This is a genomic window from Mastigocoleus sp. MO_188.B34, from assembly GCF_030065675.1.
In the GTDB taxonomy this organism is placed as follows: domain Bacteria; phylum Cyanobacteriota; class Cyanobacteriia; order Cyanobacteriales; family Nostocaceae; genus Mastigocoleus.
Genome location: NZ_JASJDK010000037.1, coordinates 1 through 54,679 on the forward strand (window position 1 = coordinate 1; position 54,679 = coordinate 54,679).

General features: G+C 39.7%; 28 protein-coding genes and 1 pseudogene. 8 read left to right on the forward strand and 21 right to left on the reverse strand.

Going from position 1 to position 54,679, the window contains the following annotated elements:
* Window positions 1-97: 97 nt before the first annotated feature.
* The 4 genes from QNJ50_RS11245 to QNJ50_RS11260 form a co-directional block, all read right to left on the reverse strand.
* Entirely contained in the window at window positions 98-973 is an 876-nt protein-coding gene (locus QNJ50_RS11245) for a Glu/Leu/Phe/Val dehydrogenase dimerization domain-containing protein (protein ID WP_300635301.1), read from the reverse strand.
* A 16-nt stretch (window positions 974-989) separates the two neighbouring features.
* Complete coding sequence (locus tag QNJ50_RS11250; protein WP_300635303.1) at window positions 990-2,048, reverse strand: Glu/Leu/Phe/Val dehydrogenase dimerization domain-containing protein; 1,059 nt, start codon at window positions 2,046-2,048, stop codon at window positions 990-992.
* 90 nt (window positions 2,049-2,138) lie between these two features.
* Window positions 2,139-3,611 carry an aldehyde dehydrogenase family protein gene (locus QNJ50_RS11255; protein WP_300635304.1) on the reverse strand — a complete coding sequence of 491 codons (1,473 nt, stop codon included), beginning with the start codon at window positions 3,609-3,611 and terminating at the stop codon, window positions 2,139-2,141.
* A gap of 111 nt (window positions 3,612-3,722) precedes the next feature.
* Complete coding sequence (locus QNJ50_RS11260) at window positions 3,723-5,348, reverse strand: thiamine pyrophosphate-dependent enzyme (protein WP_300635306.1); 1,626 nt, start codon at window positions 5,346-5,348, stop codon at window positions 3,723-3,725.
* Window positions 5,349-6,078: 730 nt separating this feature from the next.
* Here QNJ50_RS11260 and QNJ50_RS11265 point away from each other — a divergent pair.
* Window positions 6,079-6,288, forward strand: a pseudogene (locus tag QNJ50_RS11265) (transposase); the annotation flags it as partial.
* 543 nt (window positions 6,289-6,831) lie between these two features.
* Here the strand turns inward: QNJ50_RS11265 and QNJ50_RS11270 are convergent.
* From QNJ50_RS11270 to QNJ50_RS11320, 11 genes are all read right to left on the reverse strand, one after another.
* A complete protein-coding gene (locus tag QNJ50_RS11270) occupies window positions 6,832-7,509 on the reverse strand; it encodes an IS630 family transposase (RefSeq protein WP_300635349.1) in 678 nt (225 codons plus the stop codon).
* A gap of 342 nt (window positions 7,510-7,851) precedes the next feature.
* A complete protein-coding gene (locus tag QNJ50_RS11275; protein ID WP_300635308.1) occupies window positions 7,852-11,877 on the reverse strand; it encodes a M4 family metallopeptidase in 4,026 nt (1,341 codons plus the stop codon).
* Window positions 11,878-12,256: 379 nt separating this feature from the next.
* On the reverse strand, window positions 12,257-14,689 hold the full coding sequence (locus QNJ50_RS11280; RefSeq protein ID WP_300635310.1) for a carboxypeptidase-like regulatory domain-containing protein: 2,433 nt from the start codon (window positions 14,687-14,689) through the stop codon (window positions 12,257-12,259).
* Between the two features lie 34 nt (window positions 14,690-14,723).
* On the reverse strand, window positions 14,724-16,376 hold the full coding sequence (locus QNJ50_RS11285) for a hypothetical protein (protein WP_300635312.1): 1,653 nt from the start codon (window positions 16,374-16,376) through the stop codon (window positions 14,724-14,726).
* 405 nt (window positions 16,377-16,781) lie between these two features.
* A complete protein-coding gene (locus QNJ50_RS11290) occupies window positions 16,782-17,210 on the reverse strand; it encodes a hypothetical protein (RefSeq protein WP_300635315.1) in 429 nt (142 codons plus the stop codon).
* 32 nt (window positions 17,211-17,242) lie between these two features.
* Entirely contained in the window at window positions 17,243-18,361 is a 1,119-nt protein-coding gene (locus tag QNJ50_RS11295) for a radical SAM protein (RefSeq protein WP_300635317.1), read from the reverse strand.
* A 552-nt stretch (window positions 18,362-18,913) separates the two neighbouring features.
* Window positions 18,914-19,618: a helix-turn-helix transcriptional regulator gene (locus QNJ50_RS11300; RefSeq protein WP_300635318.1), complete on the reverse strand. Its 705-nt coding sequence runs from the start codon at window positions 19,616-19,618 to the stop codon at window positions 18,914-18,916.
* Window positions 19,619-19,989: 371 nt separating this feature from the next.
* Window positions 19,990-20,205 (reverse strand): hypothetical protein, encoded by a 216-nt coding sequence (locus tag QNJ50_RS11305; protein ID WP_300635319.1) that lies wholly within the window; start codon window positions 20,203-20,205, stop codon window positions 19,990-19,992.
* A 212-nt stretch (window positions 20,206-20,417) separates the two neighbouring features.
* On the reverse strand, window positions 20,418-21,341 hold the full coding sequence (locus QNJ50_RS11310) for a transposase (RefSeq protein WP_300635320.1): 924 nt from the start codon (window positions 21,339-21,341) through the stop codon (window positions 20,418-20,420).
* A 781-nt stretch (window positions 21,342-22,122) separates the two neighbouring features.
* A complete protein-coding gene (locus QNJ50_RS11315) occupies window positions 22,123-22,749 on the reverse strand; it encodes a CP12 domain-containing protein (protein WP_300635322.1) in 627 nt (208 codons plus the stop codon).
* 223 nt (window positions 22,750-22,972) lie between these two features.
* Complete coding sequence (locus QNJ50_RS11320; RefSeq protein WP_300635324.1) at window positions 22,973-24,532, reverse strand: pyruvate kinase; 1,560 nt, start codon at window positions 24,530-24,532, stop codon at window positions 22,973-22,975.
* A gap of 478 nt (window positions 24,533-25,010) precedes the next feature.
* Between QNJ50_RS11320 and QNJ50_RS11325 the strand changes: the two genes are divergently transcribed.
* Together QNJ50_RS11325 and QNJ50_RS11330 are read left to right on the forward strand one after the other, a co-directional pair.
* Window positions 25,011-25,574: a hypothetical protein gene (locus QNJ50_RS11325; protein ID WP_300635326.1), complete on the forward strand. Its 564-nt coding sequence runs from the start codon at window positions 25,011-25,013 to the stop codon at window positions 25,572-25,574.
* Window positions 25,575-25,792: 218 nt separating this feature from the next.
* The gene (locus QNJ50_RS11330) at window positions 25,793-26,743 is read left to right on the forward strand and encodes a hypothetical protein (RefSeq protein ID WP_300635328.1); all 951 of its coding nucleotides are present in this window, start codon (window positions 25,793-25,795) and stop codon (window positions 26,741-26,743) included.
* Window positions 26,744-27,108: 365 nt separating this feature from the next.
* Here QNJ50_RS11330 and QNJ50_RS11335 read toward each other — a convergent pair whose 3' ends face one another.
* From QNJ50_RS11335 to QNJ50_RS11345, 3 genes are all read right to left on the reverse strand, one after another.
* The gene (locus QNJ50_RS11335; protein WP_300635330.1) at window positions 27,109-27,621 is read right to left on the reverse strand and encodes an outer membrane beta-barrel protein; all 513 of its coding nucleotides are present in this window, start codon (window positions 27,619-27,621) and stop codon (window positions 27,109-27,111) included.
* Between the two features lie 432 nt (window positions 27,622-28,053).
* Window positions 28,054-30,498 (reverse strand): right-handed parallel beta-helix repeat-containing protein, encoded by a 2,445-nt coding sequence (locus QNJ50_RS11340; RefSeq protein ID WP_300635331.1) that lies wholly within the window; start codon window positions 30,496-30,498, stop codon window positions 28,054-28,056.
* Between the two features lie 1,384 nt (window positions 30,499-31,882).
* The gene (locus tag QNJ50_RS11345; protein ID WP_300635332.1) at window positions 31,883-33,862 is read right to left on the reverse strand and encodes a ShlB/FhaC/HecB family hemolysin secretion/activation protein; all 1,980 of its coding nucleotides are present in this window, start codon (window positions 33,860-33,862) and stop codon (window positions 31,883-31,885) included.
* 256 nt (window positions 33,863-34,118) lie between these two features.
* On the opposite strand from QNJ50_RS11345, the gene QNJ50_RS11350 reads away from it, so the two are divergent.
* A complete protein-coding gene (locus tag QNJ50_RS11350) occupies window positions 34,119-36,413 on the forward strand; it encodes a TauD/TfdA family dioxygenase (protein WP_300635334.1) in 2,295 nt (764 codons plus the stop codon).
* A 118-nt stretch (window positions 36,414-36,531) separates the two neighbouring features.
* On the opposite strand, the gene QNJ50_RS11355 is transcribed toward QNJ50_RS11350, so the two are convergent.
* From QNJ50_RS11355 to QNJ50_RS11365, 3 genes are all read right to left on the reverse strand, one after another.
* A complete protein-coding gene (locus QNJ50_RS11355) occupies window positions 36,532-37,107 on the reverse strand; it encodes a DUF6817 domain-containing protein (RefSeq protein ID WP_300635335.1) in 576 nt (191 codons plus the stop codon).
* A gap of 530 nt (window positions 37,108-37,637) precedes the next feature.
* Window positions 37,638-41,444, reverse strand: coding sequence for an NF038122 family metalloprotease (locus QNJ50_RS11360; RefSeq protein ID WP_300635337.1), 3,807 nt, complete (start codon window positions 41,442-41,444; stop codon window positions 37,638-37,640).
* A 510-nt stretch (window positions 41,445-41,954) separates the two neighbouring features.
* Window positions 41,955-46,973, reverse strand: a complete 5,019-nt coding sequence (locus QNJ50_RS11365; protein ID WP_300635339.1) for an NF038122 family metalloprotease — start codon at window positions 46,971-46,973, stop codon at window positions 41,955-41,957.
* A gap of 436 nt (window positions 46,974-47,409) precedes the next feature.
* Between QNJ50_RS11365 and QNJ50_RS11370 the strand changes: the two genes are divergently transcribed.
* The 4 genes from QNJ50_RS11370 to QNJ50_RS11385 form a co-directional block, all read left to right on the forward strand.
* Window positions 47,410-50,655: an S-layer family protein gene (locus QNJ50_RS11370; protein ID WP_300635341.1), complete on the forward strand. Its 3,246-nt coding sequence runs from the start codon at window positions 47,410-47,412 to the stop codon at window positions 50,653-50,655.
* Window positions 50,656-50,777: 122 nt separating this feature from the next.
* Complete coding sequence (locus QNJ50_RS11375) at window positions 50,778-53,360, forward strand: CHAT domain-containing protein (RefSeq protein ID WP_300635343.1); 2,583 nt, start codon at window positions 50,778-50,780, stop codon at window positions 53,358-53,360.
* A gap of 248 nt (window positions 53,361-53,608) precedes the next feature.
* Window positions 53,609-53,932: a hypothetical protein gene (locus QNJ50_RS11380; RefSeq protein WP_300635345.1), complete on the forward strand. Its 324-nt coding sequence runs from the start codon at window positions 53,609-53,611 to the stop codon at window positions 53,930-53,932.
* 216 nt (window positions 53,933-54,148) lie between these two features.
* A partial coding sequence (locus QNJ50_RS11385) for a response regulator transcription factor (protein ID WP_300635347.1) occupies window positions 54,149-54,679 on the forward strand: 531 nt, incomplete at its 3' end.

The window sequence follows — 54,679 nt, forward strand, 5'->3', positions numbered from 1 at the left end:
CTATTTTGGCAAGAGAAGTGAATGCCGATTTTTGATTATCCACGACAAATGGTTGCGAATAATTTACCTTGTTATCACGTAAGTAGATTGTATTTGCTTATATTAATTTTTCAAAATGAGAATTGCTGGTTCTTAAGCGGTCAACATTATCAGCACGAACCACATCTGGTCTTGCTGCTGGAATCCAGATTTCACATTCGATGTCGAGTGCTGCGTCGCGATTGAGCTTTCTTCCTTCAGGATAGTCAATGACGCTTTTGCCCATATTTTTTAGCTCTATCAGCTGGGCAATATCTATTCCTTGGGGATTGAATAGGGTTCCTTGAGAATCTGCTGCTCCCACTAGGATTACTCCCTTAGCAGCAAGAAAACGAGCCGCGTGTTTGCCAACGGAACCAAAGCCCTGAATAACGAGTCTGGCTTCTTTGAGTTCAAGATTACAAAATCTACTGGCTACCTCTGTCGAGATACTCAAACCAAAACCAGTAGCTCCGATTTCATCCATAGGAATACCGCCTATTTCCGGTGGTAATCCCACTGCACGACCAATTTCATCTTTGACCCAAGCCATGCAACATTCATCAGTACCCATGTCGGGACCGGGAATATACTCGGTAATTTCCTTAATAGCACGGGCAAAGGTACGAACTAATCGTTCCTTGTCTGACAAGGGTAGTTTCGGGTCAGATAAAATGGCTGATTTAGCACCCCCGTGAGGTAGCCCAGCAGCAGCGTTTTTCAGCGTCATAGATCGCGCCAGTCGAAATACTTCTTCAGTAGTAACATCAGGTGCTATGCGGATACCACCAATAGCTGGTCCACAAGCAACATTATCTACAACCAGAATCCCCTTTAAACCTGGTAAGGGCTCGTAAAGATGAATTATCTTGGCTGGTCCTAGTTCATCAGTAAAACGAAAAGCATCTTCCCAGAGTCCTGGAAATAGATTATGGTGCGAGGTGTTATTGATCATTTCTTATGCTCTCTCCTCATTGGTTTACTAATGGTCTATCGCATCCATCTTTAAGAAAACGTTGCTCTGCTAAACGCTTGGATGCTTGTAGTGTGGTTATGTTGTTATCCTCGGCAATCTTAAAAACTTCCAGCAAAGTATCAGCAATTTTTCTTACTTTAGCCAAGGAGATATTTTGATCAATTCCCATCATTTCATCATAGACATTAATTAATCCCCCAGCATTAATTACATAGTCCGGGCAATAAATGATTTTGTGCTCAGCCAGCATCCGACTATGTATTTCCTCATTTTCTAGTTGATTATTAGCAGAACCCGCTATGATTGCAACTTTAAGTCTGGGAATTTTCCAACTATTAATTATTCCTCCTAATGCACAAGGAGCAAAGATATCAACATCGAGGTCATAAATCTCACCTACATCTACTATATGTACCTGATAAAGGCGATGTACCTCTTGCACCCTTGCGGTAATTGGATCGCTGGCAAAAACCTCTACTCCCTGCTCAGATAAGATTTGACAGAGGTTTTTTCCTACTTTACCAATTCCTTGAACTGCTACTTTTAAACCATGCAAATTTTTCTTGCCAAAATAAAAATTCATGGCTGCTTTCATACCACAAACAGTTCCGATAGCCGTAGCACGACCTGCACCTCCATATCTTTCTTGTAATCCGACAAGATAAAGTGTTTTTTCAAATATTTGGCGGACATTCTCTACAGAAATATTTAAATCCTCACCTGTAATAAAACGTCCCTTAAAAGTTTCTACAAAATCTCCGTAGGCTGCAAATAACTCCTGAGTTTTATGTTTTGGATCAGCAATAATTACACCTTTGCCACCACCAGCAGGAATATTGGCACAAGCTGCTTTGTAAGTCATCGCCTGACTAAGACGGAGAACATCTTTTAAAGCCTCTTCCTCACTACCATAGGGAAACAAACGTGTACCCCCCATCGCCGGACCAAGATTAGTATTATGAATGGCGATAATTGCTTTCAAACCTGATTTTTTGTCATGACAAAAGCTTACCTGCTCATGTCCCATTGTTTCGATTAGTTTAAAAACTTGCATTGAGTATGTCCTCTAATGATTGGGTAGAGATGCGTAAAATGCAGGCTCATTTTGCATCTCTACACAGTATTCATTCTTAGTTATTATTGGCTAGAGTCTAATGGTTACAGTTTTTACTTCTGTGTATTCTTCAAGTCCGTACTCACCTAACTCACGACCAATACCAGACTGTTTGAAACCACCAAAGGGTGCTGCTGGATCTAGAGCATCGTAGCAGTTGATCCAGATAGTGCCGGCACGGACGTTATTGGCGATCGCCAGAGCTTTGCTAATGTCTTTAGTCCACACACCTGCTGCCAGACCGTACATAGTAGCATTGGCTCGTTTAATTACCTCGTCTAAGTTCTTGAATTTGATAATGCTCATCACCGGACCAAAGATTTCTTCTTGGGCGATTTTCATATGGTCTTGGACATTAGCGAATACCGTTGGTTGAATAAAGAAGCCGCGATCGCCAATTGTGTGACCGCCATAAAGCAGGTGAGCACCTTCCCGCATACCCAACTCAATGTAGTGCATCACTTTATCCAATTGAGTCTGACTCACCTGCGGTCCTTGCTCGGTTTTGGGGTCAAAGGGGTCACCAACGATTCGCCGTTGCGCCCGTTCGACGCTCTTAGCAACAAACTCGTCGTAGCATTTTTCCTCCACGAACAACCGAGAACCTGCTGTACAGCACTGCCCTTGGTTAAAGAACAGGGCAAAATGTGCCCCTTCAATTGCTGCATTCATATTTGCATCAGCAAAGATAATGTTGGGGCTTTTTCCACCTAATTCCAAGGTGACGCGCTTAAGGTTGGTTTGGGCTGCGGCTTCCATAATTAGATGTCCCACTTCGGTTGACCCTGTGAAAGCAACTTTATCAATGTCCCCGTGGCGAGCAATCGCTATGCCAGCAGTGGAACCGTAACCAGGCAAAATATTAACAACACCGGGAGGAAAACCAGCTTCAATAATCAACTCACCAACTCGGAGAGCAGTTAATGGGGTGTGGGCAGATGGTTTGAGTACAACCGTGTTACCTGTTGCCAAAGCTGGTGCTAACTTCCATGCCTGTAACAGTATTGGGAAGTTCCAGGGTATAATCTGACCAATGACACCGATGGGTTCATGCCGCGTGTAAGAGAAAAATGGTCCATTGATCGGAATTGTCTTACCCTGAATCTTATCTGCCCAACCAGCATAGTAGCGATAACAGGCAATTGTGAGTGGCAAATCTGTATGACTCGATTCCTTCAAGGGCTTACCGTTATCGAGGGTTTCGAGTTGGGCAAGTTCATCAGCATGAGCTTCGATTAAGTCTGCTAGCTTGTAGAGCAATTTGCCCCGCTCCGATGCGGACATTTTTGGCCAATCCCCTTCTTTGAAAGCAGTCCTAGCCACTTTGACTGCCTTATCAACGTCAACTGCATCGGCTTGGGCGACTTGGCAAATGACCTCACCATTAGCAGGATTTATAGTTTCAAAGGTGCGTCCCGAAGTACTATCGACCCATTCATTGTTAATTAGTAGCTTTGTTGCATGAATTTGGATAGGCAGTTTAGATGTAGTTGCTATAGCCATAATCTCTTCCTCAATTTCTGATAAAGGAATTTTTTAGGGATAATTTTTCTTACTAAATGCGGATGGGATACTAGAAAATAGACAATTCTTCTTTTATCTTTGATCTGTTAATTAACCCTTCAGTGTCTTAGCGAACAAAGCACTCAACCGTTGTAAAGCCGGAGAGAGATCGTCAGGTGAAATCCGAACATCAAGGACACTAAAAGTCTTACTTGCTCGTGCTATGGGTAAAGCTTGCTGTAGTTGTTCACCAGTGTCGATCGCAAAACCACTACCGCCCACTACCTGAGCAAACTTAGCGTAATCCATCTGGGGTATATAGACAAAGTTCGCTTGCTTGTGTCCCATCGCCCGTAAAGTGGCAAATGCACCATTGTTAATCACAATTACGATTGGCTTAAGTCCCAAGCGTTTTACTGTCAGTAATTCCATTCCTGTCATTTGAAACCCACCGTCGCCGACTAAGGCGATCGCCCGTCGGAAAGGATCGGCTAATTGGGCACCAATAACACCAGGAATACCAAACCCCATGCTGGCATAGAAACCAGAGGATAAAAATGAACTTCCCCCTCGGGTTTGAATATCATCAGCAGCAAATAGGACATCCCCCACATCCGTTACTAGCAAAGTATTGCTGTCAATAAACTGATTAAGTTCGTACAGCAGACCGCTCATAGAAATTTTCCCTGGAGACGGAGCTACCCGTGATTTCATTCTGGTGATCGCAGAAGAATTTTTGTTGGGTAAATTACAACTGTTGGACAGAGTATTAATGAAGTCTTCAAACCTTATATGGGGATATTCGTGATGCTTGACAGCAAGGCGTTCCGAGGTGGCGTATACTGCACAACTGGGATTTAGGTGGGCGGTAAACATACCCAAGTTCAGGTCAGTCATAAACACACCCAGCATCAGTAGACAATCTGATTCTTCCACCGTATTACGGACATAGGGGTCCCCTGCTTCACCATTGTAAATACCGATGTATTGGGGATGTGCTTCTGGAAACACTGATTTTCCCAAAATGGTAGAACAGACAGGCACTCTTAATTTTTCTGCTAATGCTATGATTTGTGGCTGCAAGCCGAAGCGCTGAACTTCAGTCCCAACAAGAATTACTGGCGATTTGGCTTGATTAACCATTGTTAATATTTCCGCCAAGGCTTCTTCTAGAGTATTTGCATCGGTACACTTGATTGGTGGCGAATGGTATTCTACCTCTTCAATCTCCGCATACGCTAGATCGCGGGGAATTTCTAGGTAGACAGGACGCTTGAAAGTCATTGCGTAATCTAGGGCACGATGAATTTTCAGATCTGCAGTTCTGGGGTCATTCAATGTCGTTGAATATACTGTGACTTCTTCATAAATGCGTCTTTGGGTATCAAATGTTTTCACCTTGTGGTGCAGCAAGTCATGGTGCTGTCGTTCTCTCATCCCTGGTGCACCGCTTAAGATCACAACTGGTGATTTTTCGGCATATGCACCTGCTATGGAATTGACCATGTTTAATCCACCCACACCGTAGGTAACTACCGCTAAACCTAAACCGCGAATACGAGAATATGCATCAGCAGCAAAACCAACACTGGGTTCATGGGTCATGACAATGGGTGTAATTTTGCTCGCTGTTAGGGCGTCGTAGAGCGTTAAAGCAAAATCACCAGGAATACCAAAAGCATGTTGTATGCCCTGTTCATGTAAGATTTTAAATATATGTGGTGCTAGTTGGGGCACTTTATTCACCTCCCCCGAAGAGTTAGTTACACACAATCGCAGCTTAAACTCTTCAAAGGCAATAAACTTGACTGAAAAGTGCGATCATGACAAGACTAACTTCAAAAGACTTAAACTTTTTGTCAGTAGATAATCTTAAGGGCGATTATCCTAATACCGATAATTTGATCTTAACTTTTAACTAAGATTCTTTACTTCTATTCTGAACTAATTAAAAGCAAAAGTACTTATTTTGACAAAAAAAATAACCTTTATGCTTGGGGATCGATTTGCAACTGGTTATTTGGATGAAATTGCCCACGGCATCGTAGAATCATCAAACGGCAACAAGATGATACCTAGACGCACTTTCTGTAGTAGCGAAGATACCTTATTCCACCAAAAGAACCACCTTGTTTGCGAGATGCAATCAGAATGATTGCCTCACGCTTGTGGCTTTTTAACTGAACCGTATTGGGCTTAAACCCGCATTTCTCACAAATAGTAGAATCGCCAACGGTAAAAGCCTTGCAGAACAAGGGTTTCGACGCAGTGCATAGCCTGAGCAAAAAACGACAGTGTGTTATTCCTTATTGACTTAAGATCATCATCAATTATGCGTTAGTAAAATAACAAATTAAATAGCACATTTTGAAGGTTAATTAATGAGTAAAATATCAATTTAAAAGGAATAAAAAGTCAAGTTTTTGCTAAAATGAGAAATTAATATAATCCAAGTTTTGTCAAAATTATGCCTTCAATTACTAACGAAAAATTCAACAATAAACTAAATTTTGGAAAAGTTAAAGGGAAAGAGGTAATTGCTAATTTTGACGGAGGTAAAATCACCTCAAATGCTGGAATTGTGTTAATGGTAGAATTAGATAAGAAGTTGAAAATTACAGTTCAATTTGCTGAATATTTTCAAGACCACCGAAATTCATCTTATGTAGATTATTCAAAGTAAAGCTGGTTTTAGTTTATTAACTTCACCCAAGGTCGATTTACTTTTTTTTAACCATATGTCTCTACTTAATCAATTTTTAATTATATTTTTTAGATTATGACAAACTCCGGCGCATTTAATAATTTTAATTCTAGATGCTTGATATCACGCACCTGCGTCCACACCCCTTATAAATAAATATTTAGAAAAGCATTGATTTAAAATTCCCTAATACAAATTTGGGTAGTTCGGGATAGTCTAAGGACTTTAAACAAAGCAATTATATATGCCGGCTTCTGTCCCTGAAAATACTTTTTCAACCAATAAGATATTTTGCACTTTGGGAGACACGGCAAGCCATTCGCAAGCGCGTCAAGAAGGAAGACGTGCAACAACTAGGAATCTGTGTGTGCCATGCATAGTAAAACTTTTGTCCCTTCTATGAATGTCATTTAAGTGTAGACGCAAGTGAAACTACAAATTCCTACCAGCTGGGGTAGACGCTATATGAACGGTTAAGTAGGTGGGCGGAAAAATTTACAAGTATGTAACGAAGTATTAACCGGAAAAATTAGAGTTAAATTTTACACGTTTCGTACTGTAATTTCCTCTTCCTGCCCGAGTTTTAACTCCGTCAATTACGGCATAAGCAAGGTCTAATTCATCATCAAACATCCGTCCCGATATTTCGTCCTTTTTAAGATGTTGCCATTCCAATTCGATTGGGTTCATCTCAGAACAATACTTGGGTAAAAAGAAGATGTACAAACCCATCTGCTCCCACTTTGACCATAACTGCTGAACTTCTTTACATCGATGTATGGGACTGTTGTCTTGTACTATTATTCTGGTACGCCCACTCTTGTGAGCATCGATAGCTTCTTGCTCCATCATGTGGATATAAGATTTACGATTAACACCACCAATAACTAAACCGTAAACAAAACTGATTAAGGGTTGAAGAAAACCGATAATACTTAACCTTCGACCACGACGTTTGCTTTGTTCTAAACGCTTTTGCTCACCTTGAAAGTAATATGTGTAACTAGGTTCACTCCACATACAAAATCCCGATTCATCAAGGTATTTCAAGTCTATTTCCCCAGTCGCAGCGGCCAGTTCTAACATATCCAGGTCTGCTTGTTTGCTCAATCGTACTATTGGGTCTTGCTTTCCTTTATGGCTTTTTCTGGTTCGTTTCCAAGTGACCCCCTTTTTTTGAGTACCCGTCTTAATCTGTCAGAACTCAGTTTGATCTGGCGATGCTTGCGCAATGCGCTGCGCTAGCTGCGCTTATCGCTATGTAGTTTTTGAGCAAGTTGACGACTATTGTACGTTCGTGACTCTTTTTCAAGACATTCTTCTAGCGGGACTTAGACATTTTTTCCTCAAAAAACAGCCTCAAAGCTTTATAAATCAATGGTTTCACATCGAATTAGTTGTTTTCTTGATATATCTAGGTTATGGCTAACGCCACGCCTTGCTAAGAGCGATTTTTAGGGTTTTGAAGTTAATCCCTTGTCATGACTAGCTTTGAGGCTTTTTCCTGCTTGTTTTTTGTCTAAGTCCCGATAAGAATTAGAAGCAGTTACGAAGAGTTCCAACCATAACGGCGATTGTCACCAAAATGACTATGCAGATGAGAGCCCCGATAAGTTGTGGCGCAGTCACACCCAGCAATAATGCGATCGCTAGGATCAGGGCGCCGCTCCCTGCACCTGCGATAAAGGCTCGCAACAAACGGCAAAACTTGGGTTGAAATTGAATGACCCAGGTACAGACTACTACTGCCAGGAAGACGGCAATCGCTGCAACTGTGACCCAGTTACTCAGAATGCCGAGTGCAACAATGAACACTGCCAGCAACACCGTGCTGATGATTGCTAATGTCCGGCAAAGCCGTACTTTCTGCCATTCACCAGTCGGTGATGCCACAACCTGACTGGAATCACCACCGAAAACATCGACGCGCTTGGCGATTTGTCCAATATACCGATTGAATACAGAGTACCAACGGTTATCTGCGGGGATAGCTTCTTGAATCCAGCGGAACACAGAAAGCTGTCGTTCCTCTTGAGGGAGCAGTATTTCCTTGGGTTGTACGGGGATTGTGAGTTGGAATGCCCCCAAGACGCTCCGCCATTCGATATCTGTCAGCGCAATTGCTGCTACACTCGGATTCGTCATGATTCGGGGCGGCTCTGGAGGACGCTTGCCGAAGGCGTTTGTCACTTGCCGAACAACAATGTTAAAGACCTGACCTTGATCTAGCCTTTCGGGGAGATCGACAGATAAAAGACCGACGTAGTTGACATCTGCACTGGCTGGAATCGGAACATAGGTAATACCACCAGTACGGCATTGCAGGGTGTGAGAGTCAACTTGTTCCAGCCGATGGGTCGTGTACATCCTGTCAGCCATTGCCAGGACATCGGCGACGTTAACCGCAGGTAGATAAATACTCGCAAAGCTTCCGCTCGGTGTGTTTCCCCAATCGATCATCAGCTCGTCAGGTATCTGACCCGATTGCAGTGCAGTCGCTGGTGTTGATCGGATTTCAAAGGTGCTCACCGCTTGGGCGGAACCGACGGGGTTCCATGCTATATTGCGCTGCGCGAGTTTGTCCCAGTTCGAGGGATCTTTTCCGACTGGAATTTCAATCGGGTCGAACGCAATCTCTGCAATCAGACACTGATGCCCATTGCGGATAATCGCTTCCTGGATGGATAGCGGCGCGTCGGCAGGGCTAAAAGGACCATCTTCATTCCCTGCCGCCACGTTAATGGGGAGAACAGTATTAGGATCCCCATTTGGCTTGAACGGCTGATTGGTATCCAGCCAGCAGCCAAAGAATGTGTCAACCTCAGATCCATCTGAGTTTGGGGTTATACTCTGGACATTGCCGAAGACATTGCCGGAACCATCCGTCCGAAAGTCCTCCTGATCAATCATACTTGTGCTTGCAGTGTCAACACGCGGCAAGGCAAAGCATGGGATCGTGACATAGTCGTTCCCCTGAATCCCAGCCAGAGCAATTTTCTGCCCATGATACACACCATCAGACCAGAACCGATAGCTGCCAGTCATCGGGTAATCGTTGCCAGGGGGTATGTCGTAAGCAGCGTTGGTTGACTGGGTACTGAGTAAGCGGAAGAAAACCCGTACATTATCCGCACCGATAGTGCCGATATAGTGTACTTTGGCAAGTGCAAAGTTAAAGACTTTATTGCCACTGCTGTCCGTTGGTTGGAGGTAGAGCGAGGATGCTGCCTGATCGGTTGACAGATCATCGAATGCCTGTCCGCCAGCCACACCCTCTCCATCTGTCAGTGCTTTCATAACCTCCTGGATGAAACGCGGAGCATCTGAGGCATCGCTGCCCATCGTCACACCAAATTTTGTTTCACCTGCTCTGACCACAAATATGCGTAGATCGACACTTAGATACGGCGGATCTCCGTGCAGGATAAATGGGTTGGGCTGCTTAATCAGTTGGAGCTGCGCCCAGGCGGAGAGGGAAAGGCTGGGGATTTCCCCATTCAGCGTGAGTAACTTAGTATCCTCTTCAAAGTCAAATGCATCATTAGTCAGACCAAAATCGAGGTCGTAGTGGAAAGTAAACCGCTGTTCTTCCGGCCCGTAGCCACCGCTATCTGACGTGTTGCCTGTACAGTTAATCGTCATGCCAACTGTCGGTGAGGGCACATCCAAAGTCAAAGCAGATCCAGTAATCCCTATTTCTGCTGCGGTGAACCCATCAACCACAACTCGGAAAGCATCAGGGACAACGGCACTACCAGCAGCGCGGCGAGCATTGATTTCGTCCTCTCCGAGGGTGCTGCGTTCTACGATGAAGCGCATACCCAGGTCGGGTCCGATGCCAACGGCGTGGAAGGCTGTCTTGACAGTGAGCAAGTAGTTTAGGTTCGCAGGATACAGATCCTTGCAGGCTTCGATGAAGGCGAGGCGGAAGTCGGTAAAATCCGATGTATTGCTGAGTAGTCCGGTCGAGATGACACGATATAGCATCTGTTCGACAGGCCCGACACCGATACCCGTGACCGTAACCCCAGACAGGCGATGGGTTCCGCCGTTAATCATCAAATAGACGGCGTGGGTGATGATTGGGCAGTTGATGTGTACGCCGTGGTAGTCCTTTTCGCCCGTATATCGGATGCTGTAGTGATCAGGAAAGTAACCGTTTACTGCACTGTCGTATTTTGTGTCATCACTGGTGGCATTGTACTGAACGACACCAGCCGCGTCTCGACTGGGATCTGCCATGTTGCGACCTCGATGAGTGGGCAGAACACACTGTTCGCCAGTTTGCCACGGCTCATCATCATCAGCCGGATGATTCAAGGCAATGAAAACCCCGAAAAGGTCGGCAATTGCCTCATTCAAAGCACCAGTTTCTCCATCATAGGTCTGGACTATGTTGAAGCCTGTATTGACCCCATGGGTGAGTTCATGCCCGGTTACATCCAGAACAGTGAAGAAGTCGAAATCAGCAGCGTCACCATCACCAAAGTACAGTTCCTTTCCATCTGGATCCCAGAAGGCGTTGTTCGGCATTATACCTAAAAAGGACAAATACATATTATGAACGTGGCCTCTTACATCTGCTCCAGCATTGTCCCAACTGTTGTGCCCGTGTATATCATGGTAGTAGTTCAGGACGTAGCCCAAAAAGCGGTGGATGTCTACTTCGGCTCGTTGATCGTCAAAACGATTTGTAGGAACCACCCCTCCGTTGTTCCAGTTGTCATCGGCGTCTTCCGAGTAGTTCCTCAAGCCTAAGCTACCAGAATTTGCATCATCATACGTGTGAATAACGGGTTTCGTAGCTTCCGGCCACGCTGCTGATGTCGCTGTATCTCGTAGTCGGAACGTTGCTTCAAAAGCCTCGGAATTCAAAGCAGCACCACTGGAGTAGTATCCTGTCCCCACATTTTGAAGTGCAGAGTACCGAAGAATCACTTCTCCTTCAATAGCATCTACCAAATAGATGGAATCTGGGGTTCCACTTCCCGCAGGTGGGATGATTCTCATCCGCCAGCAAATGTAGTACTTCTGGGGTTCCTGCGCTTTATGAAGAGTTTTAGCATCAGCCACAACCAGGGTAGGCGCTAGGTTTTCGTATAATGCAGCGCCAGAGCCTGCGTGTTCTTTGGCGATTTCTGCGGCACGAGTAGACTCAATCCGGGGACTTTCGGGTACGTCGATACCAGAAGCAAGGGTGGAATTGATCCGGTAGACAGACCCATCTGCTGCGTAGTGAACTGCCACGTTTCCGCCTAGAACTTCGGCACTTCCATACTTCTGGGCAAAGATCACGTGGGTCATGCCCTGCCGATCAGTCATCACTCTTTGATTGTCGAGATTCATCCTCTCATCAATGTTCCCTAGAAGCACCCGGTTGTCCCGAATGAATTGCCGGGCATAGTCGTAAGGAACTCTGGTCAGTTCCTCCACATTAACTGGGTCTGCAAGCCGTCCCCGAAGCATTGCGATTGCCGATTTTTCCGGGTTGAACGTGACAGTAATCATAGGATCTCTGGCACGCAGTTGCTTAATATATTCGTTAAGTGCAATTGTATTCATATTCTCCTCCTTTAATTTTCTTGAGATATCATTGGGTATGACAAAAATCTTCTTAAGAGCACTTCTTAATCAAAATAGCAATGTATTGATCGCTTATAAAGCCAGTTTGGGTTATGATTGGGCTTAGTTTTTGTTTAAGTCTTAATACTTCACCCGCACCTGAGGCCAGCCAACCGACAGAGCAGCCTATCCCACCATAAGTTTGATTAATTTTGTGTTTCGTCCCTCAGCCTACTATCCGCGTTCACACTAAGATTCAAAGGTTTTTTGGCGATCACATTTTTGCTTATTATTGCGATCGCGAAATGCTTTTCTATGGCGTTCCATTGTCTTTTGTTTTGGGTTGCCCTAATCTCAAGGGCTAACCCCTACCATCTTCTTAGGCACGAAGAATACGATACCAAATTGCCCAATCGCCTACATCCTCGGCATCAAGATACTCGTCGCCAGGATAGTATTTTCCATACCACTCCGCCGGATCGCCAGCGAACTCACGATGATAACGCGCCAACTTATCATCAGGATCAAACAGGTCAATCTCTTTTCCGGAAATGGAAATGGAAAGGGCCTTGTTCTTGACAACACCCGTGAAAATAGTTACCCCCAGTTCGACATCATTCTTGCCAGGTTTATCGCCTACATGATACACTCCAGTTTCCGGCAAGCGGGTCACCTGTTTTCTATCAGTATCGTTATCCGGCACAACAACCATAGTAAATGTCAATTCCCCTTTCCCCTTGAGGCAGGGATCCTTGTCGTCCAGAATCTGGATTTTATCGATGACAACTTTCACCTGATCTTCAGGACCAATCGGTTCCAGCAGGTCAACTTTCAGATCTTCCAACCGCCCGTCCGTGAGAGGGATAATTTTTTCTTTTGATCGCCATCCTTCACCCTCAGCGATCATTTTATAGACATCCCCATTGATCGTCTCAAAATCGAAGGTACCATCTTTCCCTGCTGTTACTACCGCCCCCTGCAAGTCGTTAATGGTACGCAAGAAGACCTTGGCACCTGCCGCAGGTTTCCCGTTACGGTCAAGAATAACACCTTTTATGGTTCCGGCACCTTTTTTGATTACAACTGTGAAACCGGCAAAAGCGACCACATTCGGCTTGACTACAACAGCAGCTTTTCTGAGATTGACGTTATCATCTTCACTTTCTGGATTTTCCATTAGGATATCGAAAGACAATACTATGTCCTCATTGAGAGCAAATTCTGGGTTTAACTCCGCACTAAACAGGAGCATCTTTTCTTCACCCTCTTTTAATGGCAGAGCAATATGAGGGTGAGGTCTCATCCTTATCTTAAGGGGAATCTGCTCACTTTCTCGACCCTGAGTAACTTCAAACCAGTTAAATCGGATTTTGTTGTGATAGCTGAAATAATTTTCCGGGAAAACAAGGTAGAAATTGCGCAGTTCTCCAAAGGGATTCTTGAAAGCGTAAATATGCTTCTTGATCCCCATGATGCCGGGAAAAGGCCTGGGAAATGGGGGAGGAGGAACAACTGTCATGAGATCGATATTGCGTTGACCTTCAAAATCGCGGGAATCAGGATCCCAACTATGATCGAGATTGGTACAAAACTGTTCGACCTCAACTTTGATACAACCGTGAGTCGAGGTACTTTCAAACTTAATATTTTTGGAGTGAGTATCCCAAATATCGTTCGGCGTGTCGATGTCGGCTTGATTGATAGGTTTTAACACTCCACCCGCAGGAACGATATTGCAAATATCATAAGGATCGGTTTCTACTCCTCCTCCACCTGACCAGAATAAATCCATTGCCAACGAGTAAAGGCGCACCGGGTGAGTCCCTAGATTTCGCATTTTAACATTGACGGTATTATTGAACACCCCAGGCGGTGGTGGCGGTGGTGGCGTATCGGCGATATACCAGTCTTCGTTAGCTGGATCTCCATCAACCCAGCGGTGATTGGGATGGGTCAATGTAATGTCGGGACTCTCATACCATTCGGGACTACCGTCGCGTATCACGAGGTCCGGCAATCCGAGGTATTGCGGTGAACTGCCTGTAGGTGCTAGGTACCCCGGCGTAGAAATCCCTATCTGACCGTCACCGAAAGCATAATCATGGATCAGCTTCCCGAAAATTAGCGCCTCTTCAAGCGATACTGTCCCCTCGGTGCCTGCAGCCACTTGATCTGCAAAATTCCACACAGGAAGGGGAGTTCCAGGTTCAAGTGGTGGAAGTGCTTCTAGTTTCAATCCACTAGTCCAGGCATGGGTGAAATAACTGCCCTTTACAACTGGAAAGTCACCATAACAGGGTTCCGTAGCGCTGCAGGCAAAGGTAAATGTCCAATCTGTAAGCCCACTACTCTCCAAGGCCGACCTGAATCCACCGCAGTTATTTTGCTGCATAACTACATTGACTTGTGAAGTGCCGAAAGCATTTAAGCGAGGCATCAGCCAATCCGGGTCAACATAGGTGGGAGGACTCCCGCCGTTAATTGCCAACTTTGCTATCCCCGCTTCACTGGTTCCCCAACCGGCAACATACAGTAAAACGGTTTTATTAGCAGAGGCTGGTAGGGTTGTAGTTGTAAAAGCGCTCAATTGGCTTTCCAGTTGAACCTGCGAGGCAACTACCACAGCAGTTACGCCGGAAAAACCGGGCATGACTGCCGGGGTTGAACCCAGGACAATTTTTACTTGGGAAATAGGATAATTGTAGTATTCTATCAATACTTCTGCCACATTTTGCAAATCCTTCAACTCACGGTCTCCGGTAGGTCCTGAAAACAAAAATGCGTATTTGTCATTTGGATTTGTGGTTGCCATGATAATTTTCTCCTTATGTTTTTTGGCTACCAACTCAAGGCAGTTTTTTGATAATGATATGCCTTGAGGTATGACGATGCCCGAATAATCGGCTCCAACCGTTTATAGTCCTAACACCACAGCCCAGAGATACTTCAGCAGCGTATTGGAGACATTGGACCCCGCCATAGGTGTCCCCGGCGGGTTCCGGCGGCCAACCGTCGAGAGTCTGAGGAACCAGTACAGAGCTATAATTCCAAATGTTGGAGTGAACTGGATCGGACGTGGGATCGTAATTCCAGTCGATGTCTTTTTTCCCTACACCTGCATGGAAAGTTGGATCGCTTTCTTGCCCTTTCAATCTGACCTGGGCTGTCGAGGGTACGATGACGCCAATCGGTTGTCGGGGGCTGTATTCCACTCTGATTCGGTAATAGCTCAAGTGTCGATGAGCGCTGCCGCTACCGTCTTCGATGCTATATCCCAATACCATACATTCGTTACCATTGAGATCGCCAACCTCTACCTCCATTTCGCCGCATTCATTGGTTGTTAACGAACCAATACTTTGGGGACTGAAAGTGGCAAAGCTAGTTTCCCAGGAATTAATTTTCGGTACGGGAGGTCGGTTGTCGATCCGAAGTGGGAGAAACTCGTATTTGTTGACAGTTGGAACCAGGGCAATAGGTGTCAATTGGGGAATGCCACCAACTTCACCAGTTTTTTTATAGACTTCAATGGCCAGAATTACCAGGTCATTGTCCGCCGCTGTTGAATCCCACTTGACAATCAGGTCAGGAAAAGGCATATATTCCACTGCCGGGTTATACAGTGGAGGTCTTCGATATACTTGTATCGAACTTCCACCTACCACCTGGGCAGTAAAAGGACCCAACGATAGTTTTTCCCACCTGCCGGGATCTCCTGCTGAAGTGGGAAAAATATATTTCTTATTATCTAGGACATTGGTGATTTGAGTTGCTGATGTCAAGTCGAAAGGAGCAGCAGGATTTCCACTGTAGGGTGAAAAGTAGAGGCGGTAGTAGATGTTATCACCCTGAAGCCGAATATTGTTGCCGAAATGCCCTCCGATATGCAGAGTGCCGCCGAAGGGAGCATCCACGATTCCGGAAAAAAATGAAGAGGCTGCGGATGTCATGTAACCTGGGTCGGGATCGGACACATTGGTTATCTCATCGCGAGTAACTCGACCGACCCTTAAAAAGTAAAACTGATCGTCAGAAACCGACGCTGTGGGACTCAGTTCTGGAATATCAACAGTTAAGACAGGACTTCCAGTCAACGGTACATCCACCCGGATCGGATTAGCCGCAGACCATGCCTCATCCACCATATTGCGTTCATCGTAGATCTCGACATATTCGGTTCCGCCTTGCCCAGAAATTAAGAAAACAATGTCCGGCAAACTGGTAGGTTGTACAATCTCGATTGGCGTACCTGGAGACCCGGCGGGAGTTGCCATTTCCGTTTGCACCTCAACAGGTAAATCCGTGAAGGTGAAATCCCCAGAGGAATTAGTTATTGCAGGAAGAGAATTTAAGCGCAGAAAGCTTAAAAAACCCCCTTCTTCTGGAATAACGCGATAGATATCTACCGATACTCCTTGCAGAGGTTCAAAAACTCCCCCCGATGTCGGATATTTGACTTTACCTCCGACGCTGAATAGTTTAGTTGCATTTTTCCACACAATTCATACCTCCTGCTAACTATTAGTTAATACTCTGTAGGCTTGAGAGCCACACGGCTTGAGGGATTGCGAAGCCGTGTGAAGCTCAAATCAATCACACCACTTCAACCACGATTTGAGTCTTTCCAGCATTTACATTCCATAACACTGAATGCTCAGTACTCTTGATCATCTTGCCGTCTTGAAAGACCTTAAAGAAGAGGTCAGGCTGCCGATCCAGGAATAATTCTCGGAAGTAGGATTCGTCGAAGTCTAATTGGAAAAAACCGTTCTCATCCGTCATGGCGCTTCCCACAAGGTCATTGCAAATTAAATCCTGATCCCATGCCTCAACTCGAAGTCCTCCTAACCCTTTTTGGGTTTCGGCATCAATAACGCGACCGAAAATCTGAAAGGTCTTCTTGGCTACTTTTTTTGCAGAGGCGCTTGAATTGATAGAGTGTCCACAGCTTCAGAGACGTCGAGCATACTATCAAATGTTACAACTTGAGCATTATCCAACTTGGCCTGTAAATCGCTGATAACCCTACCCGAAAATTCCGCCCACTGTTCCTGGTTCAATAGAAACAGTTGTCCTCCATAATGCACATGAGCAATTTTTAAGCCTCCAGGAAAAGGCCAAGGCCAGGGCTTAAGGCTCATCTGTTGTTCTGATGCAGTAGACTCCTCAAGGGGGGCTGCCAAACCCTGCCCAAGCTCTTCAGCAGTCATTGCCCTGAGATTATACTTCTGAACTATATCTCGGACAGCCTGATGGTTAACGACCCAAAAAGAACTCGGAATTCCCCTTGTCCAAATCAATCTTTCTAAAAGGGAATAATTATAATTAGCCATGATTTTTCTCCCAATGAATCTATTGGTGAAAGCTATTTAGGAACCTGTAAACTATTGACGAGAGGCACGCCGCCCAGATGCTCAAAAAAGAGGTCTCCTTTTTCTTGTTCTAAGGTTTTAAAGACATTGAATGCTGCTTCAATGGCAGCCCGTTCCGAGGCACACAAAAAGGGACTGACGCGATTGTAGTAACCCGATGAGAAATAATTGGAACACCCACACCAATTCATGCAGTAGTCTTTGAGACCACAATTTAAACACTCCTGATTGAGAGAATCACCTGCCAAGCGACGACACTGTAATCTCTCTAGTTGAATGCCGTTATTAACGTCGCCAATGCAGTGACCATTGGTACCATCACCCACTAGACGTTCGCACGGGTAAATGTTACCTTCTGGAGTAAAGGCGAACTCACCACACCCCATACGACACCGTTCTAGGGGATGGTACCCCTGACGGAGAATGACTGTTACTTTGCTATCAATTAAGCTAATAAAATGGGGGTTGTTCCGGCGATAATACTGGATGTATAGATCGCCAATTGCACGGTAAATATCTGGTAACTGCTCAATCGCTTCCTGGGTCCAGTCAGCCGTAAAGTTTGGATTGAGATAGATTTGCCGTATCCCCAGGGATGAAAAATACTCCACAGTGGCAGGGAGATACGTGAGAGTTTGAGGTCCATATACAGCATTGACCATCACGCTTGAGAAGGCTTTGAGTGCCTGCCGAATCGTCTGTTCGACAATCGGAGAACTCCCTTGCCCATTGATAAAGCGACGATTGAGGTCATGGATCGCTAGTGGCCCATCACAACTCACACCGAAGCCAATTTCATGTTCCTCAATAAAGTCTGCGATGGCTGGCGAAAAGATGGTACCGTTTGTCACTACCGTGAAGAGTACCCGATCTTTATCAAAATCCCGATGGGCCTTAAAGCGGTAGACTATTTCCTTCAACAGTTCAAACTCTAGTAATGGTTCTCCGCCAAAAAAGCCAACATCAATTTTTTTGCCAGGGGGCGTATTGCGGTAGGCAAACTCAACAATCTTGTTGGCTATTTCAATCGGCATACGGCAGTCTCGCTTGCTGATGTAGCAGTAAGGGCAAGCTAGATTGCAACGTTGAGTCAGTAGTAAGGTGTATTTCATTCGCTTTCTCGGTAAAAATCTACGAGTGTTTGTGGGCTATAACAAAGCATTGACAATGGTTTTACGTCTTTACCCTAGATACGGAAGTCAATGTTTTCTGTAAGAGCTATGAACGTTAAATACCTTGCCAGCAAGGGCATGCAGCAGATAGATGGTCTCAAATAGACTAATAAATTGACTTTCAGAACAATCATCTAGCGGAACTTAGACATTTTTTTGGTAAAAAAAAGGCTCAAAGCTTTATATGTCAAGCTTTTATATCGAATTGCTTGTTTTCTTGATATATCTGGGTTATAGCTGACGCCACGCTTTGCTAAGAGCGATTTTCTTGGTTTTGACGTATATTATTTACTCTAAATGGCTTTGAGGCTTTTTCCTCCTTGTTTTTTTGTCTAAGTCCGGCTAACGCTCTATAACCCGTTAAATATCAAGGGTTTTACCCATCACTACTACGTGAAACTGAGATAAGTCAAAGTAAAAGCTTAAGTGCTCTCTAATACTGATCTTGCTAAGAACTGACTCCAAAGTAAATACGGCGATCTGCGTATCAGATTATGAAGAAATCGCAACAAATGACCCTTTGAGTAGTCCTAACTTTTCCAAAGCAACCATCACGGCAGCAGTTCGAGTTTGCACACCCAGTTTTTCGTGAATATGCTCTAGATGTTTCCGTACCGTTCCTTGACTGCAACCCAACACTTTAGCAATTGCGTCATTACTTTTATCCTTAGCAATCCAGAAAAGTACCTCTGCCTCGCGTTTGGTGAGTCCTAGTAATTCCAGAGAAGAAATTGAGAAGGATTGCAGTTCTTGTTCTTCCAACAGTACGAGATATTTCTCCCCTATTAGATCGGAAATAAGATAAACCAGTAACTCCTTTCTCCCTTTCTCAATGTGTAACGGTAAATAGGGGGATGGAACTTTACCGTTAGATGTGAATAACAAAATCTGATGTTTGAACCAATATTGTAATGGTTCTGGCAATGAGTTTAGGGGATATGGGGAAAAATACTGGCTCAGTAGTTTTTCTCCTTGTTGAGTCATGAACTGCACTTGCCCTTCTGGTGTTACAATAATCACGCCTACTTCTTCAAAAGCTTCTTTGAATTGTGTCAGTATTTGCTTCCATTGGCTAAATGCAGGGTTATCTTTATCCGTTTGCATCAAGTATTGACGCAATAAATTTAGAATACAGCGATCACACTCAGTAAAATTTCGGTGATCGCAACTTACCGTAAACCTTTGTTTTAATACCATAGGCTTTTAATATATTCAAGAATGGCAAAACCTGTAACAGGGACGTTAATCAACACTGCTTTCCCATTGGGCGTTTGAAACACTACGGACTGAAAAATCCGCGCAGCATCTGTCTAGTAAATGCACTTCAAAACACCAGAACCAGGAAATTACCAAAAGAATCTGTTGGCTCATTATCTTCGGCAAGCTAAAGCAAATCCCATCAGGTTCAGTCTATATAGGGATACAACGCGATGAAGGTGAAGTCCAATTTTGATTATCAATTATTGGAGTAAATCTTCAATAAATTAAATCAAAATTATTTATCATATATGTATATTATATAGCAACTGTAAATCAAATAAGTAATTTTAGTTGCTTCTTTAGTAAAATTATATATTTTTTCTATCTGACGTTGCGAATAAAATGGAAGGAGCAGGCGTATGATTGCGTGCAGCACTCACGGCATTAGTCATAAACTCCAATACATTGCGACGCTGAAACTTTAAGGAAGTATTAACTATACCTAGGGACATAGGTATTCCAAACACATCAGCCATCGCATTTTGAACCATTCGAGTGCTGTGGCGGTACAACCCGCTCAACACAGCTAAAAGAGCTACTACTCTTACTCCGTAACCACTTGGATTGACATCAGACGGTAATTTTGCACGAGTACTAACCCCACAGTTTACTCAAAAAACCACGTGGTGGTTCGTTGCGCAGCAGCGCGTCTTCCAAGATTAACAAAATCCCAGAAAAAATATAATCGGGAACTTAACAACTGTCCGTTCGCTCATTTTGCAGGTGCAAGAGGTAATTATGTCTTGCACAGCTTGGAATCTAGCAAATAAAGAGATTCAGGCATTTGCATCAATGAAAGAATTGTGCATTGAAGGTCATTAAGAGGTGTAACACAGATAGTAAAATCAGGTAGAAAATAAAGAGTTATATTACAAAAAGCCTTAAGTATTTGTTCGGCAGAGGGACGTTGTGTTTTTCGCTTTGGATTACCATCATAGATACCAGAAAGGAATGCACCGGTTTTTTGAAGAGCTTGACGGACAACAAACTCCATAACAGTAAATACTCGCAATGCGATGTTTAGGAGAAATATCAAACCAGAAATTCTGTCTTGGTTCTTAAAGTAAATAGGTAAGGCAGGTAGAGAACCCCTTTTAAAACGATGAAAACCAGGCTCCAAAAGCCATTCATCTCGATAATACATAACAGCTTGTGGTAAACTCAGTTGGTCAGCAGAAGCATTTGTGACATATAATCGCCAACCAGCCAAAGTTTCTGCTTCCTTTATTGCATGGTCAAGCTGCTCGATATGAAGTTGGAGATGTATCTTCTTTACTTGCTCTAGTTGAGAATTTTTGGAAGGTCTTCCCCTGCCAATATAACGAGTTTCTATTTGTGTTTGTTCAGTAATAGTAGTTGAGAAGAAATCTTTGACACGGTGACGTTTGAGAATGTTTTCAACTTTATAAATAAGTTGTTCTCGGTCATCTCCTGGTTTCTTAGCTAATTTCTCCAAGGCATTTTGAGCTTTATTGATGCGTTGTTGTTGACCATGTATTGCTCTGGTTGCAAGGCTACGGGAATAAACTACCAAGTAGCGTTCATGCCAACGTACCCATTTATTAGTTTCTTTATTGAACCAAAATCTTCCTAATTCAACTTCAAAACCTTTACCAACAGCAAGTTCTGATTCTTCCTGTTGAGGTAAACGAATATCCATAGTTTTAATTGGTGGATTAAGTACCCATCAGCAATGAAAATAAACTTGGGGTGCCCAATCACTTTCTTAATCTTCTGCCAAGTGGGGAAATATAACGGGTCATCGGCTCCATTTCCTTCAAGGGTTGCGCTGACTAGTGGCATTCCCATCGGGTCTAAGGTTGACAGTCTTCTGACGGTATTGCAATAAATCGGGACGTTTGTCCTTTGAGTAACCATAACGGGACTTAGACAAAAAAAAGAGGAAAAAGCCTCAAAGGCATTCAGGGCAAGGGATTAACTTCAAATCGCTCAATGCCGTAGCGTGGCGAAGTGCCATAATCTAAATATATCAAGAAAACAACCAATTCAACGTCAAACCATTTATTTATAAAGATTTGAAGCTTTTTTTGAACCAAACAACATCTAAAGAGTTATGTATTAATTAAGTTGAATGTGCAGTTTGTTCAACTTATTTTTACAAGGATGCTAAGTCCCGATACTGATAATAATTGGTTAAACCAAGTCAAAAGAAAATTTATGGACAAAAGTGTTTTACAAAAACGCCAACATACTAGTAAAGGTTGGCGGGCTGTGATTGTGAAATTCACACTAGCAATATCAGTGCTTGCTTATAATGGCACCATTCTCAGAAGCAGGGAATTAAATCGAAAAGGTGATCAGCCGAGATTCTCAGCCTCAAAGCATTAGGAGCAATAGAAAAAACCCGATAAAGCATTTACAGGATGCAAATATCAGGTTTATTTAATGACCCATAAAAAATTTGTTTTGCACAACATCAATTAACCACTACACCAAGCATCAAAAACTCTACCTTGCATAGCTTCAGGAAACTCTTCACAGTATTCTTCAAAAGCAGTTTTGAATATTTTCTTTGATTGTTGATGGGCGATTTCTGCTTGTAGTTCATCAACTGTATCCCAAGCTGCTCCACATTCTTTCGAACTCGGTGAAGTGCGATCGCAAATACTGCGGGCGTTTTCCACCGCATGGTGTAGTTCTTCTTCTAAAAGTACCTCTTGGGGTTCTTCAACAAATTTGCTTTCGCTAATAATATCGCTAAGGGAAATAATACCTAATAATTTTCCTTGAATTACAGGTGCTCTGAGTAAGTGATATTCGGCAAACAAACGCGCCACATATGCTACACCAAGGTTAGGATTAATTGCCATACAGGGCTTGCTCATTATTTCATGTACGCGCAACTTGGCAGGGTCTTTACCAAAAGCAATTACCTTGTAAACTATATCAGCTTCGGTAATAATGCCATAAGCATCCTGGTCGTGGCGACGTTCTACAATTAATGCACGCCAACCTCTGGAATTCATTAACTCAACCGCTTGTGCTACAGTTGCCGAACTGCGAATAGTTGCAACATCTTTAGTCATTATGTCTGCGGCTTTTAGCATAACTACCTTCCCGTATCGCTCTGTAATTACGTTTTCTTGCTTACAATCGCCAAACTCAGACCATATCTGTAATAGAAGGGATTACAGTTGTTAAAAAAATTATTCTGGTTTTTAAGAACCAATGTTGTTTGATTCCTGATAATTGACCCTTAGAATCCTTTAAGCTCAACACCTTCCTTATAAACAAACAATTTGAGGAAATTGTGAGGTTTTTCTACTAAAATCAACTCCGGTCGTAATATTTCCAAGAATACAAAGCCCGTAATTGGGGCATCTTTTTCAATTGATGTTCCTGCATCCTTCTGAGAATATCATCCAATATTCTCACTGCTTCCCCTTGATAACGTCCTTTATTTAACATGACACATTCAGCCCTTTCCGACATGGCTGCATCAGTCATTTCGGGGCGAGAAGGAATTCCTTGTTTCACTAGTTTTTCTAACACTTGTGTCGCCCAAATTACTGGAACATGGGCAGCTTCACATAGCCAGAGAATTTCCTCTTGCATTTCTGCTAGACGCTGATAACCAATTTCAACAGCTAAATCGCCACGAGCAATCATCACACCAAAAGGATACTTACCTGCAGCATGGACTATTAATTCCGGAAGATTGCGTATTGCTTGAAGTGTTTCAATTTTTGCAACTATTGCTAAAGGATTTAACCGTTTACCCTGACGAGTTTGTAACTCTTGCTCTAGCAGGTCAATATCTGAAGTATTTTGAACGAAAGAATATCCCACAATATCTGCGTGGGATACAATAAAATCCAAATCTTGTTTATCTTTTTCTGTAAGGGGGCACAAATTAAGTAAAGTATCAGGAAAGTTGATTCCTTTATCTGGCAAAATTTTACTACCCTTATGGCTAGCATGGGTAATTTTTATCAGTGCTCCCTCATCACTTAAGGACTCAACACAAGCACCGATCCGCCCGTCATCAATCCAAACATTAGCACCTATTTTTAAACTATCTAGCACTTCTGGTATTGTGCAAGTTAATTGTGGATATCCAATATCGGCAAAACTAGAATTATTTTCAGGTTCTACACCCGATAAATCGCGCCGTAAAAATAAATAATCTCCTGTGAATAAACGGTCAGAATCACAGAAGTTAATAGTTTGCTCAATACGAGGTTTTGGTCCAGCTAAATCCATCATAATTTTACAGGGTTGTCCTGTTTCGCCCTCTGCACGATGTACGTGATGAATCATTGCTTCCCATAGTTCTGGTGTATCATGGGCACAGTTTATTCGAACACAATTAGTGCCTTGTTGTAGTAAGCTTCTAACATACTCATAACTGCTAGCCGCTGACTTGGGTAATGTAACCATAATCCTTACCCAACGGTTATTCCATGGTTTACCCAACACATCTTGTGTATGACGTCTGAGCAGACGATGTCCTTCTAAAAAAGATTGTATTGAAGGACGAGGTGGAAGAGGATATGATTCTGTTTGACAAATAGCAGCTAAAGTTGCGATCGCTGCATCCAAGTTAGGTAGTACTCGGGCTTCAATTCTCCCCAAAGATGACAGTCCCCAAGGAATCAAAGCTGCTTGTAAAGGACGCAGGTCATGACCTCGCAAAGCTAGATAGTATGCTAGATTTTGAGCACTTTTTCGGAAGGATGGACGTTTAATAAGGGGTTCCCATCGTTGAAAAATTTCTTCTCCCTGTTGATAAATTGATTGCCGAAGTTTTTGTAAAGTAGCAAGTAAAACTTCTGGGTTTTTTAAGTCTATTGGTTTTATCTGGGTCGTATTACTTTTAAGGGAGAACATAAAATCATCTCCTAGCTCGCAATCTAAAATTTAAGATCTACAATTCAAAACCTAAAATTCAAAACCTAAAATTCAAAACCTACCATTCAAAAACTAAAATCACACATTATGTGAATTAGAAGCTGAAATAACTTAAATTAGTGGGAATAATCACAAATATAATTTACGCCGGTTCTTGAAACTCTTGATATTGAAAGGCTGCATTTAATTCGCATTAGAAGCAAATCCTAAATTTTCATGTTTAACACTTCATTTTTATTTATAAGTAAAAAACTTGAGAAACTTGTGAGGTTGTAGATGGACTATTGACATTTTCTGGGTTTCTCTGTCTTCCACAAAATCGCTATGGGGACAAACATCAGTTCTGGTAGATAAATATTTTTCACTAGCGGTTGCACGTAGTTCATGTTATTTCCAAAAATTTAAGTTATATGCATGGTTGAACCTTACCTACATGTAGTAACAGTAAAATTTGTAGATGAATACCGCTAGTTCATATGAGTTCAAAGGTGCAGCTATGAGTAAGTTATTTGTAGGACCTGTGGAATTGTCTGAAAATCCCAACCATAGACGAGATTCTAACGGGAAGGAAGTTCTGTGGGTTGGTACAACTCTAAAATTTCTATTCCAAGTTAAGGAATATCATGAAATTCATAAAGTAAATAAAGGCACTAACAATTCAGATGATTATATATATCCCTTAGTGATTATCGGAACAAGATACGTAAAAACATGGGAAGATTGGCAACAACATGAGGTAAAAATCAATAATTTCTTGATAGGTACTATTTGCAACTATTCTTCAAGTGAAAAGCATCCGACTAATTCTTTGGAGCCCGAACCTCCTGAAGCAAAACAATTTATTTTTAAGTTACAGCCTAAGATTTTGAGGGTCAGTGATGCTATGGAACCACACTTGGTTCCTCAAGACAAAGTTAATATTTTATCGATTGATATGGGAACAGGTGGCTTTGGTTTTAATGATAGCTTTATTATTGACTATATAAATACTAAGAACTTTACTACCAACCTGAATAGCTAGTAGAGTCAACGCAATAAATACTACACCCATACTTAAGGTTAATAGTTAGATTAAAACCTGCTACTAGTATTAATCCCCGGGGGGAAAACCCCGGTTTTCCCGATAATCCTCATAAACTCACAAATTCCTCATTTTTTTAACCTATAAGGAGATTAGCCAAGAATTATTGAGTATTTTGAATTTAATAAATTTAATGGTTAATAAAAGGCATCCTTAAAATGAGACAACAACAACTCAAAGCTTATCTACAACTAATTCAAGAATTGCTAAGCTGTGCTCATGGTGAAGAATGGACGTTACTGGAACGTAACGAACAACTAGTGACTCCCGATCTAGTACAGGTGATGGAAGAAATCGCCATGCAGTTAAAATCAGATGGAAGGTTGGATGCAGCTAAATACCTCCAACATTGGGCTGGACAAATCAATCATCTGTTTGAACAAGCAGTTCATCACCAAAGCGATGATGAAAAATCCCAAGCCTATCTCCAGCTGATTCAAGATTTATTGGATTGTCCCAGTGGTTCGGAAGCTGATATTTTAGAATCTCACCAAAATTTAATTGACCCCAATTTGGTGCGAATGATGAAACAGGTCGCTGCTCAAATGGCTACACGTAAGGAAAAGGGAGCAGCTCGTTTCTTAAGTAATTTAGCTGCAGAAATTAGTCGAAACCTAGTACCGGTAAAGAATTTCAAAGCAAACTTGCAAAAGGATGCCAAGGAGGCTATTTTTGGCGCAGAACATCATTTTCCTGATTTTAAAGCAGCTGATGAGTCTGCCTTAGAAGATATTGATGGAGAAATTCCACAATTCGACCCCATCAATGAAACCTTTGCCAAAACTGAGGAGAACACTCCAAAATCTGTGCATCTTGAAGAACGTTTAACAGAAGTCACTCAGTCATTAATTAATCTACAGGAAATATTATTTTCACGACTGCAACCAGTAAACCCACTTTGGTACATGGATATATTAGAACGCGCCTATACTTTGGGTTGGGTACTAACTACTGAAGAAGTGGAAGAATTAATAGGGGTCAAGCCTAGATGTGAAGCCGGTAAAAATTCTTATCAACGGGGATGCTGGATGTTTGTGAAAGCCGGTAAGATGGGTTTACATACAGGTTGGCGCGTTATCAAAGAAGAAGTTGAGGTTACAGAAGTTTAAAAATAGCTTGATATCGAACACGTTAGAGGAGATTTTCAAAGTATAGTTTATTACTAGTGTTCACTGTTGAGATCCCCCAACCCCCTTAAAAAGGGGGCAAAAGTCCCCCAATACAGTGGGGGATTTAGGGGGATCCAAGATATTTTAAGTAAATAATGTGACTTTTGAAACATCCTCTTAGACGTTTTTCCCAAAGACGTTTTTCTCAAATATCATTAAAGTGCGATTAAAGTGCGATTGAATTAAATCCAATCGCACTCATTTACCAAGATGTGACCAAAGCCCCTATAGACATGCGGAATGTCAAAATTCATTCACAACTACGATTCACAACACAGAACAAAGTTAAAAGTTAAATCCTTTTCTCAGAAACGGAAACCAACTCCTGCTTGCAAACTCACAGCATCAGCAGAACTGTCTTCATAAGCATCAATACCCCATTTCGCATCACCATATAAGACGACGCGATCGCTAACTTCTGATTCTGCACCAAGAGTAATCACGGCTGCATCCCTATTACCCAAAGGGCTATTTTCGCCTTCATCTGTGACAAAGGAATAACCAGCACCAATATAAACATTAGTATTATCAGCAACAGGTACATCGTAAGTTAGCATTGGCATGATGGCTGTAGAGTCGCCACCAAATAGAACTGCACCCCTAGCGGAAACTGGTGTTTCAGGAATTGCATAACGTCCTTGAACATTACCACCTAAAACTGCTGCATCGTTATTTTCTCCGCCATTGGTAACGCCAGCAGAAACACCAGCACCAATGTAATTACCATCCATACCCGTTGGCTTTGCTGCTGCAATTCCGCCCGAAAGAAGAATGGAGGAAGCAACAAATGCACTCACCATTACACTAGTAAGTTTCATATTACCCTCCTAATAAAAGTTAAGCGGAAGATTTTCTATATCTGCTTATCTTTTACTTGGTGTTAACTCTTGAAATATTGTTTTTTGATAGAAGTCACATCTACTACCTATCTACTTTTAGGCTAACAATTTAATGTGAGGAATTTGTGATTGTTGCAATAAAAATTAATTTTTCTGGTACATTTATATGCATTAAACCATAAAATATAAATCCTGTTCGGGAAGCTGCTTAAAAATCATTTGATTCTCAGAAAAAATATTAAAATTTCTTTTTTTATTTTAAGTTAATAATATTTGAACTATTTGAACCTGATCGATTGTTTAAGTCACGTTAACGTTTTGAAAAACCCCTTTCCCTTTTTTAGATTTTAAATTTGGGAAAAATATAAAAACCAGAGACGAACTCAAGATATGAGATTCAATTTGTCATCCCTACTTTGACTCGTAAGCACCCAAATCAATTGCTTTACCTTGACTTCGTTTTTTACCATCTTTGTCAAATTCTACATCTGAGTCAATTCTATAACCACTATCAATTGCTACTGAATCAGGTTTGAGACGGAAATTATTACCTGAAGAATCCATAAATCCAATTGACTTAACTTCAGTATTCTCTGAAGATTTCAGGTTTGTATTTCTCTTACCACCATCGTAAAGACTACTAAAGCGATCTGTGAATAAGTTATTTTTCAAAGTCACATTCTCTGCATCTTCGATAAACCCATTTCGATAGGTGCTATCAGCAAAGATGTTGTTAGTAACTGTTATATTACGAGGTTTATAGCCTCCAGTGTAACTCTTACCATTTATGGTAATGGCTTGAACATTATTGGAAAAAGTATTATTGAAAATCTCGACATCACGAACATTATTGCTGATTCCAATTCCTTGTCCGCCATTTACTCCTTGTTTTCCGTTGTCGTAAACAACATTATTAAAGACGCGGATATCAAATACATCACCTCTACTGGGGTCTTCGTCTGCGATCGAAATCGCATCAGCAGTATTTCCGTATACTTCGTTATTGTAAATATCAATGTTGAAGGATCTAGCACGACCACCATCAACGTAGATTGCAGAACCTCCGTTATAGCCACCAGGTGTTCCAGAAACTAAAGAGGTTCCAGTTACCTTATTGTTGTGAATAGAACCATTACGAGAACCAGTTTTTGCATCTATCCCTTCACGGTTACCTTGGTCTACAGTGTTACCAGCTACTTCAAAACCGTCTACACCCCATATACTTAGAGCTTCTTGAGTCCCATTTGTGTCACCACGACCTTTCCATCTCCAGTTTGCTCGTTCAATGGTATTATTGAGAACCTTAATGTTTTTGCTAGTAACTTCTTGTTCTCCACCATCATAGTAACTGTCTGGTAAGACGATAATACCGGAGGCTCCAGTTTCATAGGTATGGTTATTTTGAACTGTTATGTCTTCTGCATCACGTAAAGAAATCCCAGCCCAGGATGTGTTTTCAATACGGAAGCCATCAATCACCCAATGACTCTTACCAGCTGACTGAATAACACCTTCACGAAAGCCTCCTTTATTTGGATCTGGGTCTTTCAATGTGACATCACCGTTAGCTTTAAGGGTGATTCTACCCGAACCACTTTCGCCAGATTTACCAAGAGTAATTAATTCTGTATAAGTACCAGGTTGTACTAAAACAGTGTCACCAGCCTCTATTGGAGAGTCTTTACCGACTGCGTGGTCGATAGTTTTCCAAGGTTTATCTTTTGTTCCTGGATTATTATCACTTCCATTTACAGAAACGTAGTATGTAGTTCCAAAGGAATTATTTTGTTCTGAAGTTGTATCACCAGAAATCTTATCAGAAGAATTCACCTCAGAAGAGTTTTGTTTTTCTGAAGTAACATCGGGGGAGATGTTATCAGAAGAGTTTTTCTGTTCCAAGTCAACGTCAGGAGAAATTTTATCAGATGAAGTCTTATCGGAAGAAGAATTTACATCCGAAGGATTTTTCTCCTCTGAAGTCACATCGGGAGATATTTTATCAAAAGAATTTTTATTTCCTGAGTTCATATCAGGGGAAATCTTATCAGAAGAGTTTTTCTGTTCTGAGTCAACGTCAGGAGAAATTTTATCAGATGAAGTCTTATTGGAAGAAGAATTTACATCAGAAGGATTTTTCTCCTCTGAAGTCACATCGAGAGATATTTTATCAGAAGAATTTTTATTTCCTGAGTTCATATCAGGAGAAATTTTATCAGAAGAGTTTTTCTGTTCCGAGTTAACGTCAGGAGAAATTTTATCAGATGAAGTCTTATCAGAAGAAGTTACATCAGAAGGATTTTTCTCCTCTGAAGTCATATCGGGAGATATTTTATCGGAAGAATTTTTGTTTCCTGAGTTCGCATCGGGGGAGATGTTATCAGATGAATTGGAAGAATCGGTAGGTACAGGTTTTGGCTGTGGATTATAGTTTGGTAATGGATTTTCAACAGATTCTTTCTTATTGCCTAAACCTGTCAATTTATCAACATCACCTTTTCCTGAGTCACCAACGAGGATGTCTTTAGCACCATTGAGGTTGTCATTCCCATTATGTTTACCAAGAAGTTCATCACCTTGAACATCATGATTATATTTTTTAAAAATGTCCTCATATCTGCTGAAAATATCGTGATGTAGATCGTGGATGTCATGTACAAGATTTATTGAATCACCTAAAAGCTTTTCTCTTCTTTCTAATAATCCATCAATACGATCTTGAATTTTGAGAGCAAGTGCTTCATGTCCCTTATCCGCACCCAAAGGCTTACCTTCTAAAGGATTACCTGATTCAGTAAATACATCTAAACCTTGATGTAGGGTATCGATGTGGGGAGCGTGAAAATGTGTGAAATCCAAGGTTTTTCCTCAATTAATTTCTTAGTTAGCTTATTTATCTTTCCAACCGAGAACGATGAGACTGGAGCTATCATTACTGTGTCAAATACAGAAAAACTGAAAAGCTATTCAGTCATTGTTAGACTTACCTCTTTCGGGAATACACCACATACTTATTTCACGTCAAAAACTATGTTGTAGACGCGATATCACTCCTCTTCACAGATATGATTAATATTATTCGTCAATAACGAACATTATTAATACTTGCCATCGTAAATACATGAATAATTAGCTTGAATACAAACATCTATAAATTGCAGGATTTTCCATCCCCATAATCGTCACAACTCCCAAAAAAACTAGGTTGTTTGATATGCAATTTTGGTAGATGTGTATCCTAGCAGATGTTTCCTTGTTTTGTGAAACCGACTAACTAATTTTCATAGCATTTATGACTACAACTGAAAATTACACACCAAGATTGCAAGATTTAACTGCAGTCAAATCTATCTTTAGTATTAGCTAAGAGCAAGAATTTGTGAAGATAGTTTATTGTTTTTTTTAGATTAAGATGAAAATAAAAAATTTATACAAAAAACATCGCATGTGTTAGTTAAAAACTTGACATCATTTAGCTTGCCTCAAAATAAATTTTATATTTGGTCAGTAAGATAATATATTTTTAAAACTCTATTGGATGTTAATTATTTTGTTGTCACAACAAATTATTAATGACAAAGATAAAAAAACTACATTTTTTGTGATCTCAATTAATCCATAAATCGGAAATAAATATTTTCACGTAAGACTTGAAAGTACATTCATAAGAAACTTTCAGGCTTTTATTAAATCCTAAAACAGAATAATAAATATATAACTAAAAGTTATTGCACCATATATAAAACCTAAATATTACTTTTAATGAATTTTTGTTGAACTCAAAATCTGATTGAATACTGTGTATTTTAAGCAACAAGTATTTTTCGATTAACGCTAATTAAATTTATCACTTTCATTTATTTGATTTTATTTTTTGATTTCTAAAAAGATAATTTAAAAGATTATTAGTATTTATGTTTACAATAATTACTATGGCAAAAAGATACATATACTTAAGCTAAAGATAATATATTTTTTACACTACAGTTAGCTTTTTTGTAGAACAAATTAGATATTTCATCTAGTAATCGCATATTCTCAGCCATTTTAGTTAAGTTTTATTAATCAATGAATCTAAAAATAATTAAAATCTACTATTTGTCAGTCGTTTAATTCTTTGGGTTGTCATGATTGATTGACAATTTTTGTAACAAAGATGTTAAAAACTAGAAGCAAAAAATTATTAGTGCGTCCAAAAGTGGATAACTGACAAAAAGTTTGATAAATAATTAAAAACCATTAATTAAAAACCATAACCTAAAGAAAAGGTCACTCCATTTTCTTGCAGACTATTTCCATTAATTTCAGCATTGGTCAAAGGAATACCGTAGTCTACACGAGCATTAAACCTATCTCCAGCATTAAAATTTAATCCCATCCCAACCGAGATTAAAGAATCAATATCAACTGCTTCATTATTCCCATTCCAAGGTAAACCCAGATCGATAAAAGGGATGATTTGTAGTAGACCGTCTAGTTTATTCATTCGCAGGACTGGAATTCTCAATTCAGCAGAAGCAAATAAACCACTGTTAGACAAACTGACATCTCTTCGATAACCTCTAACACTAGTTGCACCCCCCAAACGAAATTGTTCAAGGGGGACTAATTTATCTGCAAGTTGAATATCTCCTCGTAAGAGCAAAAGAAAGTCTTTATCTAGCTGACGCGCCCATTGATATTGTCCCCGCCAAGCGACAAAATTACTATCTGGAGCATTATCATTAATAGTGGCATCAAAAATATCTACTCCCACACTAAACTGCGATCGCAATGCTAAGATGCTACGATCGCTGCGTTCTGTATATTCTTGAAAAATTCGCAAAGCACTAATATTAGTGTTACCAGAATCATCTGCACCTATGGATAAAGGGAAGGGAATATCCAGTAAAGAAGTCTCGCTGTGTTGACGAGAAAAACTGATTCCCAATGCTAATTCACGGTTAGGTTTATAAATAATTGGCTGTCGAAAGCTGAGTTGGTAGTAGTTAGATTGAGTTTCAATATCTAAGGGTGTGAAAGGATTTTCGATAATATCATTGGAATTGAAACCATAGGCAAAACTGATAGTACCGCTTTTAGCATTAATTGGAAACGTATAACCAATATCAAATCCATTGCTACCTTGGGTATTTGTATAATTTAGTTGGAGCTTATCCCCAAATCCCAGAAGATTGGAATGGTTTAAAGCGATATTGCGACTATTAGATCCAATTGAAGGTGATTTATGATTATCTAAAGAAGAGGATAAACTAAAAGCCTTAGCTTCTTTAACTTCCACATCTAGGCGACTCATACCAGGAGTCAAACCAGCAGATAATTCTGCTGAAACATTGTCAATGAGGGGGTCGAGGCGCAATATTTGCAAACGTTCTAGCAGTTGCTTTGTTTGCAGTGGGGTTGGAAGGGATTTAAGACGGGAAGCTATGTAGCGATCGCTCAGCCGTTTATTACCATTTACTTTAATAGATTCTATCCCACCTTCTAATACTTCTATTTTGACTATACCATCTTGTAATTTTTGGGCTGGCAAATAAGCACCGGAGTTTACATAACCATTATCTACATATAGCTTGGAGATGGACGAGCGCAATTTATATAACTCTGCGATTGTAACTGATTTCCCTTGAAATTGTGTGATTAATTCGGAAATTTCACTGTGAAATAGACTATTACCTACAACTTCAATCTTTTGGACTTTAATCGGGTCAAAAACAATATTAAATTTTGAGTCTTGAGAAGCTTCTTGAATTTTTTGATTCTCTGTTGCTGTAGGAAAATTTTGATTGGAGATATCAAGATTAATGGGAGAATTTTCCAGTTTATTTGGAAAAAATCGTCGATTGTCTTGCTCTATACGATTATTGAAGTCTACAGGATTGGAATCTACAGCAGTTTGCGCTTGAGAAGTTTTAATATCGCAGACATTAGCAATAACAACAAGACTTAAAATATATCCAAAATTTAAAAAGTACTTGTGCAAACAATCTCTGTATAAAAAGTATTCACAAATTCTCATATTAACTTTATCGGAAGATGCAACATTTGAGTTATCTTTAGCTCTCCGGTTAAGACATTGCATCAGGTTAATTCCCCATCTTTTGGCAAATATTTTAGAGAAAGGGAAAATGCTGAGAGTTTCTTCCTTCAAAGGAAGTGTCCTTATAAAGTCATCACCTATTGGTAAAGCATAGGAGGATTCAAGATTACTCGTTAACTTCATAATCAGCTGAAGCTAAGCCTCATTGGTAAGACAACCTATTTTAAGTAACCAATAAGTAAACTACCTGAGTAATTTTGACTAGAAGACATTCAATTATGTATTTCAATGATATAAAAATACACTCAAGTTGAAGAAGCAAATAAAAGTGATAATGGAGTTTTATTAAAACAAGATAATAATCTCTGTACTTATCCTAAATATTGCAGAAAATTCTCACGATTAAAGAAAATTTAACTACTAGAATTATTGACTTGAAGTGAAAAATTTAGTTATTCCCACACTTGACATTACCCATCTTGCCATGGATCCGGCAAAAGACAAAATAATCAGACTCCAAGAACTAGCTCGTTCTATTTGCACAGGATTGAGTGTTTATCCTCATTTTGTTGTTGTCAACGGCTATCCTCCCATTGAAGATCGCACTAATTTGGTAAATCTGTCCAAAGCCATTTGTGAGATTGGTTCGGGAAAAATTGGTTCGGGAAAAATTGGTTCGGGAAAATCCATCTTAGATTTTGGCTATCAAAACCAAGTAAAAGTTTCTTTTACACAAGTGCAAATTAATCGAACACAACCCGGAACAAGTGGAAAAGTTACTGAATATAGCCGAACCCACCTCCCTTTAGCATCCCACACTGATTCATCCTACATGGACAACCCCCATGATTTGGTTGCATTTCAATGTATTGTCGCAGATAAAATGGGTGGTGAATCCACAATGTTCGCCGTTGAAGATATATTGCAACTAATTGATAGTGAAAATCTTAAACTATTGAGGGCGTCAGTATTTCCATTTGGCGATAATATATATCCGATTATTTCTGGTGTCAAAGGGAACGAACAAATTCGTTATTATCGATCGCAACTTGATCGAACACTAGAATTGAAAGGTTCTTCCTTACCCGACCGATATCGTATGGCGATCGATAATCTAGACACCGTACTTCAGAAATCTGCTCGATTAATTAAGTTCCCTTTACGACCAGGACAAATTGTATTTATACACAATAAAAAAGTACTACATGGACGGACGGGATTCTCTCCAGATAGCGATCGCCGACTTTATCGGGTTCGTCTTCATGTGAATAGTTTTGAATTTGAATCTACAGAATCTACAAACCAAATTCATATATCTGACTGTATTCCCGAGCCAATACAACCTATTTCAAAGGATCAGAATAAACAGAAAGATTTTGTTTATAAGGATATTGATTCTTCAATAATTCAAGAACTAAAAGATTTTCATAGTTTCGCAGAAGTACTCAAACAAAATAATCAACCTAGCAATCCACAACTTAATAATGCAACTCTTCTAAATACCTATGGTCAATTTTTGCTGAGTAAAGGTAAATTTCCAGAAGCAGCTAAAGCTTTTCTTAGTTGCTTAAATATTTCTCCCGATGATTACGAAAGTGGTCTTGCATTATCTAGTCTTGCTGATGCTCGTGGGGATTATAAAGCTGCTCGGGCTATATTAAATCAGGTTGCTATACGTCATCCCCTGATCTGGGAAGGAAAACCCGATCCTCAAAAGCCAACATTATTAAGAATTCGAGGGATAGAAGGTTCAGCTTACCGCATTGTACAACAAGCTGATGGTAGCTACAAAAATCTACTGCAAGGCGGTCATTTTTCGATCAAGGATTTTGTAAACCGGAAGCAACATAACTTGATGACTCTGAATCTTTTGGAAAATAATATTGATGGAATACAAAATATTCCTAAATTAAATTTATTTCTCAATACCATTGCTTGTCCAGATCTGAAACGATCATCACTAATTGCTGCTGCTAGATTTTTAGATCGCTATCCTAATATTCCTGTTATCAATCATCCTCGTCAGGTTCTGGAAACAACCCGCGAACGTAATGCACTGCGACTTAACTTGATTCCGGGTGTCAAATTCCCCAAAACAGAAAAACTCAAGTGGGATGGTATTTCTGTGGATGCGATCGCAAATGAAATTTTTGGGTTGGGTTTTGTGTTTCCTGTTATTATTCGTCACGTCGGTTCTCAAACAGGCTCTAGTGTTAAGCTTGTCAAAAATAAACTAGAGCTTTATTCTCATCTCGAAAATAGTCCAAAAAACAAAGAATATTACGTTATCCAATTCCATGATTACTCTAGAGAGCAAAATATTTTTAACAAAACACGAGTATTTTTCATTGACGGTCGTTTTTACCCAGTTGCAAATTTATTTAATGATTCTTGGAATGTTCACTCGGGAGACCGTTATAGCATTATGAACAAAACCCAATGGACACAAGATAAGGAACAGTCTTTTTTGAACGATCCTGTCAATTATATTGGTAGTGAAAATTTTGAAAAACTCTGTAAAATTCGCGATTTAGTTGGTCTTGATTTCTTCGGAATCGACTTTACAATTCTCCAAGATAGAAGAACATTATTTATCTTTGAATTGAATGCTGCAATGAGACATAATTTTGACCATGCGAAGAATTTTCCTTATACTGAACCTCACTTAAGGAAAATATCTAATGCTTTTGATGCTATGGTTCAAAGCCGTTTACAAAAATCTCATGAAGTATAAGGTTGTTTTTAGCTTTTAATCTGCGACTTAAGCAATCAACACCTGATATTTGTTACGTAACGCTCTTCCATCACTTTGGGAAAAATCCCATATCATCCCGCAATGATGCAACGCCAGATTACAAACTGTTTGAGTAAATTTTCTCAAAATTATCTGTAAAATATTTATTTGCTTGAGTACTTATCAAGGATTCTACTAGACTCATTATTGTATTCAGTTTTCTCATCGTCAAACTAAGCCTAAGTAAATTATTATCTAGCTGTAATTTTTTCATTTTTCGTTTTTGCTGTTCTAGTTCGTTAGCCACCAGTACTTCACATAGGTTTCGCTTTGTTTCCTCGGATATTAAAATATAGCTTCCGTCTTGTGAATTTCTTAATTTATTAGAAGTGAGATTATTATAAAAATAACCTCTGTCCATGATACAAAAAAGATAAGCGAGATATTCCGCTTCTATTCCTATAGCGTTTTTAATAATATCTCTTTTCTCTAGTCCAAGAGTTTGTTTTTTATAAATTTGAGTTCCGTAAATACTATGAAATAAACCTGCTAGACAAACATAATGTGGATTTTCCCACTGTTTTAGTAATTTGTAAGTTTGTTGAAGATGATCGATTAAGGTTCCGTGAGAATGAGAAAGAGAATTAGTATTAAGGTCTATCAGTAAAGCTAAAAGCCTGGATTCAGAATACATACGTAATAGTAAACTTCAATTTTTTTATGAGGAAAATAAATTATTCAATCTTTATGAATCATGTCTTTGAGATTTTTTAATTGAGACAAAAATGTTACCTTGATTTAGACAACGCTAAATTTATTCATAAAATTATTGATAGATTTTGATTGAAATCACCTTTAAAGCTTCTGTTTCTGCTTCTTTGGCGAAAATATTTATAAGGCCTGACGATTATTATCGTAAATATTCTAATGTTATAAATCCTAAAATTTACTTTTACCTCAGTATTGTTTACCAAATAAATTATTTTTTGCCAAAGGTGATAGCAACATCTTTGAAACACCTCCAATAAAAGGTTAAGAGAGGTTATTTAAAACAATTAGGAAAGTGAAATTTAACACTTTCCCAATGAATTTTTAGTTGTGGTAAATGCAATAATTTTGATAATCCCGTAAACATTCTTAGCTAGTTTTTCCTAAATTACCCCAGCTAATCACAGTCTAAGTCTAGTTAGAAGCCAACATTCCAACAGAATTGAAATTTTCGGATTAGACATACTCAAAAGCGGTGTCACTAAGATTTAAGGTGGTGTTATCTTCTAGGATTGCTATCAAATCTCCATTGCGAGAGAGGAAAATATCATTTCCTTGCTGCTGTTGTTGATAATCGGTTGCAATCCCATGAAGTTGGAGAAAATCAACTGTAGAATCAAAATCTTTGATTAAAGCATAATCTTGATAACCAGCAGTGTCATAGTAAGCTTGATTGGTATCACCCAAGATAAACTTGTCTGCACCATCACCACCGGTTAAAATATCTTTTTCGTAATAACCAGCAACTACTTCATCGGTACCATTAATGACGTCATTACCAGCACCGCCAGAAATAGTATCATTACCGCCATTACCAGTTATATGGTCGTCACCATTGCTGTTAGATGCAGAGGAAGCTCCTTGATTAACATCAACTACTATGTCATCACCATAGATTAAATCATTACCAGAATTACCGTAAATTTGGTCATCTCCTGCACCACCAACGATAGTATCGTTACCACCAACACTGGACCATTCAATCTCAATGATGCCAAATTTGTCAGGAGCAAAGACATTAGTAGGATAACCGAAATACATGAGATAAAGATAATTGCTCTCTACTACAGGATTAAAGTTAATGGTTTCATAAGTGATTGCTTGCTCACTAATCCACTCCCAACCGCCTGTAGCATCCGTTAAACCGATATGGCGATCTGTGCCAAAAGTATCAGTGAGGAATGTTTCTTCAGCAGCATCATTAATAGTAACTAAATTACCACCGTAACTTTCTGCTTCAATTTGCGCTTCTACCAAAGTAGTAGCACTTTGAGTCAAGATATAGGTACTTTGACCATAGTTAAAACTACCAGCAATATTAATTGGAGCAACATTACTCGAATCGTTTGCCTCATCTTCCCCGAAGATAATATCATTACCTTCCCCACCATCAATCCCATCATTACCGTTCCCACCTCTGAGGATGTCGCTGTTTGCTCCTAGTTCTACTCCAGAAGGTAGAGTGTTAGATGTATCATTATTACTTGTATCAGTAGTACTGGAGTTAGTATTAGTGGTATCAGTAGTTGTAGGGTCTGGATCTAGAACTACATTGTTAGTATTATCAACAATTGGAACAAACTCAACATAGTCAATGTAAGCTTTATCACTTACAAAATCATCATCGTCATCATCACCACTACTAGTTACATAAGCAACTGTATCTAGAGTTAGAGATTCACCACCATTGAGACTAACTTCACTAGCAATAGTTCTGGTTTTAAAGTTAGAACCACCCGGAGATGTAGTTCCCGAACTTTGATTGAGATACCAGTCATCTATTGTACTTGCTCCTAAAGAGGCTGTAATCCTAGCATTACCATAAACATCGTGATAGCCAATCACAATGTTGTATTGTCCTGCTTGTCCATTAAATATGGTACTAATGGTAGCTGTAGAATTAGTCTGAACCAAAGTTTCACTAGAAGCGAGGCTATAATTCCCAGACAAGGTCATATTTTCTGCTTCAACTTTTACTGGGTCTAGCCCAAGCTCAACATTACTGCCTTCTTCGTTAGTGGTAGTTCCAATAATAGTTAGTGTTTCAGTGGCGGAAGTAAATAAATTGACCAGAGGACTTACACTATTGCCAAAGGCTTGTTCTAAACTTACAGAATACTCATCACCGAAGATAAAATCATTACCGCTACCACCATTTCCAATATCTTGACCTTCTCCTCCCACTAGTAAATCTTTACCACCTTCTCCTTCTAAAGCATCACTTCCCGAACCACCGATTAAAGCATCATTTCCTGTGTCTCCGTTGAGGAAATCTCTACCTTCTCCTCCATCTAAATAATCATCATCGTCGCCACCCATCAGGACATCTGCGCCAGCTTCACCTAGTAATACATCTTCACCAGATTCTCCAGAGATTAGGTCATCTCCTACTCCACCTTTGATGGAATCATTACCGTCAAAACCAAAAATAGTATCATAACCTTCCCCACCAATTATAGTGTCGTCTCCTTCGGCTCCATCAACTAAGTCATCACCTTGACCAGAAACTATATTATCGTTACTGGTATCCCCACCAATAATGTCATCTTCGTGACCGCCAGTGATATCTCCGTAGATAATATTAGTTACTTCATTATTTGTCTGTCCTGGTAATTTAATCCCTTCTAAATTTCCATTATCTTGACTAGCAAAGAACACCTCTTGCCACCAAGAATCTTTTCCTTGATTAGCTTCAAACCACCACTTATAAAGTTCTTGCCAAGAAGAGTTTCCTCCTTCGTTATTTTGCGCCCACCACTCATATAGTTCTTGCCAAGAAGAGTTTCCTCCTTCGTTATTTTGCGCCCACCACTCATAAAGTTCTTGCCAGGAAGAGTTTCCTCCTTCATTATTTTGTGCCCACCACTCATAAAGTTCTTGCCAGGAAGAGTTTCCTCCTTCATTATTTTGTGCCCACCATTCATAAAGTTCTTGCCAGGAAGAGTTACCTCCTTCGTTATTTTGTGCCCACCATTTGTAACTTTTATTTATCATGTTACGTAAATCTTTGAAGAAGTCTTTTGGTGGTATTTCCTCACTATTTGTGGTGGAATCTGTAGTGCTAGAGTCAGAAGTTGTACTTGTAGTGGTAGATTCAGAAGCTGGGTCTGTAGTGCTAGAGTCAGAAGCTGGGTCTGTAGTGCTAGAGTCAGATGTTGTACTTGTAGTGATAGACTCAGATGCTGCTGCAATTTCTGCTTCTATTTGGGCGATTAAATCTAAAGAAGATACTGGAACATTTCCATTTTCTTCTATCCACTCAACAGAAACATCAAGTTTATCAGCTAGTTGAACCTTGGCTTGGGCTAGGATTAATTCTAATCCTTCCGTTGTGAATAACTGTTCTACCTCACTAGCATTCTCACTTAAATCGTAACCCATGACATCGAAGGCTAACACATCCAAATCAGTAATAGATGCTCGCTCTTGATACCACAGAGTCGGATCCATTATTCCTAAAGGGTCGTAACGTCTTTCCCAGTGGCTAGCTTGATACCCATCTCCTTCTTTACCTGTAGACATCTTAGCTGTTAAAGTTTCTCCACCATCAGGGGAAAACCAAGCTACTCCACCGATTGATAAATCACTTACGCTCCCATCAGGATTGTTTTGAGCTAAACTTTGTGCGGAAAAGCGGAATAAGTCTAAAGGATTAAAATTAGTTAATTCCTTACGTCCTGAATAAAGAGTATCTTGTTGCAGAGAAAAATCTAAACTGCTGGTAAAGCCTAAAATATGTCCCGTTTCGTGGAGTGCTACACTCAAAAAATCAAGGGTATTTTCTGCTGCTTCACTATCTCTAAGGTAGTTGAAATCCCAGGCAAAATTCTGATTCATCATAATTGTGCCATCGATGAAGTGAGTTGAATCGTCCAGGACATAACGATCCAAACTAATTGCTTCATTCATTCCCAAGGCTTGAGCTAAAGCGGTAGTTAATTTTATTTTGGTATTACCGCCAACTAAATCACCATTAAGTAAGAAATCAACAGTATTTCCTTGTTGTAAAGCATCATAAGCAAGTTGATCTTCTTCCGAAGTGATGTCCGCAGCAAAATATTCTAAAAATAAGCCGTAATGCTGTTCGTGATATTCGGGAACTGCTCCACCAATGATATTTGCATCTAATTGATCTGTAGATTTGGCAAAGATATTGATTTCAATGTCATCTGTAAATAATTGACCCCAAAGAAGCGATGTCATCTCGTAACCAATCATTTGTTCGAGACTGACATTCATATCGTAAAGGAAATTTATTTTCATGGTTGTGCGTGTATTTTAAATAATTGACTTTTGCTATGTTTATTTGTCTATTTATTAGCTTTATCAAGTATAAAAATATTTTTATTTTATGAGGTTAAATGACTTTAAGATACTTGTAAAAATTCCAACAATATTAAGTCTTGAAAATATATTTATACTACGTTTTTGTACGGTATTTAATTGAGTAATACAACTTATTCTATACTCATGCAATAACTGTTTGTTTGATGTATTATTTAATAGCTTCCTAAAAAATATTATGTGAAAATATAAAAAGATGAAAAATATAAAAGTATATTTAGTAATAAAAGATTAAAGGATGTTATATGTCATATAAAACAATTAGGAAAGTGAGATTAACACTTTCCTAATTAATTCTTAGTTGTGGTAAATGCAATAATTTTGATAATCCCGTAAACATTCTTAGCTAGTTTTTCCTAAATTACCCCAGCTAACCAAAGTCTAAGTCTAATTAGAAGCCAACAGTTCAACAGAATTGAAATTTTCAGATTAGACATACTCAAAAGCGGTGTCGCTAAGATTTAAAGTGGTGGTATCTTCTAGAATGGCGACCAAATCTCCATTACGGGAAAGGAAAATGTTATCTCCTTCCTGCTGTTGTTGATAATCTTGAGCAACTCCATGAAGTTGGAGGAAATCAACAGTGGAATCAAAGTCTTTGATTAAAGCATAATCTTGATGACCTGCAGTAGCATAGTAAGATTGATTTGCATCTCCTAAGATAAACTTATCTGCGCCATCACCACCGGTTAAGATATCTTTTTCGTAGTAACCAGCAACTACTTCATCGGTACCATTGATGACGTCATTACCAGCACCACCATAGATAGTATCATTACCACCATTTCCAGTAATGAAATCATTACCTTCCCCAGGAATAGATGAAGCTTTACTAACATCTACTATTAAACGAGGAGCATTGCTACCCTCAGCAGAGTCAAAGAAAACATCGGCAGTACCTGTTGGCAGAAAAGCCCATCCATAATTTGTAGTGGGGTCTGCTTGCCAAGCTTGCAAACTAGCTGTTACATCAATTCTCAGGATGCCTGTGCTAACTGAGCCAGTAGTGGCAATTGCTGTACTGGCTGCTTCGACACCATTGGCTGAAATTCCATTGACCAAAGAGTTCCAAGTCGCACTATCTGACCAACTTTGTAGCATTTCATAAACTGCTATACTACTGCCAGAATTAGAAACATCAATTTCTAAAATTGCAGAGTCAATTGTGTCATCCAAGGCAATTTTGCCTGATTCACTACCAAAGATATCATCAAAGCGAATCAAACTCTGAAAATCACTTTGAGAGTCAATATCAACCTGAAGTGAAGTTGCACTGCTAAAATCTTGATTTGGAGAGGTTTCCTTGAGGCTTGTATCAACTGTGCCATTATAGCCATTAACTCCTTGCTGGAAGGTCAGGGTTTGAGATAAAGCTTGATTGACATCCACCTTTAAGCGGGGAGCATTACCACCTTCAGAAGAGTCAAAGAAAACATCAGCAGTACCTGTTGGAAGAAAAGCCCACCCATAATTCTGATTGGGATTCCCTTGCCAAGCTTTTAAGCTTTCTGTAACATCAATACTCAAGATACCAGTACTAACCGAACCAGTTGTAGTAACTGCTGTACTGGCTGCTTCGACACCATTGGCTGAAATCCCATTGACCAGAGAGTTCCAAGTCGCACTATCTGACCAATTTTGCAACATTTCATAAACTGCTATGCTGCTACCAGAATTAGAAACATCAATTTCTAAAATTGCAGAGTCGATTGTGTCATCCAAGGCAATTTTGCCCAATTCACTACCAAAGATATCATCAAAGCGAATCAAACTCTGAAAATCATTTTGAAAGTCAATATCAACCTGAAGTGAAGTTGCACTACCAAAATCCTGATTTGGAGAAGTTTCCTTGAGACTTGTATCAACTGTACTGTTGTAGCCATTAAATCCTTGCTGAAAAGTTAAGCTTTGAGCAGTTTTGACAGCTGCATAACCATCTATGTCATCACCATAGATTGAATCATTACCAGAATTACCGTAAATTTGGTCATCTCCTGCACCACCAATGATAGTATCATTACCACCTACACTAGACCATTCAATCTCAATTATGCTTCGGAAATGAGATGAATACTTTAAGGTGACATCATCCCATTTATCCGTATTTGGATCCCAGATATTACTCAAGATAGCGTAGTCTTGATCTCCTTGATAATCATCCGGTTGAGTAGGAGCCCAATCAGTATAAATAGCATCGTTATTGTTACCGAGAATCCAGTCCACAGTTTGACCACTAGCCCATTTCCAGGTTCCTTCAGTTTCCGCATCAGAGAAACCAATAAAGAGAGCTTCTGTTGTTCCAAAGGTATCTTTCAGCCATTGGTTTTCAGCAGCATCGTTGATTGTGACCAAATTACCGCCATAACTTTCTGCTTCGGCTTGTGCTTCTGCCCAAGTACCAGCCTGACTCAAGATATAAGTACTCTGACCGTAGTTAAAACTACCAGCAATATTAATTGGAGCAATATTACTTGAATCATTTAATTCATCTTCACCGAAGATAACATCATTACCTTCACCGCCATCAATCCCATCATTGCCATTACCACCTCTGAGGATGTCGCTGTTTGCTCCTAGTTCTACTCCAGAAGGTAGGGTGTTAGATGTATCGTTATTACTTGTATCAGTAGTACTGGAGTCAGTATTAGTGGTATCAGTAGTTGTAGGATCTGAATCGATAACTACATTGTTAGTATTATCAATGATGGGAACAAACTCAACATAGTCGATGTAAGCTTTGTCACTTACAAAACCATCATCGTCATCATCACCACTACTAGTTACATAAGCAACTGTATCTAGAGTTAGAGATTCACCACCGTTGAGAGCAACTTCACTAGCAATAGTTCTGGTTTTAAAATTGGAAGTACCGGGAGACGTACTTCCTGAAGCTTGATTGAGATACCAGTTATCTATTGTACTTGCTCCTAAAGAAGCTGTAATCCTAGCATTACCATAAACATCGTGATAGCCAATCACAATGTTGTATTGTCCTGCTTGTCCATTAAATATGGTACTAATGGTAGCTGTAGAATTAGTCTGAACCAGATTTCCAGCAGAAGCTAAACTATAGTTCCCAGATAAGGTCATATTTTCTGCTTCAACTTTTACTGGGTCTAGCCCAAGTTCAACATTACTCCCCCCTTCAGTAGTGGTAGTTCCAGTAGTAGTTGTTGTTTCAGCATTAGGAGTAAATAAATTGACCAGAGGAGTTACATTATTACCAAAGGCTTGTCGTAAACTTGCAGAATACTCATCACCGAAAATGAAATCATTGCCACTACCACCATTACCGATATCTTTACCATCTCCTCCAATTAAGAGGTCTTTACCGGCTTCTCCTTCTAGAGCATCATCTCCCGCTCTCCCTAGTAAAGCATCATGTCCTGTATTACCATTGAGGAAGTCTCTATCTGCTCCTCCATCGAGATAATCATCGTTGTCACCTCCCATGAGAACATCAGCACCACCTTCTCCTAAAAGAACATCATTGTCAGATTCTCCGGAAATTACATCATCTCCTGCACCACCCATGATGGAATCATTGCCATCAAAGCCGAATATCGTATCATAACCACTACCGCCGGTAATGGTGTCATCTCCCTGGGCACCGTCGATTAAGTCATCCCCTTCACCAGCAGTAATGTTGTCGTTGGTGGTGTCTCCGCCAATAATGTCATCTTCAAGACCACCAGAGATTTCCTCATAAGCAGGATTAACTGTAGTGTTGTTCTTTCCAGGTAATATAATATTTTCTAAAGAAATTTCACCTGTACTAGCGAAGAAAACTTCTTGCCACCAAGAATCATTTCTTTGGTTATCCTGTGCCCACCATCTATGGGCTTCTTGGGAGGAAGAACTAGCATCTTGATTGTCAATAGCCCACTGTTCATAGAGTTCTTGCCAGGAAGAGTTACCTCCTTCATTATTTTGTGCCCACCATTCATAAAGTTCTTGCCAAGAAGAGTTACCTCCTTCATTATTTTGTGCCCACCACTCATAAAGTTCTTGCCAGGAAGAGTTACCTCCCTCATTATTTTGTGACCACCATTCATAAAGTTCTTGCCAGGAAGAGTTACCACCCTCGTTATCTTGCGCCCACCATTTGTAGCTTTTCTTCATCATATCGTTCAAATCTTTGAAGAAGTCTTTGTCTGGCTCATCCTCATTCGTGGTGCTATCTGTAGTGGTAGAGTCAGAACCTGGGTCTGTAGTGGTAGAGTCAGAACCTGGGTCTGTAGTGGTAGAGTCAGAACCTGGGTCTGTAGTGGTAGAGTCAGAACCTGAGTCTGTAGTGGTAGAGTCAGAACCTGGGTCTGTAGTGGTAGAGTCAGAACCTGGGTCTGTAGTGGTAGAGTCAGAACCTGCTGCTGCAATTTCTGCTTCTATTTGGGCGATTAAATCTAAAGAAGATACTGGAACATTTGCATTTTCTTCTAACGACTCAACAGAAATACCCAGTTTATGAGCTAGTTGAACCTTAGCTTGGGCTAGTATTTGTTCTAACCCTTGTGTTGTGAATAACTGTTCTACATCACCAGCATTTTGGCTCAAGTCGTAACCCATTACATCAAAAGCCAATACATCCAAATCAGTAATAGATGCTCGCTCCTGATACCACAGAGTTGGATCCATAATCCCCAAAGGGTCATAGCGTCTTTCCCAGTGACTAGCTTGATAACCATCACCTTCTTTTCCTGTGGACATTTTGGCTGTTAAAGTTTCTCCACCATCGGGAGAGAACCAAGCTACTCCCCCAATGGATAAGTCATTAACAGTACCATCTGGGTTGTTTTGGCTTAAACTTTCTGCGGAGAAACGGAATAAGTCCAAAGGATTAAAATTACTTAACTCCCTACGACCAGAATAAAGAGTTTCTTGTTGTAAAGAGTAATCTAAACTGCTGGTAAAACCTAAAATGTGCCCCGTTTCATGGAGCGCAACGCTTAAAAAATCAAGAGTGTTTTCTGCGGCTTGAGCATCCCTTATATAATTAAAATCCCAGGCAAAATCCTGGTTCATCATAATTGTGCCATCAAGGTAGTTAGTCGATTGGTCTAGGACATAACGATCTAAACTAATTGCTTCGTCCATTCCCAAAGCTTTAGCTAAAGCAGTGGTTAATTTTAATTTGGTGTTACCGCTAACTAAATCGTCATTTAGTAAGAAATCAACAGTATTCCCTTGTTGTAGAGCATCGTAAGCCGCTTGGTCTTCTGCTGAGGTAATATCTGCTTCAAAGTATTGGAGAAATAAAGCGTAATGTTGTTCGTGAAATTCGGGAATTGCTCCACCAATTACATTCGGGTCTAATTGGTCGCTACTTGTGGCTAAGATATTAACATCAATATCATCCGTAAATAATTGACCCCAAAGAATGGATGCCATCTCATAACCAATCATTTGTTCGAGACTGACATTAATATCGTAAAGAAAATTTATTTTCATTGCTTATATTTTTATCTTGATTGAAGTAAATAAATACTTTGCCATTCTTTTTTGCTCGTCTTCTCAAGTTTAAGAAACGTATTATTGATTTGGGCGAAATCGATATTAACCTTTGATGAAAGTATGAGGAAAAATAAGAATTTAAAATAAATTGACTTCAGTATAAAGACTGAAATTACTCAAATTGTTTAGCTATCTGAATTATTTTATTTAGCTACTTGCTTGCTCTGTTAATTCTGATTCATTTATATTTGAATCATCTTTCTCAGGAAATTTCCTAAATATAATTTTCTTGAATTTATAAATTACTTCTCGTAAAAATTAATGCATGATTAATTTATCAGTAATTTTTGGGAATAATTAACTTGGAAATGCGGTTAAATGTTTTTCATTTAACTCTCACTAACTTTAAATGTTAGAGAATCTGGGGTGAGCCATGAATAACGTTCATTTTTCTTTATCAAAGCTTGAAATCAGAAAGAAAAACAAAAACCTTTATCTTGTATTATGCTTGATATTTTGTTCGTTATTTGGCAACACACCAAAAGTCTCAGCACAATCAACACCAATTCAAATTACTCCAGATACTACCCTTCCCATTAATTCTGTAGTGTCCCCAGATGCTAGTGGAAATTTGATTGAAATTACTGGTGGAACAACTGTAGGAAATAACCTTTTTCACAGTTTTCAACAGTTTTCGATTCTTAATGGTCAAACAGCTTTTTTTGATAACGCATCGAGTATAGGAAATATTTTCAGTCGGGTGACCGGTGGTTCTGCTTCTAATATTGAAGGAATCATTCGTGCGAATGGAACAGCAAATCTATTTTTAATCAATCCCAAAGGAATTATTTTCGGTCCCAATGCAACTCTAGAAATTGGTGGTTCATTTTTAGGAAGTACTGCAGAAAGTATTAAATTCAGTGATGGGAGTTTTTATAGTGCAGTTGACCCCCAAGCACCACCTTTACTAAACATAAATATTCCCGTTGGTTTGCAATATGGTACTGAACCAGGAAATATTATTGTCGAAGGAACTGGAAATAATACTGGTTTTGCTGACCCTAGTAATAATAATTATTCCCTAATTAAAGATTTTCGTCCTTCTGGTTTACAAGTCGGTAAAGGAAAGAATTTAGCCTTGATCGGAGGTAATATTGCTTTAGATGGAGGAAATTTAACCGCAGCAGAAGGACATATTGAATTAGGTAGTGTTAAGGAAGGTTTAGTTGAGCTTGATACTAATAATGGAATTTGGACGTTTGATTACAAAGGGATCGCTGCTTTCCAAGATATTGCTTTAGTAAATGCAGCTTCGGTAGAAGTTAGTGGTAACAGTAGTGGTACGGTTAACGTTCGCGGACAAAATATTTCTCTAACAGACGCTTCCGCCATTCTCTCTAACACTTCAGGAAATGGAACAGGAGGAAGTATTACTCTCAACGGTGCAGATTCCGTCAAAATTACAGGAGTATCTCAAAACCAAATTCCTTTTGTTTCCTATATATCCACAGATACAACCGCAGGTTCAACAGGAGCAGGAGCAGATCTAAGTATTGATACCAATTATTTATTAGTGGCTGGCGGCGCTCAAGTCGCTAGTGCTATTTTTGGCAGTGGTAAAGGTGGAAACTTAAGTGTAAATGCAGAGCGAGTAGAGTTAATTTCAGGTTCCCGCTTAGCTGGTCCGAGTGGTCTTTTTGCTCCCATTGTCCCAGGAGCGACTGGTGACGGGGGAAATATTAGTGTAGACACCGATAGCTTATTAGTTGCTGGAGGAGCGCAAGCTTTTACTCTTTCATTCAGTAGTGGTAAAGCAGGAGATTTTAATATTAAAGCACGAGACATTGAACTCAATGGTACTTCCCCTAATGGTTCTCCCAGTGGTTTATTTAGTAATACTTTTGCCAATGGTGATGGTGGTAATTTAACTATTAATACTGATAGCTTAAAGGTTATAGACGGTGCTGATATTGGTTCTACGGTAGGCGGTATTGGAACAGCAGGAAATACCAAAATCACAGCAAATAGTATTGAATTGAGTAGTGTTGATTCTTTAACAGACCCCAGTCAAATTTCTGCTTCTGTGCGATCGGGTGCTACGGGAATTGCTGGAGATATTAATATTGAGACTAACACCCTCAAACTTAGTGGTGGAACCCAAATAAATTCTAGTGTATTTGGTGCTGGACAAGGGGGAAATGTTGCGATTACAGCCAATGAGATTAATTTAACTGGGTATTCCGCAGCTGCAAATAGGTCTACTGGTTTATTTACAACAGTTATTCCCGGTGCAACTGGTAATAGTGGAAATTTAACGATCGCAACTGATAATTTACAAGTATCAGATGGAGCGCAAATTGCTGTTAGTACTGCTGGTTCTGGGTCAGCAGGTAATTTAAAAGTTACAGCATCCAACTCAGTAGAATTAACCGGTAATGCAATTCAAGCTGGTGGTGGTAGTAGCGGTTTATTTTCCAGTGCGGTTTTAGGTGATGGAAATGGTGGAAATATGAATTTAACAACCAATAAATTAACTATAAAGGATGGTGCAACTATCAGTGCAAGTAACTTTTTGAGTGGTAATGCAGAGATTCCAGCAGGAAAGGGAAAAGCAGGAAATATTAATATTAATGCTCCAATAATCGAACTAGATGGAGTAGATAGCGATACTCCCGCTAGCATTACAGCTTCAACTTTTGCTGGGGGTGGGGGAAATATTTTTCTTAATAGCAACACAATTACCGCTCAAAATGGCGCTCAAGTAACAGCAGAAACCTCAGGAGAAGGTGCTGGTGGTGCAATTGAAATTGTTGCAGATAATCTGAGTATTGGTAGTGGTGCGACTTTTAGCAGTAGTACCATTGCAGCAGGAGATGCAGGAACAATTTCTGTAAATAGTAATTTACTAGATATCTCTACACAAGGAAAAATTACTACTAGTAGTACAGGAACAGGTCAAGCTGGCAATATTAATTTAAATAGCGGTCGCATTCAAACAAATGGAGGTTTTATTACTGCAACTTCAGAACAAACTGGTGGTGGTGATATCAATATTTTCAGTAATGAAATTCTGTTGCAAAATAATAGCTTAATTAGCACCAGCGTTTTAGATAGTAATGGTGGTGGGGGAAATATTCTTATTGATAATTCTAATTTTATTTTGGCACTCAATAATAGTGATATTAGGGCTAATGCTGTATTTGGACCAGGAGGTAATATCGATATTACAACCGAACTTATTTTCACCGATTTGACCAGTGATATTGATGCTTCATCTCAATTTGGACTTGATGGAGTGGTTGAGATTAAAAGTCCTGAATCAGAAAAAGACTTAGGTACGGGTATCTTACCTGAAGATATTACAGATCCTAGTGGTCTGATTACAGCAACTTGTCCAAGTAGTGGTGAAAATATTTTTGCAGTTACAGGTAATGGGGGAATTCCCAATAGTCCGTATCAGAGTCATTCTCTTAGTTCAAATTGGAATGATCTACGTCCAGTTACACAACAAACAATCAAAGCACAAACAACCAAAGTAAGTACAGCAAAAGTCGCTCCCTCAAGAAAGCAGATTAAAGAAGCTACAGCAACTATCATCAATTCAGATGGTGATTTAGAATTGGTCGCTTTGAGCCCTTTATCTACACATAATTGGATAAAGTCTAGTTGTCGAGGCTAACCCCCTCATAACCTCCCTTTAGGGAGGAATATCAGTTTTTATAGATTACTAAATTATTTAGCATTTAGGATTGCTATATCTAAATTTAAGACTATTGAACAACTTTAATGAAATTAATATTTATGCGTAATTTTATCTTAGGAATTTTGATTGGCTTAGCAATTGTTTGTACTCCCGTAGCAGTTGTTCATGGTTTACCCCCAACAGTAGAACAAAAAATAAATATTGGAAGAGAAGCAATGCTGCGTGGCGATTACTTGAATGCGATCGCCCAATGGGAGAAAGCAAAAAATGAAACATCAGACTTAAAAACAAAAGATCTAAAAATTGAAGACCTAGAAACCAAAATACTAATTGATGTTTTTTTGTCCCTGGGCTATCAAGAAATAGGTGATTTAGTCCAAGCGCAAAAAGCTATTACTTCAGCAATTAAATTATCAGACAATCAAGAATTAAACTCCACTCTCGTTGCTAAAGTTCTCAATACCCAAGGTAATTTCGAAGTAAAACAAAATAATCCCCAAGCAGCAGCTTTAAATTTTCGTAAAGCAAAAGAAATATATCAACAAGAACGAGATACTGAAGGAGAGGTTGGTGCTACGGTTAATCAAGCAATAGCTTTACAAAAATTGGGTAAATACCGCACAGCCAAAAAAATACTTCAGGAATTGGAATTAAAATTAAATTCAATACCAAAACCACTACAGGCTTCAGTATATAAAACCTTAGGAACAACCTACGCCACTATTGGAGATTTTCCCACAGCAATTGAAAAACTCGAAGCCAGTATTGCTTTAACTCGGGAAACAGATATAGAAGCAACAGCTAAAACTGGAATTGACTTAGCTGCGGTACTTCAGTTTTCTGAACCCCAAACTGCTACTGAATTATTGCAAGAAGTGGCATCGGTGTCGAAGAATAGAGAAACCCAAGCTATTGCTTTACTGAATTCAATTGATATTGATATTGAAAGTCAAAATTGGGAGCGAGCTATTACCACTGCAAACCAGAGTCAAGAATTAATCCTGAACCTACCAAACAATGATTTTGCCAAAATCGATTTAATCAAAAAAATGGCAAAACTAGAGTCCTATACATCTCCTAATTTAACAGCTTCTCGTCAAAATAAAAACTCTAGAATTATTGCTCCTAAATCTACCTCTAACAAGCGATCGCAATCCTTAATTAATAACCAACACAAACAGTTATTGGAAAAAATAGCCCAATCTGCACGATCTAAAGGTACTGCAAGGACAGAATCTTACGCTGTTGGAACTTTAGCTTATGTAGAGGAACAACAAGGAAATTTAAATCGAGCCATCAAACTCAATAAATATGCCCTCAGCTTAACTGATGCGATCGCTGCTGATGACATAGCTTATCAGTGGGAATGGCAATTGGGAAGAATTTTTAAAACCCAAGGAAAAACCGATAGTGCGATCGCATCCTATCAAAAAGCTGTAAATAATTTAGGTAAAATTCGAGAAGATTTAGTAGCTTTCAACCCAGAATCACAATATTCATTTCGTGAAAGCGTAGAACCTGTTTATCGTCAGCTAGTTGAGTTATTAATTTCTCAACCCACTCAAAAGAATCTCATCCAAGCGAGAAAAACCGTAGAATCTTTGCAGATGGCTGAAATGGAAAACTATTTCCGACAAGCCTGCTTACAAGCTAAACCTGAAAAAATCGAGCAATTCGATCCCACCGCTGCAATTATTTACCCTATAGTTACAGAAAATAATCTTGCAGTTTTAACTTCAATTCCAGGTCAACCAATTAAACTCCACATTCAGGAAATAACTGCTATTGACCTTGAAAGTAAAGTTATGGGACTAATGGCACAATTTAACCCAGTTTCTTCTAACGAAGAAAGAATAGTTCAGTCTCAAGAATTTTATAATTGGTTGATAAAACCCACAATCAATGACTTAAAAGCAGCAAAAATCAAAACTTTAGTTTTTGTTCTCGATAGTGCTTTGCGCAATCTTCCCGTAGCTGCTCTTTATAATGGTGAGAAATATCTGGTAGAAGATTATGCGATCGCCCTTACACCAGGGTTACAACTACTACCTTCCAAAGCAATAAATAATGAGCGTATTGAAGCAGTAGTGGGAGCTTTGAGTGAAGCAAATCAAGGATTCTCTGCTTTACCAGGAGTAGAAAACGAAATACAAGATATTGCAAAAAATCTTAATTCTCAACTTTTACTAAACCAGCAATTTACTAACAATAGCCTTCGTAAGACTTTAAAAGAAACAACCAGCGCACCCATCTTACATTTAGCAACTCACGGTCAATTTAGCTCTAAACCAGAAGAAACATTTATTCTTACTTGGAATGATCGTATTGGAGTTAATGAGTTGGAAGGATTACTCAAAGTGCGAGAAGAAACCCCCAAATTAATTCCAATTGAACTTTTAGTCTTGAGTGCTTGTCAAACTGCCGAAGGGGATAGTAGATCCGCTTTAGGAATTGCGGGAATTGCCCTCAGGTCGGGAGCGAGAAGCACAGTTGGAACTTTATGGCCAGTATCAGATGAATCAACTTCTATCTTGATGGATGAATTTTATGAGCAAATCAAGAAAACTTCTCAAAATAAAGCCCAAATTCTGAGAGAAGCACAGTTAAAGCTCATTAAATCCGAAAATTTCAATCATCCTTTTTATTGGGCTCCGTTTGTATTGATCGGAAATTGGACTTGAGATATTTCTGTAAGTTAACCCTTTGTGTAAAAAATTATTACCTAAACACTTTGGAAATTAATTCATAACAATAACCACCCAATAATATACCGAATGCTCCAAGTGAACTACCCCAACTTGCTACTTGTAGCATTGCCAGAGCCAAATTCACTTTGCCAAATTCACTTTGATATTGAAAATTGCCAGAGTTATCTAGGGAATAAGTTTCATGAGATTTGTAAAAACCTTTTGGAAATTTCCCGTGCAAAATGAGTAGTAAAAAATATATTCATTTTGTACAACTAAGGATAATTAAAGAAATGCGTAAAGCCAAATCTGTAACAAATAGACCCAATAATAAAGTGATGGCTGCAACATTTGCCTCTGCAGTTGGTTCAATTGGTGGAATTATTGTTACTGCTTCGACACTTCCAGCACTGGAAAATATTGGGATTGTAATTCCCCAACAAGACCAGCAAGCTTTCAAAGTTGCTATTGCTAGCGTATTTACTGCCGGTGCAACATTTACACTTGGTTATCTTACACCTCCAGGATTAGAAGATGGTATAAAGCTTGACTCTGAAGACGAGTAAAAATATAGCTATCTTGCAAATAAAGAATAGTTTAGCAAGTAGAATTATTGATAAATTTAATCCCAAAATTTAATCCCAACTTATATTAAATCTCAGTCTTATCTACAAAGAGTTCTTTGAGCAAAATTGTTTGGGAAACGATACTTGATAGACAAAGATTAGAATCAGGATGGTTCAACAAATAATCCCATCTATCAAATAATCCCATCTATAATTATGATTCGGCTATTACTAGCAGATGACCAACCACTATTTAGACAGGGACTAGCTTCTTTACTATCCCTCGAAGAAGATTTAGAAGTTGTGGGAGAAGCCAATCATGGGAAAGAAGCTATTATCCTAGCTGAAACTTTACAACCTGATGTAATTTTAATGGATGTGAGGATGCCAATTTGTGATGGGGTGATAGCAACACGCGAAATTCACAATCGTTTTCCCTGGATTAAAATCTTGGTGCTCACAACTTTTGATGAAGATGATTATATTTGGGAGTCTCTACAAGCCGGAGCACTTGGTTATCTCCTTAAAAGTACTCCAGCTTTACAACTTGCAGCAGCCATACGAACTTTATCTCAAGGACATTCTCAACTTGGTCCAACCATCGCACCTAAAGTTTTTGCCCAGCTACGTCCACCTGTAGTAAGTAAACAAAATTCCTGTGAAAATCTTTTTAGCGAACGAGAGTTAGATGTTTTACGCTTAATTAGCCAGGGTAAGAATAATCGTGAAATAGCTAAAGCGCTGTAT

Excerpts from the sequence above, each read along its gene's own strand:
- QNJ50_RS11245 (WP_300635301.1), bottom strand. The coding sequence starts at position 973 with ATGATCAATAACACCTCGCACCATAATCTATTTCCAGGACTCTGGGAA.
- QNJ50_RS11250 (WP_300635303.1), bottom strand. The coding sequence starts at position 2,048 with ATGCAAGTTTTTAAACTAATCGAAACAATGGGACATGAGCAGGTAAGC.
- QNJ50_RS11255 (WP_300635304.1), bottom strand. The coding sequence starts at position 3,611 with ATGGCTATAGCAACTACATCTAAACTGCCTATCCAAATTCATGCAACA.
- QNJ50_RS11275 (WP_300635308.1), bottom strand. The coding sequence starts at position 11,877 with ATGAATACAATTGCACTTAACGAATATATTAAGCAACTGCGTGCCAGA.
- QNJ50_RS11280 (WP_300635310.1), bottom strand. The coding sequence starts at position 14,689 with ATGGCAACCACAAATCCAAATGACAAATACGCATTTTTGTTTTCAGGA.
- QNJ50_RS11290 (WP_300635315.1), bottom strand. The coding sequence starts at position 17,210 with ATGGCTAATTATAATTATTCCCTTTTAGAAAGATTGATTTGGACAAGG.
- QNJ50_RS11295 (WP_300635317.1), bottom strand. The coding sequence starts at position 18,361 with ATGAAATACACCTTACTACTGACTCAACGTTGCAATCTAGCTTGCCCT.
- QNJ50_RS11300 (WP_300635318.1), bottom strand. The coding sequence starts at position 19,618 with ATGGTATTAAAACAAAGGTTTACGGTAAGTTGCGATCACCGAAATTTT.
- QNJ50_RS11310 (WP_300635320.1), bottom strand. The coding sequence starts at position 21,341 with ATGGATATTCGTTTACCTCAACAGGAAGAATCAGAACTTGCTGTTGGT.
- QNJ50_RS11315 (WP_300635322.1), bottom strand. The coding sequence starts at position 22,749 with ATGCTAAAAGCCGCAGACATAATGACTAAAGATGTTGCAACTATTCGC.
- QNJ50_RS11320 (WP_300635324.1), bottom strand. The coding sequence starts at position 24,532 with ATGTTCTCCCTTAAAAGTAATACGACCCAGATAAAACCAATAGACTTA.
- QNJ50_RS11325 (WP_300635326.1), top strand. The coding sequence starts at position 25,011 with ATGAATACCGCTAGTTCATATGAGTTCAAAGGTGCAGCTATGAGTAAG.
- QNJ50_RS11330 (WP_300635328.1), top strand. The coding sequence starts at position 25,793 with ATGAGACAACAACAACTCAAAGCTTATCTACAACTAATTCAAGAATTG.
- QNJ50_RS11335 (WP_300635330.1), bottom strand. The coding sequence starts at position 27,621 with ATGAAACTTACTAGTGTAATGGTGAGTGCATTTGTTGCTTCCTCCATT.
- QNJ50_RS11345 (WP_300635332.1), bottom strand. The coding sequence starts at position 33,862 with ATGAAGTTAACGAGTAATCTTGAATCCTCCTATGCTTTACCAATAGGT.
- QNJ50_RS11355 (WP_300635335.1), bottom strand. The coding sequence starts at position 37,107 with ATGTATTCTGAATCCAGGCTTTTAGCTTTACTGATAGACCTTAATACT.
- QNJ50_RS11360 (WP_300635337.1), bottom strand. The coding sequence starts at position 41,444 with ATGAAAATAAATTTCCTTTACGATATGAATGTCAGTCTCGAACAAATG.
- QNJ50_RS11365 (WP_300635339.1), bottom strand. The coding sequence starts at position 46,973 with ATGAAAATAAATTTTCTTTACGATATTAATGTCAGTCTCGAACAAATG.
- QNJ50_RS11370 (WP_300635341.1), top strand. The coding sequence starts at position 47,410 with ATGAATAACGTTCATTTTTCTTTATCAAAGCTTGAAATCAGAAAGAAA.
- QNJ50_RS11375 (WP_300635343.1), top strand. The coding sequence starts at position 50,778 with ATGCGTAATTTTATCTTAGGAATTTTGATTGGCTTAGCAATTGTTTGT.
- QNJ50_RS11380 (WP_300635345.1), top strand. The coding sequence starts at position 53,609 with ATGAGTAGTAAAAAATATATTCATTTTGTACAACTAAGGATAATTAAA.